Raw genomic sequence first — 57,671 nt, 5'->3', positions numbered from 1 at the left:
CCTTTCGTCAGTCGCCACACCGCTTCAATGACCGCCTGCGGCTTAATGTTTTCACTTTGCGTGTCATATTTAAGGCACTGACGCGCGCGCCATTGCTCAATCTGCTGCCACCAGTCGCGGATCTCATCCAGCGGCTGGGTTGCACTCTCCTGAGTCAGCAGATCCAGCATTTGTTCCAGAACCTGACGGGCATCACCGACGATCGGCACATCAGCCGACACCGTTTTTGAAATTGACGTTGGATCGATATCAATGTGCAGCACGGTGGCGTTCGGGCAATACTTCGCCAGGTTGTTGGTGGTGCGATCGTCAAAGCGCACGCCGACGGCAAAGATCACATCGGAATGATGCATTGTCATGTTGGCTTCATAAGTACCGTGCATACCCAGCATCCCCAGCGCCTGACGATGGGTGGCAGGAAACGCCCCCAGCCCCATCAGTGACGACGCAACGGGAAGGTTAAGCTTTTCAATCAGTTCACGAAGCTGGGCTTCACAGGCAGAGTTGATCGCCCCGCCACCGACATAGACCACCGGTTTTTTGGCTGCCAGAAGCGTTTGCAACGCTCGCTTGATCTGACCTTTATGCCCCTGCGTTGTGGGATTATAAGAGCGCATGCTGACCGATTCCGGCCAGACATAAGGCAGCTTGTTTGCAGGATTGAGAATATCTTTAGGCAGATCGACCACCACCGGTCCCGGGCGTCCGCTCGCCGCCAGCCAGAAGGCTTTTTTCAGTACGCCGGGAATGTCTTCTGTTTGCTTGACCAGAAAGCTGTGCTTCACAACGGGACGCGAAATCCCAACCATGTCGCACTCCTGAAACGCATCGTAGCCAATCAGTGAGGTTGCCACCTGCCCGGAGAGGATCACCAGCGGGATAGAGTCCATATAGGCCGTCGCAATCCCGGTAATGGCGTTTGTCGCGCCGGGGCCTGACGTGACTAACACCACGCCCACTTCACCCGTCGCACGTGCCAGGCCGTCAGCCATGTGTACCGCCGCCTGCTCGTGACGTACCAGAACATGGTCAATGCCCCCAACCGTATGCAGCGCATCATAAATATCGAGAACCGCACCGCCAGGGTAGCCGAACACTTGCTTTACGCCCTGATCGATCAGCGATCGAACGACCATTTCCGCGCCAGACAACATCTCCATGCTTTGCCTCCAGGCATTTTGTTATAGACGGACTGCCGAATTCATTTCCGCACCGTCTTACGATTGGGATGAACCAATCTTATATTTTGCAGAGTGTTCTTTACCTTAACCGCTCGTTATGAGGCAGGCAATTAGCAAACCCGGGGAGATAAACGGTGCGTAAAGCAGAAAAACCAGCCGTTCACAGAAGATATGGTTAATTCCTCTGGGAATAGAGAGTGAGGTGATAAATCATCGCTGAAAAGCGCGACAATGCAGGAAATCATCTATTTTTGCGTGCCGTAGAGCAGCCAAAAAAAAATCATCACAGAAGAAAATAGCAGTTATCTAAAAAAACTCAGGATAAATCACATAAACCGATGCGATTTATCCTGATGCGTTTACCGGCGACAGATGCCAACCAGCAACTCTTCCATCCACTGATGTCCTTTATCCCGGCCCGCTGCTTCATGCCAGGAAAGATAACAGGTACGGCTATTTAGCTTGAGCGGCAGAGGCAAAATTTGCAGATTTAAAGGGTCAGAAAACTCTTCTGCCAGCCAGCGCGGCGCAATTGCCACCAGCTGTGTCTGGGAAACCACGTTTAATACGCTGACCATGGCCATGCCCTGATAAGCCACGCTCGCCTGTTTATCCGCAGTGTCATACCACGGCAGGCTAAAGGAAGCATATCTGTCGAGCGCAACAACGGCGTGCTGCTCGTTATAAACATCGTTTTCTCGCAGCGGAGAATTCAGGCGCGGGTGTTTTTTACTGGCGACCAAAACCATTTCATCTTTAAACAGCGGCACGCAGGAAAATTCCGGACGACGGAACTCTTCATACCCCAGAACGAATTCGATCTCCTGATAGCGTAACTGATGTTCTGTGTTTTGATTCAGGGATGATTTAAAAACAAGATTGATATTTGGTGCGATCTCTTCAACTTTATTATAGATAATCGACGTTAAATAATTATCTAAAGGGCTACAGACACAAAGATGGAATACGCGCTCGCTGCTTAAGGGTTCAAAGCCCGATCCCGGCAGCTCATTTTGGACCAGTTGCAACGCCTGACGAATGGAGCCAAACAGCTGGAATGCGCGCGCCGTAGGCTGGATCCCCCTCCCGTAGCGAACAAATAATTCGTCGTTAAACATAAGCTTAAGCCTGGCAACGGCATTACTCACGGCAGGTTGTGACATCCCCAAGGTTTGGGCAGCGCGGGTGATATTCTGTTCCTGCATGACAGCATCAAACACCGTCAGAAGATTCAGATCCACCGTGCGTAACTGTGGTTTAATCCCATCAGTAGCTTGAGGTTGTTTAATATTATTTTCTGGCACTTCTGACTCCACTGTCACGCTACACCCCTTTGCCAACGTACGGTAATAATCCTGAAAAATATCATTTATCATGCAAATACGATCAGCGAAAGAGAATTATTTAAAATTAGGAATAAATAAAGACTGTATATTAACGAAAATTAATGAACAAAACTGATATGTTTGACTTTAGGATTTAAATGAAACCATAAATCAAACCAATATACAATTGCCGTCAGGTTAATGATGGCTTAAGTATTATTAAACTGTTATTACTATCGCCCTACAGTTAGTTAACAACCTGTTATCTCTATTCGATTTCCAGCATTCCGGAAAAGATTCACTGCATCTATAAGTTTATGATATCAAAACTCTTTAAACACAAAGCATCCTCATAAAACATTTCACTCATTTTTAAACATTTATATTTATTGGTTTCTGCAACTCTTTTCTCAAGTCCAAAATTAGACAATTAATCGGGTCAAAAAAGCTAAAACCAGCACAATTAGCTAAAGTGAATACCCGGTTGATTCCATCTGTCGGGCCCGTTTTCATCCTCAGGGGTTGACATGAACAACCGTATCCAGTACCACTAAAAGCATATTGAATTTAACGGAGCACGATTCATGACACGCACCATTCGTTTCACCGGTCTACTACTACTAAACGCATCCACTGTGCGCGGTAGACTGGCGGGCGAAATTCAGCGTTGAATCGTCACCAGTAAGACTAGAAACCCGCGCCACTGCGCGGGTTTTTTTATGCTCGTAGCAAGGCGCCCTAAGACTGACAAGGACCTAACCCATGAGCCAGCAAGTCATTATTTTCGATACAACTTTACGTGACGGTGAACAGGCATTACAGGCAAGCCTGAGTGTAAAAGAGAAACTGCAGATCGCGCTGGCTCTCGAACGTATGGGTGTTGACGTGATGGAGGTCGGTTTCCCTGTCTCTTCCCCAGGTGATTTCGAATCCGTACAGACCATTGCTCGCACCATTAAAAACAGCCGCGTCTGTGCCCTGGCGCGCTGCGTAGAGAAAGACATCGACGTCGCCGCCGAGTCGCTGAAGGTCGCCGAAGCGTTCCGTATCCACACCTTTATTGCTACCTCGCCTATGCACATCGCAACCAAGCTGCGCAGCACGCTGGATGAGGTGATTGAGCGCGCGGTCTACATGGTTAAGCGCGCACGCAACTATACCGATGACGTTGAGTTCTCCTGTGAAGATGCGGGCCGTACGCCAATCGAAGACCTGGCGCGCGTTGTGGAAGCCGCCATCAACGCGGGCGCGAAAACCATCAACATCCCGGACACCGTCGGCTACACCATGCCGTTTGAGTTCTCCAACATCATCACCGGCCTGTATGACCGCGTGCCGAATATTGATAAAGCAATTATCTCCGTCCACACCCACGATGATTTGGGTCTGGCCGTAGGCAATGCCATCGCCGCCGTCCACGCTGGCGCGCGTCAGGTAGAAGGCGCGATGAACGGTATCGGCGAACGCGCGGGCAACTGTTCGCTGGAAGAAGTGATCATGGCGATCAAAGTGCGCAAAGACATCATGGACGTGCACACCCGCATCAATCACAACGAAATCTGGCGCACCAGCCAGACCGTCAGTCAGATTTGCAACATGCCCATTCCGGCTAACAAAGCGATTGTCGGTACCGGCGCCTTCGCGCACTCCTCTGGTATCCACCAGGATGGCGTCCTGAAGAATCGTGAAAACTACGAAATCATGACCCCGGAATCCATCGGCCTGAATCAAGTACAGCTGAACCTGACCTCCCGTTCCGGTCGCGCCGCGGTTAAACACCGTATGGAAGAGATGGGTTATAAGGACAGCGATTACAACATGGATCAGCTGTACGACGCGTTCCTGAAGCTGGCCGACAAAAAAGGCCAGGTGTTCGACTATGACCTGGAAGCGCTGGCCTTTATTAACAAGCAGCAGGAAGAGCCGGAGCACTTCCGTCTGGATTACTTCAACGTGCAGTCCGGCTCCAGCGACATCGCCACCGCCTCGGTCAAACTGGCCTGCGGCGATGAAATTAAAGCAGAGGCCGCTAACGGTAACGGCCCTGTCGATGCCATCTATCAGGCGATTAATCGCGTCACCGAGTACGACGTTGAGCTAGTGAAATATGACCTGACGGCCAAGGGCCACGGCAAAGATGCACTGGGTCAGGTCGACATTGTTGTTACCCACAATGGCCGCCGCTTCCACGGCGTGGGCCTGGCGACCGATATCGTTGAGTCCTCCGCGAAAGCGATGGTGCATGTTCTGAACAACATCTGGCGCGCCGCCGAAGTCGAAAAAGAGTTGCAACGCAAAGCTCAGAATAAAGAGAACAACAAGGAAACCGTGTAATGTCGAAGAATTACCATATTGCTGTGTTGCCGGGCGACGGTATTGGTCCGGAAGTGATGGCACAGGCGCTGAAAGTACTGGAAGCCGTTCGCGCGCGTTTTGCGATGAAAATCACCACCAGCCACTACGACGTGGGCGGTATTGCGATTGATAACCACGGTACGCCGCTGCCAAAAGCGACCGTGGAAGGCTGCGAAAATGCTGATGCCGTGCTGTTTGGTTCCGTCGGTGGCCCGAAATGGGAACACCTGCCGCCGGCAGAGCAGCCAGAACGCGGCGCGCTGCTGCCGCTGCGTAAACATTTCAAACTGTTCAGCAACCTGCGTCCGGCGAAGCTGTATCAGGGTCTGGAAGAGTTCTGCCCGCTGCGCGCGGATATCGCCGCCAACGGTTTCGACATTCTGTGCGTGCGTGAACTGACCGGCGGGATCTATTTCGGTCAGCCAAAAGGACGCGAAGGCAGCGGACAACACGAGAAAGCGTTCGACACCGAGGTGTATCACCGTTTCGAAATCGAACGTATCGCCCACATCGCGTTCGAGTCGGCGCGCAAACGCCGCCATAAAGTGACCTCCATTGATAAAGCGAACGTGCTGCAGTCTTCCATTTTGTGGCGCGAGATCGTCAGCGAAGTCGCTAAGCAGTACCCGGACGTCGCGCTGTCGCACATGTACATCGACAACGCGACCATGCAGCTGATTAAAGATCCGTCCCAGTTTGACGTGCTGCTGTGCTCCAACCTGTTCGGCGATATCCTCTCTGACGAATGCGCGATGATCACCGGCTCCATGGGCATGCTGCCCTCCGCAAGCCTGAATGAAGAAGGCTTTGGCCTGTACGAGCCTGCGGGCGGCTCCGCGCCGGATATTGCCGGCAAAAATATTGCCAACCCGATTGCGCAGATCCTCTCCCTGGCCCTGCTGCTGCGCTACAGCCTGGATGCAGGCGAGGCGGCAACCGCAATTGAGAACGCCATTAACCGGGCGTTAGAAGAAGGCGTCCGTACCGGCGATTTAGCACGCGGCACGGCGGCAGTCAGTACCGATGAAATGGGCGACATCATTGCCCGCTATGTCGCTGAAGGGGTGTAATCATGGCTAAGACGTTATATGAAAAGTTGTTTGATGCGCACGTTGTTTACGAGGCACCGAACGAAACCCCGCTGCTGTACATTGACCGTCATCTGGTGCACGAAGTGACCTCTCCTCAGGCATTTGACGGCCTGCGCGCGCACAAGCGTCCGGTACGCCAGCCGGGTAAAACCTTCGCGACGATGGATCACAACGTTTCCACCCAGACCAAAGACATTAATGCCTCGGGTGAGATGGCGCGTATCCAGATGCAGGAGCTGATTAAGAACTGCAACGAGTTTGGCGTTGAGCTGTACGACCTGAACCATCCGTATCAGGGCATCGTCCACGTGATGGGGCCTGAGCAAGGGATCACCCTGCCGGGCATGACCATCGTCTGCGGTGACTCCCATACCGCGACCCACGGCGCGTTTGGCGCCCTGGCGTTCGGGATTGGCACTTCCGAGGTGGAACATGTGCTGGCAACGCAGACCCTGAAACAGGGCCGCGCCAAAACCATGAAGATCGAAGTGAAGGGTAAAGCCGCACCGGGTATTACCGCAAAAGACATCGTGCTGGCCATCATCGGTAAAACCGGCAGCGCAGGCGGCACCGGTCACGTTGTTGAGTTCTGCGGCGAAGCCATCCAGGCACTGAGCATGGAGGGGCGCATGACCCTGTGCAATATGGCGATTGAGATGGGCGCAAAAGCCGGTCTGGTCGCGCCGGACGAAACCACCTTCAACTACGTGAAGGGTCGTCTGCACGCGCCGAAAGGTCAGAATTTTGACGACGCGGTAGCGTACTGGAAAACCCTGAAAACCGACGATGGCGCAGCCTTTGACACCGTCGTCACGCTGCAGGCAGAAGAGATTGCGCCTCAGGTGACCTGGGGCACCAATCCGGGCCAGGTGATTTCCGTTAACGACAATATCCCGGACCCGGCATCCTTTACCGATCCGGTCGAGCGCGCCAGTGCGGAAAAAGCGCTGGCCTACATGGGGCTGAAGCCCGGCGTGCCGTTGACCGATGTCGCCATTGATAAAGTCTTTATCGGTTCCTGCACCAACTCCCGTATCGAAGATTTGCGTGCCGCAGCCGAGATTGCCAAAGGCCGCAAAGTGGCGCCAGGCGTGCAGGCGCTGGTAGTACCTGGCTCCGGCCCGGTGAAAGCCCAGGCGGAAGCCGAAGGTCTGGATAAGATCTTTATCGAAGCGGGCTTCGAGTGGCGTCTGCCCGGCTGCTCCATGTGTCTGGCCATGAACAACGATCGCCTGAATCCGGGCGAGCGCTGCGCCTCCACCAGCAACCGTAACTTTGAAGGCCGTCAGGGCCGCGGTGGGCGCACCCATCTGGTCAGCCCGGCAATGGCCGCCGCTGCGGCAGTCACCGGCCATTTCGCCGATATTCGCAGCCTGAAATAAGGAGACAATCATGGCAGAGAAATTTACCCAACATACGGGCCGAGTTGTCCCGCTGGACGCCGCTAACGTCGATACTGACGCTATTATTCCAAAACAGTTTCTGCAGAAAGTGACGCGTACCGGTTTCGGCGCACATCTGTTTAACGACTGGCGTTTCCTGGACGATAAGGGAGAAGTGCCTAATCCGGAATTCGTTCTGAACTTCCCGGAATACAAAGGCGCCTCCATTTTGCTGGCACGCGAAAACTTTGGCTGCGGCTCATCCCGTGAACACGCGCCGTGGGCGCTCACCGACTACGGTTTTAAAGTGGTCATTGCCCCAAGCTTCGCGGATATTTTTTACGGTAACAGCTTCAACAACCAGCTGCTGCCCGTCACGCTGAGCGATGAACAGGTCGATAAGTTGTTCGCGCTGGTTAAGGCGAATCCGGGCATTTCGTTTGAAGTGGATCTGGAAGCAGAAGTGGTGAAAGCCGGGGATAAGACCTACAGCTTCAGCATTGATGCGTTCCGCCGTCACTGCATGCTTAACGGTCTGGACAGCATTGGTTTAACTCTCCAGCACGACGCGGCGATTGCCACTTACGAAAACAAACAACCTGCATTTATGAAATAACCCTCCGGCCTGCAGTCCATTCTGCAGGCCGCGTTTTATCCCGATACCCGCCCCTTCTTCTGTAAATACTGCCCAACCCAGCCAATAATGACGTTATATTTAATGTCAATTTAATGTTTCCTGCGCAGAATAACCGCTCAATCAGCTGGCAGCGGAAATAATCATGGAAAAGAAAAATGGCAATGAGTCTCATATCCGTTCTCGGGAAATACATAAATGCACATTAGTGAGCGTAATAATAAATAGTTTACTCACCGCCTTTCAGATAGTTGCAGGGATATTCTCCGGTTCACAAGGTTTAATTGCTGATGGGATTCATTCTCTTTCCGATTTATCCTCCGACTTTGTCGTTCTGGTTGCGAATAAAAAGAGCCAGAAAGCCTCTGATATCGATCATCATTACGGTCATCTGCGTTTCGAAAACGGTGCAAAGCTCATTATTGGCGCTATTCTGCTGCTTGTGGGGGTAGGGATGCTCTGGTCCGCAGGCAATAAACTGCTTCACCCCGAGACGCATCAGCTGGTGAAAGGGGCCGCGCTGTGGGTGGCGATTCTGGCGCTGGTGGTAAAGGAAAGCTTGTTCAGATACATGTTTGCCACGGGAAAACGTATTCAGTCCTCGCTGCTGATAGCCAATGCCTGGCATGCCCGTTCTGACGCAGCGTCGTCAGTGGTTGTCGCCATCGGCATTGCCGGGAATTTAGTGGGCTTTCACGCGATGGACCTCATTGCGGCCCTGATTGTCGGAGTGTTCATCGCCCATATGGGTTACAAATTTGCTGCCGATGCCCTGCACGATCTGATGGACCGTTCGCTTGAGCCCGAGCTGGAGCACGACATCAAAACGTGTCTTCTCGCAACCGAGGGCGTCACCGGACTCCATGATTTAAAAACACGCAAGATGGGCGATTTAGCCCTTGTCGATGTCCATCTTGAAGTGAACGGCGAATTAAGCGTAAAAGAAGGACATCAGATTGCCGTGAATGCCAGAAATAACGTGATGCAAAAATTCAATGTGCTGAACGTGATGACGCATATTGATCCTGCCCACTAACCGGAACGCATAAATACAGCGTGACGCACCCGACCGTTAAGGTTTCGTTAATTAATCTGCGTCACACTGCATCGCATCAGCTCTCTCATTTTTGAGGTAAAAAGCGATGAAACCAACATTGCGCGATACGCTTCCCCATAAAGAAACGCCTTTTCTTCGCATACTGCACATTCTTGTGGCCTTACTGGTCCTCGCCCAGATTATCAATTCTAATTTCACCGAAAGTGAAGCCCTCCATGAATCCGGTCTGAACGGAATTGTCACCTGGATCCATGTTATCTGCGGATTTGGTTTAATTTTTTGTGGCATTGCCATGATGGCATGGATGTTAACCCAGCGCGGATTTAAGTATTACTTCGCCTGGCTGGCGCTGGATTTTCGCGGAATTGTTGACGATATTCGCACCCTCGCGCAGCGTCAGCTTCCTGACGCGCATGCCGGCGGTATGGCAGCAACGGTGCAAGGTCTGGGCGTGCTGGCGCTGCTGGGCGTTGCACTCTGCGGCGCGGCCTGGTTCGTGCTGAACGCCACGCTCGGGCCGGTTTCGTCCGTCGCGGAATCCGTCTTGGATTTGCATAAATTCCTGACGGTCTTTATTGAGACATATTTCTGGGCACACGGCTTCATGGGCCTCGTTCATATGTACCTGACGCTACGCGCGCAGCGTAAATATCAGTATTCAGAATAAAACGGTTCACAGAGCCCGGCGTTCCCGGGTTCCGTTTCGTTCATCCGATCACACGTCTTTTACGCGGCAGGTCAGCAGAAGCGTCACGACGGATAGCGCCGCAATCATCCAGTAGACAGACGCATGCCCGTAGCTTTGCGCCAGCGCCCCCTGAATCACGCCCGCCAGAATCACCCCGGTTGAAATGCTGTTGGTAAAAAGCGTGGTCGCCGAGCCGGCACGACCGGGCATGAGATCCTGAAACCAGAGCATGCCGATCCCGGCAACAATCCCAATAAACACGGCGTTAAACAGCTGCAGCGCCAGCAACGCTTCCCGCGAATGGAAAAGGATCAGCCCCGCGTAGAACAGCACCCCGGCCGCCACGGCGACAATCATCATCCTGCGCTTTCCAAAGCGCTTAACGTAGTAACCCGCCAGAATCATTGCCGGAATTTCCAGCCCGGCGGCAGTTCCCATTAAGATCCCCGCGAGCTTGTCCGGCAGGCCCAGATCGCTGCTGATCCACAGCGGCATATCGATGATGTACATGGTGTTGCAGGTCCACATCAGCGTGGAGGCAATAAACAGCATGCGGACGTTTTTGTCCTGCCAGCCGCTCACCTCGGTGACAGGTTTATCCGTCGTCTGTTCGACGCGCGCCACGGACGGCAGCGCGAAGGCAATCAGCGCCAGGCTGATGACAAAAATCCCGGCGGCGATGGAAAACATGGTGGTAAAGCCGTAGTTCAACGCCAGCATGAAGGCCAGCGGCGGACCAATGACCCACGCCAGCGAAAGCTGGGCGCGCATCACCGAGCTGAACATCACCACTTCACGCGCCGAGTTATCCGCGTATTCACGGGCCAGCGCGAACAGCTGCGGCATGGCGGTGTTCGCCAGCGACGCCAGCAGCACGCCGCAGGTAATAAGCGTCAGATAATGACGGTTGAAGGCAAAGAGCAGCGCGTTGCCCACGGCCATGGCGCAGCAAAAGAGGATCAGCCTGCGGCGATCGCCCTGGCTGTCCGATCGTTTCGCCAGCGCGAGGCTGACCAGGATCCCGGCAATGGCGTTAACGGTGTAAAACAGGCCGACCCAAAACGGCTGCGCCCCCACCTCGCGGCTGAGAAACAGGCTCAGCGTCGGCGCCTGCAGCGCCCCCGCCACGCCCATCATAAAGGCCACCAGCATAAAAGCGGCATACACGCCGTTCAGGCGTCGCCCCATCGTCATCAACCAGAGCATGCGCAAGTCCTTGTGAAAGCGAATCGAAATTGGGTGAATAGTAAACGAAAAAAGCCAGCAAAAACATTTTGCTGGCGGGTGATAAGCACCAATACTCAGTCACACATGATCGAGGCGAGTTAGCGGGAAGAGGTCGGTGTGGTAACGTCCCACTGCATCAATTCTTCTAACGTTTTCAGCCGTTGCTCTGCACACCGGCGGGCCAGCCAGGACGATCCTTTTGTCGCTGAAAAGTACTGCTGATAGAACTGACGTGCGGTAGACCTCTTCATAATTTACCTCCTCGCTTCATCGGGGAGAATTATTGGCCTAATATAGGGATAAATAAATTGCTGGTTTTTTGTCAGGAGTTCCCCTTTTATGCCTTCCGGTCGTCTGCAACAACAGTTTATCCGCCTCTGGCAGTGCTGCGAGGGGCAATCTCAGGAGACTACGCTCAACGAGCTGGCTGACCTGCTTAGCTGCTCCCGCCGCCATATGCGCACGCTGCTCAACACCATGCAGCAGCAGGGCTGGTTAAGCTGGGAAGCGGAGGCGGGACGCGGCAAACGTTCGCGGCTGACCTTCCTCTATACCGGGCTGGCGCTGCAGCAGCAGCGCGCGGAAGATCTGCTCGAGCAGGACCGCATCGATCAGCTGGTACAGCTGGTTGGCGACAAAGCCGCCGTGCGCCAGATGCTGGTTTCCCATCTCGGGCGCAGCTTTCGTCAGGGCCGCCACATTCTGCGGGTGCTCTACTACCGTCCGATGAAAAATCTGTTGCCCGGCACGGCCTTACGCCGCTCAGAAACGCATATGGCCCGGCAAATCTTCAGCGGCCTGACGCGGATAAATGAGGAAAACGGGGAACTGGAGGCGGATATCGCGCATCACTGGCAGCAACTTTCCCCGCGCCACTGGCGCTTCTTTTTACGCCCCGGCATCCACTTTCACCACGGCCGCGAGCTGGAAATGCACGACGTCATCGCCTCCCTGGAACGTGCCCGCAGGCTACCGCTCTACTCGCATATCTCCCGCATCCACTCGCCCACGGCCTGGACGCTGGATATTGAGCTGTCGCAACAGGATAAGTGGCTTCCCTGGCTGCTGGGCTACGTGCCGTCGATGATTTTGCCCGGCGAGTGGGAATCAATGAACAATTTTGCCAGCCTGCCGATTGGCACCGGGCCTTACTCCGTGTCCCGCAATAACAGCAATCAGCTGAAAATCCGCGCGTTCGACGACTACTTTGGCTATCGGGCGCTCATCGACGAAGTGAACGTCTGGGTATTGCCGGATCTCAATGAAGACCTGAGCTGCGGGCTGACGCTGGAAGGCCCCACCACGGGAGAAAAAGCCGTGGAGAGTCGCCTCGAGGAAGGGTGTTACTATCTCCTGTTTGACCGCCGCACCCACCGTGGGGCAAACCAGGCCGTCCGCAAGTGGGTTAGCCACGTTTTGTCCCCTTCCAATCTGATTTACCATGCGGAAGAGCAGTACCAGACATACTGGTTCCCGGCGTACGGCCTGCTTCCGCGCTGGCACCACGCCCGCCCGGTGCACTGCGACAAACCCGCAGGGCTGGAGTCCATCACCCTGACCTACTACCGCGAACACGTGGAGCATCGTTTTATCGCCAGAATCATGACCCGGCTGCTGGCAGCCGAGGGGGTCACGTTAGAGGTCAGGGAAGTGGACTATGACGAATGGCATCAGGGGGAGATCGCCAGTGATATCTGGCTCAACAGCGCCAACTTTACCCTGCCGCTCGATTTTTCGCTTTTCTCGCATCTGTATGAAGTCCCGCTGATCCAGCACTGCATCGACCGTGACTGGCAGCAGGATGCCGCCCTGTGGCGCGCGGGCGAAATGAATCTTGCAGCGTGGTGCCAGCAGCTTCTGGCCGAGCAGGCGATCGTACCCTTGATCCACCACTGGCTGATGATCCAGGGCCAGCGCAGCATGCGCGGCCTGCGGATGAACACCCTGGGCTGGTTTGATTTTAAATCCGCCTGGTTTGCGCCGCCGGAGCCATAACGCTTTCGTAATATTCACCAAATCATTACAATAGCGCCGTTCTCAACGGGGTGCTGCATCACAGATGTGCGCTGAGATAATACCCGTCGAACCTGATCCGGATAACGCCGGCGAAGGGATTTGAGGCTGTCTCTCAAAATCCTTTGCCACTCAACCTTGAGGTGCAAAGTGTTAAAAAAAGTTCTCCCCCTGCTGGCGCTGTTTGCGCTGCCTGCTTTTGCGAAGCCCGTCCTGACGGTCTACACCTATGACTCCTTCTCTGCCGACTGGGGCCCTGGCCCGGTGGTTAAAAAAGCCTTCGAAGCTGACTGTAACTGCGAGCTGAAGTTCGTGGCGCTGGAAGATGGCGTATCGCTGCTCAACCGTCTGCGCATGGAAGGGAAAAACAGCAAGGCCGACGTAGTGCTCGGGCTGGATAACAACCTGCTGGAGGCCGCCTCGCAAACCAAACTGTTTGCCAAAAGCGGCGTCGCGGCAGATGCCGTTAACGTGCCGGGCGGCTGGAAAAACGACACCTTTGTGCCGTTCGACTATGGCTACTTTGCTTTTGTTTACGACAAAAATAAGCTGAAAAACCCGCCGAAGAGCCTGAAAGAACTGGTTGAGAGTGACCAGAAATGGCGCGTGATTTATGAAGATCCGCGCACCAGTACGCCAGGCCTGGGCCTGCTGCTTTGGATGCAAAAGGTTTACGGGGATAAAGCGCCGGAAGCGTGGCAGAAACTGGCCGCCAAAACCGTCACCGTGACCAAGGGCTGGAGCGAAGCCTATGGCCTGTTCCTGAAAGGCGAAAGCGACCTGGTGCTGAGCTACACCACCTCTCCGGCCTACCACATTATCGCCGAGAAGAAAGATAACTATGCTGCCGCTGATTTTGCTGAAGGGCATTATCTGCAGGTGGAAGTCGCCGCGCGTACCGCCGCCAGCAAACAGCCGGAGCTGGCCGAGAAGTTCCTGAAGTTTATGGTTTCACCGGCGTTCCAGAATGCGATTCCCGCAGGCAACTGGATGTATCCGGTCACGAACGTTGCGCTGCCCGCAGGTTTCGAGCAGCTGACCAAACCAAAAACCTCGCTGGAGTTTACGCCGCAGCAGGTCGCCGCGCAGCGTGCAGCATGGGTAAGTGAATGGCAACGCGCCGTCAGCCGTTGATTCCCGGCTGGTTACTTCCCGGGCTGCTCGCCGCCACAGTGATGGTGGCGGTCAGCCTGGGGGCTTTTCTTGCACTGTGGTTCAACGCGCCAGAGAGCGACCTGCTCGCCCTCTGGCACGACAGCTACCTCTGGCACGTTATCCGTTTCTCCTTCTGGCAGGCGTCTCTCTCAGCCCTGCTGTCGGTGCTCCCGGCTATTTTTCTTGCGCGCGCCCTGTATCGCCGGCGTTTCCCCGGCAGGCTGGCACTGCTGCGCCTGTGCGCCATGACGCTGATCCTGCCCGTGCTGGTGGCGGTATTTGGCATCCTCAGCGTTTACGGTCGCCAGGGCTGGCTGGCTTCGCTGTTCGGCCAGCTTGGTCTGGAATGGTCATTCTCTCCTTACGGATTGCAGGGCATTCTGCTCGCGCACGTGTTTTTCAATATGCCGATGGCAACGCGCCTCTTCTTGCAGGCGCTGGAAAACATTCCCGGCGAACAGCGTCAGATTGCCGCCCAGCTCGGCATGCGCGGCGTTTCATTCTTCCGCTTTGTCGAATGGCCGTGGCTGCGCCGCCAGATCCCGCCCGTCGCGGCGTTAATCTTTATGCTCTGCTTTGCCAGCTTTGCCACCGTGCTGTCGCTCGGCGGCGGGCCGCAGGCCACCACCATTGAGCTGGCGATTTACCAGGCGCTGAGTTACGACTACGATCCCGGTCGCGCCGCGCTGCTGGCGATGGTGCAGATGGCGTGCTGCCTTGTGCTGGTGCTGTTGAGCCAGCGGCTGAGTAAAGCCATTCCTGCTGGCAGTAATCAAATAACCGGCTGGCGCGACCCGCAGGACAGCCTGCACAGCCGCGTTACCGATTTTATCCTGATCGCGCTGGCGCTCCTGCTTCTGCTGCCGCCGCTGATGGCCGTTATCGTTGACGGACTGAACCTCAATCTCATGTCCGTCCTGCAACAGCCCATCCTCTGGCAGGCGACCTGGACCTCGCTACGTATCGCGCTGGCGGCAGGGTTACTGTGCGTCGTGCTGACCATGATGCTGCTGTGGAGCAGCCGTGAACTCTATGCCCGGCAGGCCCAAAAGGCCGGGCAGGCGCTGGAGCTGACGGGCATGCTGATTCTGGCGATGCCGGGCATCGTACTGGCGACGGGCTTCTTTTTACTGTTCAACAGCACCGTCGGCCTGCCGGAAAGGGCCGATGGCATTGTGATTTTCACCAACGCCCTGATGGCCATTCCTTACGCGCTCAAAGTGCTGGAAAACCCGATGCGCGACGTCAACAGCCGCTACGGTTTGCTGTGCCAGTCGCTGGGCATGCAGGGCTGGCAGCGGCTGAAGGTGGTGGAACTGCGCGCGCTAAAACGTCCGCTGGCGCAGGCGCTGGCGTTTGCCTGCGTGCTGTCGATTGGGGATTTTGGCGTGGTGGCTCTCTTTGGCAATGAAGATTTCCGCACGCTGCCATACTGGCTCTATCAGCAGATCGGCTCTTATCGCAGTCAGGACGGCGCGGTCACCGCGCTGTTACTGCTGCTGCTGTGCTTTGCCTTATTTACCGTTATCGAAAAACTTCCGGGGCGTGATGTTAAAACTGACTGATGTAACCTGGCTTTACCAGCATCTGCCGATGCGCTTCACGCTCTCCGTGCGCCAGGGGGAGATAATCGCCGTGCTTGGTCCAAGCGGCGCGGGAAAAAGCACGCTGCTTAATCTGATTGCGGGTTTTCTGCAGCCGGCAAGCGGCGCGATCGTCATTAACAATCACGATCATACCCACACGCCGCCTGCAAAACGTCCGGTCTCAATGCTGTTTCAGGAAAACAACCTGTTTACCCATCTGACGGTGCGGCAAAACATCGCGCTGGGGATGCATCCGGGACTCAGGCTGAACGATGCCCAGCGCCAGAAGCTGGAGATCATTGCCGCCCAGATGGGGATCAACCAGTTCATCGACAGGCTGCCGGGCGAGCTTTCCGGCGGCCAGCGTCAGCGCGTGGCGCTGGCGCGATGTCTTGTCCGCGAGCAGCCGATCCTGCTGCTGGATGAGCCGTTCTCGGCGCTCGATCCCGCGCTGCGCCTGGAGATGCTCGCCCTGGTGCAGGACGTCTGTCAGCGCCAGCAGCTGACGATGCTGATGGTTTCACACAGTATTGAGGATGCTGCCCGCATCGCCCCGCGATCGGTGGTGATTGCCGAAGGGCGTATTTTGTGGGATGGAAAAACAGAAGAACTGCTGAGCGGTAAGGCGGGGGCGTCTTCACTGTTGGGCATTCGTGCGGTCTGATGCCCTCACCCTGGCCCTCTCCCACGGGGAGAGGGAAATCGTCGTTAACGGCTCACCACTTTCAATAAAATCTCGCCGTACACCGGCATCAGCGGGTGGCGAATCAGCGCGACCAGCGCCACCACAGCCACGCCAAGCGTCAGCGGGGCCAGCCACAAAAGGCGAGAGCGCGGAAGATAGCGCGTCAGGCGATCGACGCTGGCTTTCCCACTGCGCCACAGCCGCCAGCAGAGCCATGCCGCCAGCCACAGCAGCACAGCCGTACCCAGCAGCAGCCACTTAAACTCACCGCTTTGCATACCGTCAGGGATATCGATGGCCGCGCCGGCCAGAATCCCCGGCAGGAAGTAGAACGGCGGCCAGAAGACGCAGCCGATAATGTTCGGCACCACGAATTTCGCGACGGGCAGATCCAGCATCCCCGCCACCATCGGCACCAGCGGACGCGTTGGCCCGACAAAGCGGCCGACGAGGATGGTAAACATGCTGTGCTGATGCAGCGCATGCTCGGTTTTATCCAGCAAGGCTTTGTTCTTTTTCATGAACGACCAGCGGTGCAGCGGCTTCTTAAAGCGCCAGCCCAGCCAGAAGGAGATCCAGTCGCCGAGCAGGCAGCCGATAATCCCGGCCAGCCACGCCTGCCAGAAATTGACCTCGCCGCTGCCAATCAGCGCCCCAAGCCCGGCCATCATGACGGTGCCGGGCAGGATTAGCCCAACCAGCGCCAGCGATTCCAGAAACGCCACCAGCGCCACGGCGATGAGCGAGTACATAACGGACTGGGTAATAAAGTGTTCCAGCAATGCCTGCATAACTATTCCGGTCAGAAAACGAATCAGCGATTCTGCTTAGCGCCCCGCACCGCGTCAAGGCAACAATTGTCTGAATAGTTTACAGGTTGCTTTCTGCATTCACCTGTTTGTTTATCTTTTTTTACCGTTTATTCACATCCCGCGCGGAATTCGCTCGGGCTGGCGCCGGTGCATTTTTTAAATACCCGGGAGAAATAGAGCTGATCCTCAAAGCCCACGTTGCGTCCGACGGTGGCAATCGGCATCCGGGTGGTGCTGAGCAGCAGCTTTGCCTGGCTGATGCGCTGATCCTCGCGCCAGCTCAATACGCTGACGCCCAGCTGCTGGCGGAACAGATGCGACAGACGCGACGGCGACAGGCAGACGTGCTGAGCAACGCTGGCGATATCAAACTGGCTATCGGCCAGGTGGTCGCTGATGTACTGGCAGGCGTCGCGCACGCGGTTGTCCAGCGGGGGATTAAGCGACTCGTTAATCGCCTCCATCCGTCGCAGCAGCAGCTGTTCAAGCAGGTTAATCGCCAGCAGTTCGGCGTAGCGACCACCGGCCTGTCCCGCCTCGATAATCTGCGCAAAAAGCTCGCGAAACTGCGCCAGATGAACCTCATCCGGGCGATAAAAACCGGTATGCGCAAAAATGGCGGGCCACGAAAGCCACTCCTGCCAGTAGGCGCGTGGACGGAAATAGACCCACTGGTGATACCACTCTTTGGCATCCGGATGACGGCCATAGTGGTGGATCTCCCCCGGCGGGAACAGCAGGATATCGCCGGGGCGGCAGACAAACTGCTGGTCACCGTTCTTGATGATCCCTTCCCCTCGCACGGTCAGGTTGAGGATATACCCTTTCATGCCGAGCGGTCGATCGACGTAAAAGTCGAGGTATCCCTCAGCCTCGATAGGGGTCAGTCCCGCCACAAGGTGCGCGTTAAACGAGTATCCCGGCAGCAGGGGATCGTTTTGCGTTTCGGCCATAGATTCAGTTCTCCCAAGGGTCCTGAAGGAAACCAATTGTCCATATCACTAAAAGCAGCTTTAAAATGGCCCGCGAAAAGATCCAAAAAGCATCACGCCGCTTTTACGTCCGCCATGTTTCAGCCTTTCCCCCTGATTTCTCCGCCAGAGCAGGCAGATAACCAGTAACAAAAGTGTCTATAAGTGCGGCAGAAATGTCCACATTGAATATTTGCACGGCGTCACACTTTCCGTTGTAACAGCAATTTAGTCCATAAGATTAGCGGATCCTGCCTGACGACTTTTTTCCCCAGTCTCTAATGTTCTTCCATACCTGTTTTTTCGATGGAGCAACACCATGGCAATTGCGATTGGCCTCGATTTTGGCAGCGATTCGGTTCGCGCGCTGGCAGTGGACTGTACGTCCGGCCAGGAGATAGCAACCAGCGTTGAGTGGTACCCGCGCTGGCAAGAGGGGCGCTACTGTGATGCGCCGAACAACCAGTTCCGTCACCACCCGCGTGACTATATCGAGTCGATGGAAGCGGCGATCAAAACCGTCCTCGCTGAACTGACTGACGCCCAGCGGGCTGAGATTGTCGGAATTGGCGTCGACAGCACCGGCTCTACGCCGGCCCCTGTGGATGCCGAAGGCCGCGTGCTGGCGCTGCGCCCGGAGTTCGCCGACAATCCGAACGCCATGTTCGTGCTGTGGAAAGACCATACCGCCGTGGAAGAGGCCGAAGCCATTACGCGCCTGTGCCATCAGCCGGGCAAGACAGACTACTCGCGCTACATCGGCGGGATTTACTCCAGCGAATGGTTCTGGGCCAAGATCCTTCACGTCACCCGTGCCGACGCCTCCGTCGCACAGGCTGCGGCGTCATGGGTTGAGCTGTGCGACTGGGTGCCTGCCCTGCTCTCCGGCACCACTCGCCCGCAGGATATCCGCCGCGGCCGCTGCAGCGCCGGGCATAAATCCCTGTGGCACGAAAGCTGGGGCGGCCTGCCTCCGGCCGCGTTCTTCGATGAGCTCGACCCGATCCTCAACAAGAGCCTGACGTACCCGCTGTTTACCGACACCTTTACCGCCGATATTCCCGTCGGCACCCTCTGCGAAGAGTGGGCGACGCGCCTCGGCCTGCCGCAGAACGTGGCCATCTCCGGCGGCGCCTTTGACTGCCATATGGGCGCCGTGGGCGCGGGCGCACAGCCAAACACGCTGGTCAAAGTCATCGGGACCTCCACCTGCGACATCCTGACGGCAGATAAAGCCACCGTCGGCGACCGGGCGGTGAAAGGCATCTGCGGCCAGGTTGACGGCAGCGTGGTGCCGGACTTCATCGGTCTTGAAGCGGGTCAGTCCGCGTTTGGCGATATTTACGCCTGGTTTGGTCGCGTGCTCGGCTGGCCGCTGGACCAGCTGGCGGCGGCACATCCTGAACTGAAAACCCATATAGCCGACAGCAAAAAGCAGCTTCTGCCGCAGCTCACCGAAGCCTGGGCAAAAAATCCGTCTCTCGATCACCTGCCGGTGGTGCTGGACTGGTTTAACGGCCGCCGCACGCCGTTTGCCAACCAGCGTCTGAAAGGGGTGATCGCGGATCTCAACCTGGCGACCGACGCCCCTGCGCTGTTCGGCGGTTTGATTGCCGCAACGGCCTTCGGTGCCCGCGCCATTATGGAGTGCTTCACCGGGCAGGGTATCGACGTCAACAACGTGATGGCGCTGGGCGGCATCGCCCGTAAAAACCCGGTGATCATGCAGGCCTGCTGCGACGTGCTGAACCGTCCGCTGCAGATTGTGGCCTCCGATCAGTGCTGCGCGCTGGGCGCGGCGATTTTCGCCGCCGTGGCCGCAGGCGTTCACGCCGACATTCCGACCGCGCAGAAGCATATGGCGAGCGCCGTCGAAAACACGCTTCAGCCGCGTGCCCAGCAGGCGCAACGCTTTGAACAGCTTTATCAGCGCTACCAGCAATGGGCAAAAAGCGCCGAACTTCACTATCTCCCTGTCGCCGCCCCGGCCAAAAGCACCGCGGACACTACGGCAACCCTGACCCATTAAGGACACGATGATGACCATTTTTAATAACTATGAAGTGTGGTTTGTGATTGGCAGCCAGCATCTGTACGGACCGGAAGCGCTGCAGCAGGTGACGAAACACGCGGAGCACGTCGTTAACGCGCTGAACGCGGAAGCTAAACTGCCGTGCAAACTGGTGCTGAAACCGCTGGGCACGACGCCTGACGAAATTACCCACATCTGCCGCGACGCCAACTACGACGATAAATGCGCCGGTCTGGTGGTGTGGCTGCACACCTTCTCACCCGCCAAAATGTGGATCAACGGCCTGTCTATCCTCAACAAACCGCTGCTGCAGTTCCATACCCAGTTCAACGCCTCCCTGCCGTGGGACAGCATCGACATGGACTTTATGAACCTGAACCAGACCGCGCACGGCGGCCGCGAGTTCGGCTTCATCGGCGCGCGTATGCGCCAGCAGCACGCGGTGGTCACCGGCCACTGGCAGGATGGCAAGGCGCAACAGCGTATCGGCTCCTGGATGCGTCAGGCGGTCTCTAAGCAGGATACCCGCCATCTGAAAGTGGTGCGTTTCGGCGACAACATGCGTGAAGTGGCGGTCACGGACGGCGACAAAGTGGCCGCGCAGATCAAGTTCGGCTTCTCCGTGAACACCTGGGCCGTGGGCGACCTGGTGCAGGTGGTGAATGAAATCAGCGACGGCGACGTGAGCGCTTTGGTGGACGAGTACGAAAGCAGCTACCGCCTGACGCCTGCGGCACAAATCAACGGCGACAAGCGTCAGAACGTGCTGGACGCGGCGCGCATCGAGCTGGGCATGAAGCGCTTCCTGGAACAGGGCGGCTTCCACGCCTTTACCACTACCTTTGAAGACCTCCACGGCCTGAAACAGCTGCCGGGCCTGGCGGTACAACGTCTGATGCAGCAGGGCTACGGCTTTGCGGGCGAAGGCGACTGGAAAACTGCCGCTCTGCTTCGCATCATGAAGGTGATGTCGACCGGTCTGCAGGGCGGCACCTCCTTTATGGAGGACTACACCTATCACTTCGAAAACGGCAACGACCTGGTGCTCGGCTCGCACATGCTGGAAGTGTGCCCGACGATCGCCGTGGAAGAGAAACCGATCCTCGACGTGCAGTACCTCGGCATCGGCGGCAAAGCCGATCCGGCGCGTCTGATCTTCAACACCCGTACGGGCCCGGCCATCAACGCCAGCCTGATCGACCTGGGCGATCGCTTCCGCCTGCTGGTGAACTGCGTCGATGCGGTTGAAACGCCGCACTCCCTGCCGAAACTGCCGGTCGCCAACGCCCTGTGGAAAGCACAGCCTGACCTGCCAACCGCCTCAGAGGCCTGGATCCTGGCCGGCGGCGCGCACCACACGGTGTTCAGCCACGCGCTGGATCTGAACGACATGCGTCAGTTCGCCGAGCTGCACGACATCGAGCTGACCGTGATTGATAACGATACCCGCCTGCCCGCCTTCAAAGACGCGCTGCGCTGGAACGAAGTCTATTACGGTTCAAAACGCTAAGTACGGAATGCCCGGTGACGCTACGCTCACCGGGCAGGGAGATAACGATGTTAGACGATCTCAAACGTCAGGTGCTCGAAGCCAACCTGGCGCTGCCGAAACATAATCTGGTCACCCTGACATGGGGCAACGTCAGCGCCGTTGACCGCGAAAAAGGCGTGTTCGTGATTAAGCCTTCCGGCGTGGATTACACGGTGATGACCGCAGACGATATGGTCGTTGTCAGCCTTGAGACCGGCGAAGTGGTCGAAGGTAAGAAAAAACCGTCCTCCGATACGCCGACTCACCGCCTGCTGTATCGGTCATTCCCGACCATCGGCGGCATCGTGCATACCCATTCGCGCCACGCCACCATCTGGGCGCAGGCGGGCCAGTCCATCCCGGCGACCGGCACCACCCACGCGGACTACTTTTACGGCACCATTCCCTGCACGCGTCTGATGACCGATGCTGAGATTAACGGTGAGTACGAGTGGGAAACGGGGAACGTGATTGTCGAAACCTTTGAGAAACAGGGGATCGACGCGGCGCAAATGCCCGGCGTGCTGGTGCACTCCCACGGCCCGTTTGCCTGGGGTAAAAACGCAGAAGACGCGGTGCATAACGCCATCGTGCTCGAAGAGGTCGCCTATATGGGGATCTTCTGTCGCCAGCTGGCGCCGCAGCTGCCGGATATGCAGCAAACCCTGCTGGATAAGCATTACCTGCGCAAGCACGGTGCGAAGGCCTATTACGGGCAGTAAACTGTATATAAACCCAGCATTAAAATCTTAACCAGGCTATAATCAGGCCTGGTTTTGTTTTCTGGGATAACGGCGTGGCGCAGGCGCAAGAAGGCTTTTTACTGACCCGACACTGGCGGGATACCCCTCAGGGCACCGAGGTCGCGTTCTGGCTGGCAACCGACAGCGGTCCGCTGCACGTTACGCTGCCCCCGCAGGAATCCGTGGCCTTTATTCCTGAAGCCCACGTCGAAAAGGTGAAGCAGCTGCTGCGCGGCGAAAACGGCTGGCGCATCACCCCGCTTGAGCTGAAGGATTTCCACCGTCAGCCGGTTTACGGCCTCTACTATCGCGCCCATCGCCAGCTGATGCGCTATGAAAAGCTGCTCCGCGAGGCGGGCGTGACGCTCTATGAGGCGGATATCCGCCCACCGGAACGCTTTCTGATGGAGCGGTTTATTACCGCCCCCGTCTGGGTCGACGGCACCGCGCATTGCGGCAGCCTCGTTAACGCGCGCCTGAAGCCGAATCCGCACTACCGCCCGCCGCTGAAGTGGGTCTCCCTGGATATAGAAACCACCCGCCACGGCGAACTGTACTGCATCGGTCTGGAAGGCTGCGGCGATCGGGTTGTTTATATGCTCGGGCCGCCGAATGGCGATGCGTCCGCGCTGGATTTCCGGCTTGAGTACGTCAACAGCCGCCCGCAGCTGCTGGAGAAGCTTAACCAGTGGTTTGCCGACAACGACCCCGACGTCCTGATCGGCTGGAACGTGGTGCAGTTCGACCTGCGCGTCCTGCAAAAGCACGCCGAGCGCTACCGCATCCCGCTGATGCTGGGGCGCGGAAACAGCGAGCTGGAATGGCGTGAGCACGGTTTTAAGAACGGCGTTTTCTTCGCGCAGGCTAACGGTCGCCTGATTATCGACGGCATTGAGGCGCTTAAGTCCGCCTTCTGGAACTTCTCTTCATTCTCCCTCGAAGCGGTCGCACAGGAGCTGCTTGGCGAAGGCAAATCCATCGACAACCCCTGGGACAGAATGGACGAGATCGACCGGCGCTTTAATGAAGATAAACCGGCGCTTGCCACCTATAACCTGAAAGACTGCGAGCTGGTCACGCAGATTTTCCACAAAACCGAGATTATGCCGTTCCTGCTGGAGCGCGCGACGGTAAACGGCCTGGCGGCAGACAGGCACGGCGGCTCCGTGGCGGCCTTTAGCCACCTCTATTTTCCGCGCATGCACCGGGCGGGATACGTCGCCCCCAACCTCGGGGACGTACCGCCGCAGGCAAGCCCCGGCGGGTACGTGATGGACTCCCGGCCAGGTTTGTATGACTCGGTGCTGGTGCTGGACTACAAAAGCCTCTACCCGTCGATTATCCGTACCTTCCTGATCGATCCCGTCGGGCTGGTTGAGGGCATGGCCCAGCCGGACGATGAGCACAGCACCGAAGGTTTCCTCGGCGCACGCTTCTCGCGAGAAAAACACTGCCTGCCTGAAATCGTGGGAAACATCTGGCACGGCCGCGATGAGGCCAAGCGCCACGGCAACAAGCCGCTATCACAGGCGCTGAAAATCATTATGAATGCCTTTTACGGCGTGCTGGGCACCAGCGCCTGCCGCTTCTTTGACCCGCGTCTGGCCTCCTCGATCACCATGCGCGGGCACGAGATCATGCGCCAGACCAAAGCGCTGATTGAGTCCCGGGGCTATGACGTCATCTACGGCGACACGGACTCCACCTTTGTGTGGCTTAAGGGCGCGCATTCAGAAGACGACGCCGCGCAAATCGGCAAAGCGCTGGTCGCCTTCGTAAACGACTGGTGGCAGGAACATTTGCAGAAAGAGCGGTTAACCAGCGCGCTGGAGCTGGAATTTGAAACCCATTTCGCCCGCTTTTTAATGCCCACCATTCGCGGCACCGATCAGGGCAGCAAGAAGCGCTACGCCGGGCTAATTCAGGAAGGCGACGCGCAGCGGATGGTTTTTAAAGGGCTGGAGACGGTACGTACCGACTGGACGCCGCTGGCGCAGCAGTTCCAGCAGACGCTCTATCTGCGGGTGTTTCGCAATGAGCCATATCAGGACTACGTGCGAGAGACGATAGCCAGCCTGATGGCGGGCGAACTTGACGCGCAACTGGTATACCGCAAGCGCCTGCGCCGCCCGCTGGCGGAGTACCAGCGTAACGTTCCTCCGCACGTACGCGCCGCGCGTCTGGCGGATGAAGAAAACGTACGCCGTCGCCGCGCGCCGCAGTATCAAAACCGGGGAACCATCAAATACGTCTGGACCGTTAGCGGCCCGGAACCCGTGGATTATCAGCACTCTCCTCTGGATTACGAACACTATCTGACGCGCCAGCTTCAGCCGGTTGCCGACGGAATTTTGCCCTTCATCGACGATGATTTTGCTACACTGGTTACAGGGCAACTTGGCCTATTTTGACGCGTGACGAAATGGCTGCCATCCAGTACCATAGCGCCCTTTCCATTCCTGGACCCATTTTTCGTTGACCGTCTTTTTTGACGGTAGTCGAACTATTGCCTGCAATTAAAGATTAGAGCCGAACAACTATGCCTTTTACACTTGGTCAACGCTGGATCAGCGATACAGAAAGCGAACTTGGACTAGGAACCGTCGTAGCAATCGATACGCGTATGGTTACCCTCCTCTTCCCTGCCACCGGTGAAAACCGTCTGTACGCTCGCAATGACTCCCCTGTTACCCGCGTGATGTTTAATCCGGGTGACACCGTGACCAGCCATGACGGCTGGCAGCTCAAGATTGAAGACGTAAAAGAAGAGAATGGACTGCTCGCCTACATTGGTACTCGTCTTGATACGGATGAAGCCAATGTCATCTTGCGTGAAGTGCTGCTCGACAGCAAACTGGTGTTCAGCAAGCCGCAGGACCGCCTGTTTGCCGGGCAAATCGACCGTATGGATCGCTTCTCCCTGCGCTATCGCGCGCGTAAGTTCCAGAGTGAACAGTACCGCATGCCGTGGAGCGGCCTGCGCGGCCAGCGCACCAGCCTGATCCCCCACCAGCTGAACATCGCCCACGACGTAGGCCGTCGTCACGCGCCGCGCGTGCTGCTGGCAGATGAAGTGGGCCTGGGTAAAACCATCGAAGCGGGCATGATCCTCCATCAACAGCTGCTTTCCGGCGCAGCCGAACGCGTGCTGATCGTGGTGCCAGAAACCCTGCAGCACCAGTGGCTGGTTGAGATGCTGCGCCGCTTTAACCTGCGTTTCTCCCTGTTCGACGATGAACGCTATGCCGAAGCGCAGCACGACGCCGACAACCCGTTTGAAACCGAACAGCTGGTCATTTGTTCCCTGGACTTCGTGCGCCGCAGCAAGCAGCGTCTTGAGCACCTGTGCGATGCCGAGTGGGACATTATGGTTGTTGACGAAGCGCACCACCTGGTCTGGAGCGAAGACGCGCCGAGCCGCGAATACATGGCTATCGAGCAGCTTGCCGAACGCGTGCCTGGCGTCCTGCTGCTGACCGCAACGCCGGAGCAGCTGGGTCTGGAAAGCCACTTCGCCCGTCTGCGCCTGCTCGATCCAAACCGTTTCCACGACTTTGAGCAGTTCGTGGAAGAACAGAATAACTACCGTCCGGTCGCCGATGCCGTCGCCATGCTGCTGGCGGGCAAGCGTCTTTCTGATGACGAACTCAACACCCTGAGCGATCTGATTGGCGAGCAGGATATCGAGCCGCTTTTGCAGGCTGCGAACAGCGACAGCGGCAACGCGGAATCCGCGCGTAAAGAGCTGATCGACATGCTGATGGACCGCCACGGCACCAGCCGCGTGCTGTTCCGAAACACCCGTAACGGCGTCAAAGGCTTCCCGAAACGCGAGCTGCATACGATTAAGCTGCCGCTGCCGACGCAGTATCAGACGGCGATTAAAGTCTCCGGCATTATGGGTGCGCGCAAAACCCAGGAAGAGCGCGCCCGCGACATGCTTTATCCGGAACAAATCTACCAGGAATTTGAAGGCGATACCGGCACCTGGTGGAACTTCGATCCGCGCGTGGAGTGGCTGATGGGCTACCTGACCGCGCACCGCTCCCAGAAAGTGCTGGTGATCTGCGCCAAAGCGGCCACCGCGCTGCAGCTGGAGCAGGTTCTGCGCGAGCGTGAAGGCATTCGCGCCGCCGTGTTCCACGAAGGCATGTCCATCGTCGAGCGCGACCGCGCCGCGGCGTGGTTCGGAGAAGAGGACAGCGGCGCACAGGTTCTGCTGTGCTCGGAAATCGGCTCTGAAGGCCGTAACTTCCAGTTCGCCAGCAACCTGGTGATGTTCGATCTGCCGTTTAACCCGGATCTGCTGGAGCAGCGTATCGGCCGTCTGGATCGTATCGGCCAGGCGCATGATATTCAGATCCACGTGCCGTATCTGGAAAAAACCGCGCAGTCCGTGCTGGTACGCTGGTTCCACGAAGGTCTGGACGCGTTTGAACATACCTGCCCGACGGGCCGCACCATTTATGATCAAGTGCATGGCGATCTGATCGGCTACCTGGCCACGCCGGAAAACGCGGAAGGGTTTGATGAGCTGATCAAGTCCTGCCGTGAGAAGCACGATGCGCTGAAAGCGCAGCTGGAGCAGGGCCGCGACCGCCTGCTGGAGATCCACTCCAACGGCGGTGAAAAAGCGCAGGCGCTGGCTGAGAGTATTGAAGAACAGGATGATGACACCAGCCTGATCAGCTTCTCCATGAACCTGTTCGATATCGTCGGCATCAACCAGGACGACCGCGGCGAGAACCTGATTGTCCTGACTCCGTCCGATCACATGCTGGTTCCGGATTTCCCGGGCCTGCCGGAAGATGGCTGTACCATCACCTTCGAGCGTGACGTGGCGCTGTCCCGCGAAGATGCCCAGTTTATCACCTGGGAACACCCGCTGATCCGCAACGGTCTGGACCTGATCCTCTCCGGCGATACCGGCAGCAGCACCATCTCCCTGTTGAAAAACAAGGCGCTGCCGGTGGGCACCCTGCTGGTGGAGCTGATCTACGTTGTGGAAGCGCAGGCGCCGAAACAGCTGCAGCTCAACCGCTTCCTGCCGCCAACACCGGTGCGTCTGCTGCTGGATAAAAACGGCACGAACCTGGCGGGACAGGTTGAATTCGAGAGTTTCAACCGACAGCTGAGCGCGGTAAACCGCCACACGGGCAGCAAGCTGGTGAACGCGGTACAGCAGGATGTGCACGCTATTCTGCAACTGGGCGAAACCCAGATTGAAAAAGCGGCCAGAGCGCTGATTGACGCCGCGCGCAGTGAAGCCGACGAGAAACTGTCTGCGGAGCTGTCCCGTCTGGAAGCGTTAAAAGCCGTCAACCCGAACATCCGCGACGACGAGCTGGCGGCGATTGAAAGCAACCGTCAGCAGGTGCTGGAAAGCCTGAATCAGGCTGGCTGGCGTCTGGATGCCCTGCGTCTTATCGTTGTGACGCATCAGTAAACGGAGCGCAAGATGGTGATGGAGCCTTACAATCCGCCGCAGGATCCCTGGCTGGTCATTCTGTATCAGGATGAACACATTATGGTGGTCAACAAGCCCAGCGGCCTGTTGTCCGTGCCGGGGCGTCTGGACGAGCACAAAGACAGCGTGATGACGCGCATTCAGCGCGATTATCCGCAGGCGGAGTCTGTCCATCGCCTGGATATGGCCACCAGCGGCGTGATTGTGGTGGCGCTGAACAAAGCGGCGGAACGCGAGTTAAAGCGCCAGTTCCGCGAGCGCGAGCCGAAAAAGCAGTATGTCGCCCGCGTCTGGGGCCACCCCGCGCAGGCGGAAGGGCTGGTAGATTTACCGCTGATCTGCGACTGGCCGAACCGGCCTAAGCAGAAGGTGTGTTACGAAACCGGCAAGGCCGCGCAGACCGAGTACGAAGTGCTGGAGTACGCGCCGGATAATACCGCGCGCGTCCTGCTTAAGCCGATTACCGGACGTTCGCACCAGCTGCGCGTGCATATGCTCGCCCTGGGTCATCCGATTCTGGGCGACCGGTTTTACGCGCCGCCTGAAGCGCTGGCCTTAGCGCCACGTCTGCAGCTGCACGCGCAGACGCTCACCATCACCCATCCGGCCTTCGGTAACGCGATGACGTTTAAAGCCCCGGTGGACTTCTAAAAAAAAGCCCGACATCGTCGGGCTTTTTCTTATTTGAAACCTTTCTTCTCTTTAATGAGCTCGTACGCCTTCTGGATTTCCTGCGCTTTTTGCTTCGCCATCTCCATCATTTCTGGCGGTAAGCCTTTCGCGACCAGTTTGTCCGGATGGTGTTCGCTCATGAGCTTACGATAGGCACGTTTAATCGTGGTCTGATCGTCAGAGGGCTTAACGCCAAGCACGTTGCAGGCGTCTTCCAGCGTCGGACCACGCTGCGCCTGCTGCCAGGCACCGCCGGACGACTGCTGATGATAGCCGCCGCCAAACTGCGCCCCGCCCTGCATCATGCGCAGGAACTGGTCGAACTGCATGCGGGAGATGCCCAGCTCTTCCGCAATGACGTACAGCACGTCACGTTCATTAGGGTGAAGTGAACCGTCCGCGAAGGCCGCCTGGATTTGAATTTCCAGAAACATCCGAATTAAATCAAAACGTCCAAAGCAGATGCTGCGGAACTGACGCATTTTTTCGCGAAGCGGATAATTATCCGACTTACCGATGCGAAACGCATTTTGCGCTTCCAGACGGGAGTCGCCGTGCAGATTCATGCGATCCATAAAGACGCTGGCAATCTGAATATCGGCTTCTGTGACACGCCCTTTGGATTTGGTTAAGTGCCCCATGACCTCAAAGGTGGTGGAGAAAAAGAGTGACTGACGCTCGCGCTGATTGGCAAACCAGGCCATTTTGCGGCTGCGCGCCTTATCAAACATATGGCCGATAATAAGCCCAAGCACAATCCCCCAGAACCCGGCACCCATGATGATGGCGAACGCAACGCCGATTATTTTACCCCAATACTGCATATACTCCCCGGATAGTCATATTCCTGGCCGACGCAACGTCATCATCACTGTGTTCAAGTCACGGTCAATTGAAGGACATCGCCTATAATTTGCTTTATCATACTCGTCATTCGATAGCGAGCCTAACACTCTGGCACGCAAACGGGCAGGATTAACGCTGGTACTGCGCAGATGAGTAAGATAGTCTCTGAGCGTTTGTAAGCCGTAGCCACTGATGACGGAACAATAAAATACAACGTATGAAAAAACGTATCCCCACCCTCCTGGCCACAATGATTGGCTCCGCCCTGTACAGTCAACAGGGGCTGGCGGCCGATCTCGCCTCGCAGTGTATGCTTGGCGTTCCAAGTTATAATCGCCCACTGGTGAGTGGCGATACAAATAGCTTGCCGGTAACCATTACTGCCGACAGTTCGAAAGGGACTTACCCTGACAATGCCACGTTTACGGGCAATGTCGATATTAATCAGGGCAATAGCCGCCTGCAGGCAGATGAAGTGCAGTTGCACCAGAAGCAGCCGGAAGGTGCGGCCGAGCCGGTACGAACGGTGGATGCGCTGGGTAATGTGCACTATGACGACAATCAGGTCATCCTGAAAGGTCCGAAAGCCTGGTCAAACCTGAATACGAAAGATACTAACGTCTGGAAAGGTGATTATCAGATGGTGGGTCGCCAGGGGCGCGGCGACGCTGACCTGATGAAACAGCGCGGTGAAAACCGCTATACGATCCTGGAAAACGGCACGTTCACGTCATGTCTGCCGGGTTCCAATACCTGGAGCGTGGTCGGTAGCGAAGTTATCCATGACCGCGAAGAACAGGTCGCAGAGATCTGGAACGCCCGCTTCAAGCTGGGCCCTGTTCCCATATTCTACAGCCCTTATCTGCAGCTTCCCGTGGGTGACAAACGTCGCTCCGGTTTCCTGATCCCGAATGCCAAATACAGCACCACGAACTACTTTGAGTTCTACCTGCCGTATTACTGGAACATCGCGCCAAACATGGATGCGACGATCACGCCGCACTATATTCACAAGCGCGGCAACATCATGTGGGAGAACGAGTTCCGCTATCTGACCCACGCCGGTGCGGGTCTGATGGAGCTGGATTATCTGCCGTCGGATAAAGTCTTCCAGGACGAGCATCCGACCGAAGGCGATAAACACCGCTGGATGTATTTCTGGCAGCATTCCGGGGTGATGGATCAGGTCTGGCGTTTTAACGTTAACTACACCAAGGTCAGTGACCCGAACTACTTCAACGATTTCTCGTCAAAATACGGTTCGAGTACCGACGGTTATGCCACGCAGATCTTCAGCGTTGGCTATGCGGTGCAGAACTTCGATGCGACGGTAACCAACAAGCAGTTCCAGGTGTTCTCCAGCCAGACCGCGAGTACCTATGGTGCCGAGCCGCAGCTGGACGTTAACTGGTACCAGAATGACGTGGGTCCGTTCGACACCCGTATTTATGGTCAGGCGGTGCATTTTGTAAACACCAATTCCAATATGCCGGAAGCCACCCGAGTTCACCTGGAGCCCGTCATCAACTTGCCATGGTCGAATGACTGGGCAAGCCTGAATACGGAAGCCAAGCTGATGGCGACACACTATCAGCAAAAAAATATTGATGATTACAACACCAGCAACAACGCTCATCTTGAGGAAAGCGTAAACCGTACGCTTCCACAGTTCAAAATGGACGGTAAGCTGATCTTCGAACGCAATATGGGCCTTCTGGCGGATGGCTATACCCAGACGCTGGAGCCACGTATGCAGTACCTGTACGTGCCTTATCGCGATCAGAGCAACATCAATAACTATGACTCCTCTTTACTGCAATCTGATTACAGCGGCCTGTTCCGCGACCGTACCTACGGTGGCCTTGACCGCATCGCCTCAGCGAACCAGTTAACGACCGGGGTCACATCACGCGTTTATGATGACGCTGCCGTTGAACGTTTTAACGTTTCTGTTGGTCAAATCTACTATTTCACCGAGTCTCGCACGGGCGATGACAATATTAAGTGGGAGAAAGATAACAAGACAGGTTCGCTGATTTGGGCTGGTGATACCTACTGGCGTATGACCGATCGTTGGGGTCTTCGCGGTGGCGTGCAATATGACACCCGTCTCGACAATATCGCCAACAGTACGGCGGCGATTGAGTACCGTCGGGATGAAGATCGTATGGTGCAGTTGACCTATCGTTATGCCAGCCCGGAATATATTCAGGCGACGTTACCAAACTATGGTACTGCAGAGCAGTATAAAGACGGTATTTCGCAGGTGGGTGGCGCAGCGAGTTGGCCAATCGCCGACCGCTGGTCAATCGTAGGCGCTTACTACTTTGACACTAACGCCAATAAACCTGCTGACCAGATGGTGGGTCTGCAATATAACTCCTGCTGTTACGCGCTGCGTGTCGGCTACGAACGCAAGCTTAACGGCTGGAACAGTGAAAACAATCAGAGCAAATACGATAACGTGATTGGCTTTAACTTCGAGTTACGCGGCCTGAGTTCCAACTACGGTCTGGGTACGCAGAAAATGCTGCGCTCGAATATTCTGCCGTACAGTAGCGCCTTGTAATGTGCTTGATTTGCAACGTAATCCGCTTTGCGGTTAATTGAAATGGAAAAAGTATGAAGAACTGGAAAACGCTGCTGCTCGGTGTCGCTATGGTTGCGAATACCAGCTTCGCCGCCCCCCAGGTTGTTGATAAAGTCGCTGCTGTGGTTAACAACGGCGTCGTGCTTGAAAGTGACGTTGACGGTCTGATGAAATCGGTGAAGCTCAATTCGGGCGAAGCCGGTCAACAGCTTCCTGATGACGCCACGCTGCGCCACCAGATCCTGGAGCGTCTGATCATGGATCAGATCGTTCTGCAGATGGGGCAGAAAATGGGTGTGAAGATCACTGACGAGCAGCTCGATCAGGCGATCGCTAACATCGCGAAGCAGAACAATATGTCTTTAGACCAGATGCGCAGCCGTCTGGCCTATGACGGCATCAGCTACGCCACTTACCGTAACCAGATCCGTAAAGAGATGCTGATTTCGGAAGTGCGTAACAACGAAGTGCGTCGCCGCGTCACCATCCTGCCTCAGGAAGTGGACGCGCTGGCAAAACAGGTGGGCAACCAGAACGATGCGAGCACAGAGCTGAACCTGAGCCACATTCTGATCCCACTGCCAGAGAACCCAACGTCCGATCAGGCTGCGGAAGCAGAAAGCCAGGCGCGTTCGATTGTTGAACAGGCGCGTAACGGCGGCGACTTTGGCAAGCTGGCAATCACCTACTCCGCTGACCAACAGGCGCTGAAAGGCGGCCAGATGGGCTGGGGACGTATTCAGGAGCTGCCATCTATCTTTGCCCAGGCGCTGAGCACGGCGAAGAAAGGGGATATCGTTGGTCCTATCCGTTCAGGCGTGGGCTTCCACATTCTGAAGGTGAACGATCTGCGCGGCCAGAGCCAAAATATCTCCGTCACCGAAGTTCACGCTCGCCACATACTTCTGAAACCGTCACCGATCATGACTGACGATCAGGCGCGTGTGAAGCTGGAACAGATCGCAGCTGACATTAAGAGCGGTAAAACCTCATTTGCGAAGGCAGCAAAAGAGTTCTCTCAGGATCCAGGCTCTGCTAACCAGGGCGGCGATCTGGGCTGGGCGGCTGCGGATATTTACGATCCTGCCTTCCGCGACGCGTTGATGAAGCTGAACAAAGGCCAGATCAGCGCGCCGGTCCACTCTTCATTTGGCTGGCATCTGATCGAGCTGATGGACACCCGTAACGTTGATAAAACGGATGCGGCACAGAAAGACAGAGCCTACCGTATGCTGTTTAACCGTAAGTTCTCTGAAGAAGCCGCAACCTGGATGCAAGAACAACGCGCCAGCGCTTACGTGAAAGTTCTGAGCAACTAATGAAACAGCATCGTGTTGTTATCACGCCCGGCGAACCCGCCGGGATTGGACCTGACCTCGTTGTTCAGCTCGCCCAGCGCAGCTGGCCGGTAGAGCTGGTTGTCTGCGCCGATGCAACACTGTTACAAGACCGGGCAACGCTGCTCGGTCTGCCTTTAACGCTCATCCCTTACGTTGAAGGCCAACAGCCTGCACCGCAGCAAGCCGGTACGCTCACCCTTCTTTCCATCCCCCTTCGTACGCCGGTCATACCGGGCCAGCTCAGCACGGAAAACGGCCACTATGTCGTTGAAACCCTGGCGCGCGCCTGCGACGGTTGCCTGAAGGGCGAATTTGCCGCCCTGATCACCGGCCCCGTCCACAAAGGCGTCATCAACGAAGCGGGTATACCCTTTACCGGGCATACGGAGTTCTTCGAAGAGCGCTCGCACAGCCCGAAAGTGGTGATGATGCTGGCGACGGAGGAAATGCGCGTTGCGCTGGTGACCACCCATCTGCCGATCAAAGCCATTCCTGATGCGATCACCCCTGAACTCCTGCGCGAGATCATCGGGATTTTGCATCACGATCTGCAGACAAAGTTTGGGATCCCGCAGCCGCACGTGCTGGTCTGCGGCCTGAATCCGCATGCCGGTGAAGGCGGGCACATGGGCACCGAAGAGATCGACACCATCATTCCGGTACTCAACGAAATGCGGGCGAAGGGGATGAACCTCAGCGGGCCGCTGCCTGCAGATACCCTTTTCCAGCCGAAATACCTGGATAATGCCGACGCCGTGCTCGCGATGTACCACGATCAGGGCCTGCCCGTGCTAAAATACCAGGGCTTTGGCCGCGGGGTGAATATCACCCTCGGTTTACCCTTTATTCGAACGTCCGTTGACCACGGTACTGCGCTGGATCTGGCAGGCCAGGGGAAAGCGGATGTCGGCAGTTTTATTACGGCGCTTAATCTCGCCATCAAAATGATTGTTAATACTCAATGACTAATCGAGTCCATCAGGGCCACTTAGCCCGTAAACGTTTCGGGCAAAACTTCCTTAACGATCAGTTCGTGATCGAAAGCATTGTCTCGGCTATTAATCCGCAAAAAGGTCAGGCGATGGTCGAAATCGGCCCGGGCCTTGCCGCGCTGACCGAGCCGGTAGGCGAACGCCTCGACGAGCTGACCGTCATCGAACTGGACCGCGATCTGGCCGCACGCCTGCAAACGCACCCGTTCCTCGGGCCGAAGCTGACCATCTATCAGCAGGACGCCATGACCATGAACTTTGGCGAACTGTCCGAAAAAATGGGCCAGCCGCTGCGCGTGTTCGGCAATCTGCCGTACAACATCTCCACGCCGCTCATGTTCCACCTCTTTAGCTATACTGATGCCATTGCCGACATGCACTTCATGTTGCAAAAAGAGGTTGTTAACCGTCTGGTTGCAGGCCCGAACAGTAAAGCGTATGGTCGTTTAAGTGTGATGGCACAGTATTACTGCAACGTGATCCCGGTACTCGAAGTACCGCCGTCAGCGTTCACACCACCACCGAAAGTGGATTCAGCGGTTGTGCGCCTTGTGCCGCACAAGACGAAACCGTATCCGGTTAAAGATCTGCGCGTACTGAGCCGCATTACCACAGAAGCCTTTAACCAGCGCCGTAAAACGATCCGTAACAGCCTGAGCAATTCGTTTACCGTTGAGGTGTTAGCCGAGCTGGGGATCGACCCGGCAATGCGTGCGGAGAACATTTCCGTAGAGCAGTACTGCAAGCTGGCTAATTACATCAGCGATAATGCGCCGCCGAAGGAGAGTTAAGCCATGATTGATTCGCCCCGCGTATGTGTCCATGTACAAAGCGTCTATGTTGAATCACAGTCCTCACCGGACGAAGAACGTTTTGTTTTCGCTTACACCGTGACCATTCGCAATCTGGGGCGGATGCCCGTGCAGCTGCGCGGGCGCTACTGGCTTATCACTAACGGCAATGGCCGCGAAATCGAAGTTCAGGGCGAAGGTGTGGTTGGTGAACAGCCCCACATCGCCCCTGGCGAAGAGTACCAGTACACCAGCGGCGCGGTGATTGAAACGCCGATGGGTACCATGCAGGGCCATTATGAAATGGTCGACGTCGATGGCAATGATTTCCGCGTTGCCATTCCTGTGTTCCGTCTCGCCGTAACCACACTCATTCATTAATCTAATGTCTACATATCTGATTGGCGACGTTCACGGTTGCTACGATGAACTGATCGCATTATTAAAACAGGTCGACTTTACGCCAGGACAGGACACGCTCTGGCTGACGGGCGATTTAGTCGCGCGTGGCCCCGGCTCCCTTGAAGTATTACGTTTCGTCAAATCGCTGGGCGATAGCGTGCGCATGGTGCTGGGCAATCACGATCTGCATCTGCTGGCGGTTTTCGCCGGGATCAGCCGCAACAAACCTAAAGATCGCCTCACCCCACTGCTGGATGCGCCGGACGCGGACGATCTGATTAACTGGCTGCGCCGTCAGCCCCTGCTGCAGATCGACGAAGAGAAAAAGCTGGTCATGGCGCATGCCGGGATCACCCCGCAATGGGATCTTGAGACGGCGAAAACCTGCGCGCGTGACGTTGAGGCGGTGCTGGCAAGCGACTCGTATCCTTTCTTCCTCGATGCCATGTACGGCGATATGCCGAACCACTGGAGCGAGGATCTCAGCGGTCTGGCCCGTCTGCGCTTTATCACCAACGCGTTCACCCGCATGCGCTTCTGCTTCCCGAACGGACAGCTGGATATGTATTCCAAAGAGACGCCGGAGAGCGCGCCCGCGCCGCTCAAGCCGTGGTTTGCCATTCCGGGGCCGGTGACAAGCGAGTACAGCGTGGTATTTGGTCACTGGGCTGCACTGGAAGGAAAAGGCACACCGGAAGGGATTTACGGTCTGGATACCGGATGCTGCTGGGGCGGAGAGTTAACCTGCTTACGCTGGGAAGATAAAGCTTACTTTGTGCAGCCGTCCAACCGACAGCTGGACCTGGGGGAAAGCGAGGCCGTTGCCTCCTGATACGTTATTCCCTCTCCCGGCCGGGAGAGGGAAAATCACTTAACGACGTTCCAGAATCTCGAAGCAGTAGCTGTGGGAGTTCTGTGCATCCGCATCGTGGAATTCGCTGAATACCGATTCCCACTCGTCCGGATCGTAGTCCGGGAAATGAGTATCCCCTTCCACTTCTGCATCAATGTGGGTCAGATACAGCTTCTGCGCTTTTGGCAGGAACTGCTCGTACACGCGCCCACCGCCAATCACCATGATCTCTTCGGCATTGCCGCATGCAGCAATCGCCTCGTCTACTGATTTTACCCATTCGACGCGATCGTCAGTGCCCGGCTGGCTGCTGATAACGATATTCTTACGGCCCGGCAATGGACGACCAATCGACTCCCAGGTCAGGCGGCCCATCACTACCGGCTTGTTTAACGTAGTACGTTTAAACCATGCGAGATCGGCAGGCAGGTTCCACGGCATGGCATTTTCCATACCGATAACGCGGTCCACCGCCAGCGCTGCAATCAGACTGATCATTGAAAATTTCCCGGATGCAAAAAATTGCCGCCACTATACGGAAAGCTTAATCTTTCGTCGACTGGCGGCAGGGTAAAGATAAAGAAATTTTTTAATATTGCTGGCAACTCCACTTCACGCGGAAGGTTTACTCTCGGGCTCGTCAGCCGGATCGCCGGTATGCTTGCCCTCTTCCGTGCCCTGCCAGCCATGGCGCTGGATCAGCGACAGGTGGTTACGGTCCTCGTTAATGATTTCCGTCAGCATCGCGCTGGTGCGTTTGAACACCGCCGCACGCTCGGTGGCCGTACTGCCGGCCATCGCCGCCATCTCTTCGACCATCTCGGTATTAAAGCGGCGGAACAGGTCTGCCCGTTCGCGTGCTTCATACGCGCCAAGTCCCAGGTTTTCCAGCGCCATGCGGCCAGACTTCAGCGCACCTTCGAAGGTTTCACGCTCCGGCGCGTCTACGCCCGCCTGCCGCAGCCGGATGTAGTGATCCACATCGCGCGCGCGGGAGATAATAGTCAGCGCCGGGAAATGCTCTTTTACCAGCTCCACCATCTGCATGCTGGTTTCCGGATCGTCAATGGCGTTAATCAACACCTCGGCTTTTGCCGCCCCGGCGGATTCCAGCAGATCGACGCGGGTTGCATCCCCGTAAAACACCTTCATATCAAATTTACGCAGGGTATCGACATGGTCGGGGTCGTGATCGAGGATGACCATTTTCACCCCGCTCGACAGCAGTAAACGACCCACGATCTGCCCGTAGCGGCCAAATCCGGCGATGATGACGCGCGGCTGCTCCTCGTCGATCTCATCGGCCTCGCGCTCCTGCCCGCTGTCCGATTTTTCCAGGCGCGTCAGCACCACCAGCAGCACAGGCGTCGCCGCCATCGACAGGGCGACCGCCAGCGTCAGCGCTTTCGCCCACTCGGGATCGAGCACGTTTGCCATCTGCGCGGCGCCAAAGACCACGAACGCAAATTCACTCCCCTGCCCCAGCAGCACGGCGAACCAGCGGCGCTGTCTGCCCGGCACGTTCAGTGGGCGAGCAATCAGCCACAGCATCACCATTTTAATGACCAGGAAGCCGACGAGCAGGATGACGATCCGCAGCGGGTGCGTCACCAGCGTACCGAAGTCGACGGACATCCCGACTCCGATGAAAAACAGTCCCAGCAGCAACCCTTTGAACGGCTCGATATCGCTTTCCAGCGCGTGACGGTATTCAGAGCTCGCCAGCAGAACGCCTGCGAGGAACGCCCCCATCGCCATCGACAGCCCGGCCTCCTCCAGCAGCAGACCGAAGCCAAACACCAGGAACAGCGCCACGGCGCTGAACACTTCGCGCAGGCCAGAGCGGGCGACAAACCGCAGCAGCGGGCGGGTCACGTAGCGGCCAAGCACCACCACCAGCGCCAGCGCGCCCGCCACCTTCAGTGCCGACAGCGCGAAAGCGCCCAGCGTGGTAGAGGAACCGCTGGCCGCCAGCAGCGGGATCATCGCCACCAGCGGGATAGCGGCAATGTCCTGGAACAGCAGCACGGAGAACGCGCTGCGTCCCATCTGGGAGACCGTCAGATTTCGCTCGTTCATCGCCTGCATGGCAATCGCCGTGGAGGAGAGCGCCAGCGTCATGCCGATGAGCTCTGCCACTTTCCAGTCCATTCCTAACAGGATGCAGAACCCGCCCAGCAGCAGGCCGCAGGCCACCATCTGCAGCGCTCCGCCGCCAAATACCGAGGCGCGAAGCTTCCACAGCCGCTGCGGGTCGAGCTCCAGGCCAATCACAAACAGCATCAGCACCACGCCAATTTCAGCGAAATGGAGAATCGCCTCGGCATCCGTGACCAGTCGAAAGCCCCACGGCCCAATGACGCAGCCCGCAATCAGGTAGCCGAGCACCGAGCCCAGCCCCAGGCGTACCGCCACGGGTACAATCAGCGCCGCCGCGCCGAGGTAAATCAGCGCCTGTATCAGCGTATGGCTATCCATGGTGCATCTCCTGCCACTCAAGTAAGCGTTGTTTATAATGACGAGCCTGCGCCTGCAGCGTTTCATCGTCGCAAACAAACGTGCAGTGCATCGCAAACGGCGGGAGCCAGTTCAGACCGCAATAGAGCGCAGTCGCCTGCAGCGGCTGCGCCAGAACGTCAAAACCCGGGAAGGAACCAATATCAAAATGGCTTTCCCCACCGCCGGTGGTGACTGCCCACATCAGGCTTTTCCCTTTTAGCGCATTGCCGTTGTGGCCATACGCCCAGCCGTGGGAGAAGACTTTATCAATCCACAGCTTCAGGAGCGGAGGCGTGCTGTACCACTGCATCGGATGCTGCCAGATAATCAGATCGGCACGGGAAAGCGCCTCCTGCTCGGCGGCGATATCGATATTAAAATCGGGATAGAGTTGATAGAGGGAATGTATCTCTACGTTATCAAGCGTCCTTACCTGCTCAAGCATCCGCTTATTCGCATGCGAGTGCTGCGGATAAGGATGGGCATAAATTATCAGAATCATTGATTAGCCTGTTGTTACTGCTTTCTTTTAACAAAAGAGTGTAGTCAGTAATTCAACAGGCTAATAGTGAATATTATTGACGGGCTTACGTCAGAATTCTGAATTAGTTATCCAGCTCGCCCATGGATTTCACCTGGTCACGGTTAATCTGCTCGGTTTGACCGGTTTCGGCGTTTTTATACGACACCAGACCGGTATCGTCATCCACCTGTGGTTTGCCGTCGGTGACAATGGTTTTGCCATCGGTGGTTTTTACGGCCTGATTAGACGAACAGCCCGCAACGGTAAACATTGTCGTGGCAGCCAGAACGGAAGCGATCAGTAATTTATTTTGCATGGTGTTTTCCCCTGCTCTCAGTTGAATTTCGTTATCGACCTAACCATTTTAGGCTAACTGACTGAAAGCGGATGAAAAACCAGAAGGTTCTGAAGATGGGAGAATGCCCGGCAACCGAACGGCACCGGGCATTTTTACTTATTTGCTAATCTGCGCGTGCATTTCCTGCACTGAAATCACCTTCTCGGTGGCATCCGCGTTCAGCGCCATGGCCGTTGCGAAACCGCCGTTCAGGGTGGTGTCGTAGTGCACTTTGTACTGCAGCGCGCTGCGGCGAATCAGCTTGGAGTCTTCAATCGCCTGGCGGCCTGCGGTGGTGTTGATGATGTAGGTGTATTCGCCATTCTTGATACGGTCCTGAATGTGCGGACGACCTTCATGCACCTTGTTCACCAGACGCGGGTTGATGCCGGCTTCGCCCAGCACAATCGCGGTACCGTGGGTCGCGTCCAGCTCGAAGCCCTGTTTCAGCAGCTTGGCGGCCAGGTCAACCACGCGCTCTTTGTCGCCTTCGCGAACGGAGAGCAGCGCACGGCCTGATTTTCTCATGGTGGAGCTACTGCCCAGCTGCGCCTTCGCGAACGCTTCTGCGAAGGTGCGGCCCACGCCCATCACTTCCCCGGTAGAGCGCATTTCTGGCCCTAACAGCGGGTCAACGCCCGGGAATTTGTTGAACGGCAGCACCACTTCTTTCACCGAGTAGTACGGTGGAATGATCTCTTTGGTCACGCCCTGCTGCGCCAGCGTCTGGCCCGCCATCACGCGCGCCGCCACTTTGGCCAGCGGAACGCCGGTGGCTTTGGAGACGAACGGTACGGTACGTGCCGCACGCGGGTTGACTTCAATCAGGTAGACTTCGTTGTCTTTCACCGCGAACTGGACGTTCATCAGACCGCGAACCTGCAGCTCGAAGGCCAGCTTCTGCACCTGCTGGCGCATCACGTCCTGAATCTCCTGGCTCAGCGTGTACGCTGGCAGAGAACAGGCGGAGTCGCCGGAGTGCACGCCCGCCTGCTCGATGTGCTCCATGATGCCGCCAATCAGCACCATTTCGCCGTCGCAGATGGCGTCAACGTCCACTTCAACCGCATCGTCGAGGAAGCGGTCGAGCAGCACTGGCGCATCGTTGGAAACGCTCACCGCAGTCTGGAAGTAGCGACGCAGGTCGGCTTCGTCATAAACGATTTCCATCGCGCGGCCGCCCAGCACGTAGGAAGGACGTACCACCAGCGGGTAGCCAATCTCTTTCGCCTTCTCAACGGCCATTTCAATGGCGGTGACGGTGGCGTTCGCCGGCTGTTTCAGCTTCAGACGGTCAACCGCCTGCTGGAAACGCTCGCGGTCTTCCGCACGGTCAATCGCGTCCGGGCTGGTGCCGATAACCGGCACGCCTGCTGCTTCCAGCGCGCGCGCCAGCTTCAGCGGGGTCTGGCCGCCGTACTGCACGATAACGCCTTTTGGCTTCTCGATGCGCACGATTTCCAGCACGTCTTCCAGGGTAACCGGCTCGAAGTAGAGGCGGTCAGAGGTGTCGTAGTCGGTAGAGACGGTTTCCGGGTTACAGTTGACCATGATGGTCTCGTAACCGTCTTCGCGCAGCGCCAGCGAGGCGTGTACGCAGCAGTAGTCGAACTCTATGCCCTGGCCGATACGGTTTGGACCGCCGCCCAGCACCATAATCTTGTCGCGGTCGACGGACGGGTTCGCTTCGCACTCGTCTTCATAGGTGGAGTACATGTAGGCGGTGTCGGTAGAGAATTCAGCCGCACAGGTGTCCACGCGCTTGTAGACCGGGTGCAGGTCGTACTGGTCGCGCAGCTTGCGGATTTCCGCTTCACGCACGCCCGCCAGCTTAGCCAGACGCGCATCGGCGAAGCCTTTGCGCTTCAGCACGCGCAGGAAGTCAGCGTCCAGGCCGTTGATGCCCAGCTCCGCGACCTGTTCTTCCAGACGCACCAGCTCTTCAATCTGCACCAGGAACCAGCGGTCGATGTTGGTCAGGTTGAACACGCCGTCGACGGAGAGGCCCGCACGGAAGGCATCGGCGATATACCAGATACGCTCTGCGCCCGCGTCTTTCAGCTCGCGGCGGATTTTGGTCAGCGCTTCCGGGTCGTCCAGGCTCACTTTCGGGTCAAAGCCGGTCGCGCCCACTTCGAGGCCGCGCAGCGCTTTCTGCAGGGATTCCTGCTGCGTGCGGCCAATCGCCATCACTTCACCGACAGATTTCATCTGGGTGGTCAGACGGTCGTTCGCGCCCGCGAATTTCTCGAAGTTGAAGCGTGGAATTTTGGTCACAACGTAGTCGATGGACGGCTCGAAGGACGCAGGGGTGCGGCCACCGGTGATGTCGTTCATCAGCTCGTCGAGGGTGTAACCCACCGCCAGCTTCGCCGCCACTTTCGCAATCGGGAAGCCGGTCGCTTTAGAGGCCAGCGCGGAGGAACGGGACACGCGCGGGTTCATTTCGATAACAATCAGACGGCCTGTTTTCGGGTTCACCGAGAACTGCACGTTAGAACCGCCGGTTTCCACGCCGATTTCACGCAGTACCGCCATCGAGGCGTTACGCATGATTTGATACTCTTTGTCGGTCAGGGTCTGGGCTGGCGCAACGGTGATGGAGTCGCCGGTGTGGATACCCATCGCATCGAAGTTTTCGATGGAGCAGACGATGATGCAGTTGTCGTTTTTATCACGCACCACTTCCATCTCGTACTCTTTCCAGCCAATCAGCGATTCATCAATCAGCAGCTCTTTGGTTGGGGAGAGATCCAGACCGCGTTCGCAAATCTCTTCGAACTCTTCGCGGTTGTAGGCGATGCCGCCGCCGGTGCCGCCCATGGTGAACGATGGACGGATGATGCACGGATAGCCCACGTCAGCCGCGACGGCCAGCGCTTCTTCCATGTTGTGTGCGATACCGGAACGCGCGGTGTCGAGGCCGATTTTCTTCATCGCCACGTCGAAGCGGCGACGGTCTTCTGCTTTATCAATCGCGTCGGCGGTCGCACCAATCATGGTCACGCCGAACTCGGCCAGCACGCCCTGACGCTCCAGCTCCAGCGCACAGTTCAGCGCCGTCTGGCCGCCCATGGTTGGCAGCACCGCGTCCGGACGCTCTTTCTCGATGATTTTACGCACCACTTCCCAGTGAATCGGCTCGATGTAGGTTGCATCAGCCATTTCCGGGTCGGTCATGATGGTTGCCGGGTTAGAGTTCACCAGGATAACGCGGTAACCCTCTTCACGCAGGGCTTTACACGCCTGCGCGCCGGAGTAGTCGAATTCGCAGGCCTGGCCGATGACGATCGGGCCAGCGCCAAGGATCAGGATGCTTTTTATGTCTGTACGTTTTGGCATTGTCTTCTCGGCTCCTGATTATTTAGCGGTCTTACGGTATTGCTCGATAAGTTCGATGAAGTGATCGAACAGCGGCGCGGCGTCGTGTGGGCCCGGGCTGGCTTCCGGGTGACCCTGGAAGCTGAATGCTGGCTTATCGGTGCGATGAATCCCCTGCAGAGTGCCATCGAACAGCGACTTATGGGTCACGCGCAGGTTAGCCGGCATCGAGGCTTCATTGACGGCAAATCCGTGGTTCTGCGCGGTGATCATCACCGTGTTGTTATCGATGTCTTTCACCGGGTGGTTACCACCGTGGTGGCCGAACTTCATCTTAACGGTGTTCGCACCGCTCGCCAGCGCCAGCAGCTGATGGCCGAGGCAGATGCCGAATACCGGGATGTCGGTTTCCAGGAAGGACTTGATGGCGGCGATGGCGTAATCGCACGGCGCCGGGTCGCCAGGACCGTTGGACAGGAAAATACCGTCCGGATTCATCTTCAGCACGTCTTCGGCAGACGTTTGTGCTGGAACCACCGTCAGGCGGCAGCCGCGGTCAACCAGCATGCGCAGGATGTTGCGCTTGGCGCCGAAATCGTAGGCCACCACGTGGAACGGCAGCTCGCTCTCTTTTTTCGCTTCCGGCAGGTCGCCTTCCAGCGTCCAGCTACCCTGAGCCCAGCTGTAGGCTTCAGCGGTCGTCACTTCTTTCGCCAGGTCCATGCCGTTCAGGCCCGGGAAGGCTTTCGCTTTTTCCAGCGCCAGCGTCGCATCGAGGTTATCACCCGCGATAATGCAGCCGTTCTGTGCACCCTTCTCGCGCAGCAGACGCGTTAACTTACGGGTATCGATATCGGCAATCGCCACGATGTTATGGCGCTTCAGGTAAGAAGAGAGGTCTTCGGTATTGCGGAAGTTGCTGGCAATCAGCGGCAGGTCGCGGATGACCAGGCCTTGCGCATGTACCTGAGAAGATTCTTCGTCAGCCGCATTGGTGCCGACATTGCCGATATGAGGATAAGTAAGAGTAACGATTTGGCGAGAATAGGAAGGATCAGTGAGGATTTCTTGATAACCGGTCATTGAAGTATTGAAAACGACTTCCCCAACCGCCGAACCCGTTGCCCCTATGGCCCGACCGATAAACTGGGTTCCGTCTTCCAGAACCAATAGCGCTGACTTAATCAAAACACCCTCCAGAGAATATTCACTCACTTTATTTGCATATTAATTCATAGCATGTCATGGATCAATGCAAATGTGTTGCCAGCGGATTTTTGGCAAACGGCGGCATTCTGGGGATTTGGTGGGTAAAAGTCAACTTAAAACGGATATTTTGTTTACTCTTTTGCAAGTCTGGCGAGTGGAATGCGGCTTAAGCGACAAAAAGATCAGGTAAATCACTGCGGAAAACGCTTGCGCGCCTGGTTTAATGAAAAATGAGATGGTGCAGCACTATAAAGTAGACCAGATGGTCAAAATTTACATTTCAGTAACGTTAAAACGCCACAAGAGATAGATATTTAGAGACTTAAACAAAAATACGCTATAAAACAGATAAAATAAAAGGGCAATAAAATTTTGCCCTATGCAATCAAACAATTACGACTGCAATAACCACATCACGATGGGTAATAATGCTTACAAATTGTTGAGATCGAGCACATCCCGCATATCAAAAAGGCCATCTTTCTTGTTTTTAAGCCACAAAGCGGAACGTACGGCGCCGTTGGCGAACGTCATTCGACTGGAGGCTTTATGCGTAATTTCGACACGTTCGCCAATATCGGCGAACATCGCCGTGTGTTCGCCGACGATGTCACCCGCTCGCACGGTTGCGAAGCCAATGGTGCCAGGAACGCGTTCGCCGGTGTAACCTTCACGGGTATAGACCGCGCAGTCTTTTAAATCTTTATCAAGTGCATGAGCAATCGCTTCGCCCATCGCCAGCGCCGTACCCGATGGCGCATCAACTTTGTAACGGTGGTGAGCTTCTACGATCTCGATATCGGTATAGTTGCCCATCACCTTCGCGGCCTTCTCCAGCAGCTTCAGCATGACGTTAACGCCCACGCTGAAGTTTGCCGCGAAGACAATCGCAATCTCATTTGATGCATCCTGGATAGCCTGCTTGCCCGCATCGTCAAAACCGGTGGTGCCGATCACCATCCCCTTGCCGTGCTGACGACAAAACGCCAGATGCGTGAGCGTCCCTTCCGGGCGGGTAAAATCGATGAATACATCGAAGTCCTCTTTTACCGCCTCCAGGCTGCTTTGCACGGTAACGCCCGTGTGGCCTGCGCCCGCCAGCTCACCGGCATCGGTTCCCAGAAGCGACGAACCTTCACGCTCCAGTGCCGCGCCAAGCGCGACGCCATCCATCTGAAGTGCCGCCTGAATAAGCTGACGGCCCATACGTCCACCCGCGCCCGCAATGGCGACACGGATCTGTGCATCATGCATAGTTATTCTCTTACGTTAAAATGATGTAAACCGTTTTCAGATTAACCAGCCTTGAGAAGCACTGCCAACTGAAAACACCGATAATTAGAATTTAACGTGAAACCGACTTAAATATCAGTAAAAGACATGATTTTGTCGTCACGATAAAGTAACGGGTAAAAAAAAGGCCAGCACAGGAGGTGCTGGCCTTTCATCAGAAAAAGGTCTATTCGACTTCGCGGGCGTCGATGCGCAGTTCTTTCGGGACTTCAAAAACGATGTTTTCTTCACGTCCTTCCAGCGGCACCGCTTCGCCACCGCCCAGTTCCTGCAGACGAGAAATGACGTTCTGTACCAGAATATCTGGCGCAGACGCCCCGGCCGTCACGCCGACACAGCCCGCGTGCTTAACCCACGCCTCCTGAATATCCGACGCATCATCAATCAGGAAAGCCGCTTTCCCCATGCGTTGCGCCAGTTCGGCCAGACGGTTTGAGTTAGACGAGTTTTTGGAGCCGACTACCAGCACCACATCCGCCTTTTCAGCCAGTGCGCGCACCGCTTCCTGACGGTTAGTGGTCGCGTAGCAGATATCATCCTTACGCGGGCCAACGATTTTCGGGAAGCGCTGACGCAGCGCGTCAATCACGTCTGAAGTATCGTCTACGGAGAGCGTCGTCTGGGTCATAAACGACAGACGGGCTTCATTTTTCACGTTCAGCGTAAAGACATCTTCAGGCGACTCAACCAGATACATGCCCCCTTCCGGGTTACTGTACTGGCCCATGGTGCCTTCGACTTCCGGATGACCGGCATGGCCAATCAGAATCGACTCTTCACCACGACGGCTGGCGCGAGCCACTTCCATATGCACTTTTGTCACCAGCGGACAGGTGGCATCGAATACGGTCAGATCGCGGCTTTTCGCTTCGTTACGTACCGCCTGAGAGACGCCGTGCGCGGAGAAGATCAGGATCGCACCGTCCGGCACTTCGCTGATCTGCTCAATGAAGATGGCGCCGCGCTCGCGCAGGCTGTCGACCACGTAGCGGTTGTGCACCACTTCGTGACGTACATAAATCGGCGCGCCGTAAATCTCCAGCGCGTTTTCAACAATGCTGATAGCGCGGTCTACACCGGCGCAGAAGCCGCGCGGGTTAGCCAACAGGATCTGCATTTCAGGCCTCCAGTGCAGGATCGATTTCCAGCACTTCAACATCAAAATGAACGGTACGCCCGGCAAGCGGATGGTTGAAGTCAACGGTAATAGAGTCGCCGTTGATCTCGCGGATCACGCCAGGCATTTCGCTGCCGTCCATAGCGGTAAAGAGCATAATCGCTCCGATCTCCGGTTCACCCGCGTCCATAAACTCGCGGCGCGAGAAATACTGGATCAGGTCCGGACTCGGCACGCCAAACGCGGCATCCGGCTCCAGCGAAAAGGCTTTTTTCTCACCCTCTTTCAGGCCCAGAAGCTGCTGCTCAAGACCTTCAGACAGGGAGGTATCGCCAAGACGAAACAGGGCCGGTTTGCCGTTATTGCGGGTGGATTCGGCCGTGGAGCCGTCATCCAGCTTCAGCGTGAAGTGAACGAGAACCGCGCTGTTGCTCTGTACGGATTTAGACATGCAAATTGCTCGCTTGTTTTGCCCGGTAGCATTACGCCACCGGGCGAGTGTGTTACGCCTGCTCTTTCGCGGCCGGTTTAGGCAAGAAGCCTTCCAGCACGATTAACGCCGCGCCGATACAAATTGCCGTATCGGCAAGGTTAAAGGTCGCGAAGTGCCAGTCGCCGACGTAGAAGTCGATCATATCAACCACAAAGCCGTGCCACAGGCGGTCAAACAGGTTGCCCAGCGCGCCGCCAATGATCAGCGCGTAGGCAATGTTATTCAGCTTTTGCGTGGCCTTCGAGCGGTACATCAGCACCGCGAGGATCACGCAAATACCGAGAGCGATACCCGCAAAGAACCAGCGCTGCCAGCCACCGCTGTCGGCAAGGAAACTAAACGCTGCGCCGTAGTTACGCGCGTAGTGCAGGTTAAGCGACGGGAACAGCGGAACCGTCTCCCCCAGAGCAAAATTCTGGAGGATCAGGAACTTGCTGCCCAGATCGATAATCAGCACCACCACAACCAGCCACAGCCAGCGCAGTCCTGTTGAACAGAGAGTTTTACTCATCAGGCAAACTTACGTTTTTCGCCGTCACCGGCGACGTTGCTTACACAGCGTCCGCAGATGTCTGCGTGTTCCGCCACCTGGCCAACATCAGTGGTGTAATGCCAGCAACGCGGGCATTTCTCACCGTCGGCTTTGCTCAGCGCGACTTTCAGTCCTTTGAGCAGCTCGCTCTGCTGAGCATCAGCAGAAGCATCGGCATAATCCGCAACTTTCGCACCGGAGGTCAACAGGACAAATCGTAATTCATCGCCCAGCGCCGTCAGCTTCGCCGCCAGCTCCGGTTCGGCATACAGCGTAACTGCCGCTTCCAGAGAGCCGCCGACTTTCTTGTCCGCGCGCGCCTGCTCGATAACCTTGTTCACTTCGCCACGCACTTTCAGCAGCTCGTCCCAGAAGGCATCGTTCATCGCTTCGGTGCTGGAGAGATCGAACAGACCTTCGTACCACTCGCCCGTGAACACATACTTCTCACGGTCGCCCGGCAGGTAGCCCCAGATTTCATCCGCGGTGAAGGACATGATCGGCGCCATCCAGCGCACCAGCGCTTCTGCGATGTGGAACAGCGCGGTCTGGCAGCTACGACGCGCCACGCTGTCCGCTTTCGCGGTGTACTGGCGGTCTTTGATGATGTCGAGGTAGAACGAGCCCATCTCGATCGAGCAGAAGCGCATCAGGCGCTGCACCACTTCGTGGAAGTCGTAAGACTCATAGGCTTTCAGAATATCTTCCTGCGCCGCTTTCGCGCAGCCTACCGCCCAGCGGTCCAGCACCACCATCTCTTCCGGTTTCACCATGTCTTTTGCCGGATCGAACCCGTTCAGGTTCGCCAGCAGGAAGCGCGCGGTGTTACGGATACGACGATAGCTGTCGGCAGCACGCTTCAGGATCTCGTCAGACACCGCCATTTCGCCGGTGTAATCGGTAGAGGCTACCCACAGACGCAGAATGTCTGCGCCCAGCTTGTTCATCACATCCTGCGGAGAAACGGTGTTACCGATAGATTTGGACATCTTACGGCCCTGACCATCCACGGTGAAACCGTGAGTCAGTACCTGACGGTAAGGCGCTTTCCCCTTCATGGCGGTGGAGATCATCAGAGATGACATGAACCAGCCGCGGTGTTGGTCAGACCCTTCCAGATACATATCGGCAGCGTGACCGGCAAATTCCGGACGCACGTCAACCACGGAGGAGTGGGTAGACCCGGAGTCGAACCACACGTCCAGGGTATCCGGCACTTTCTCGTAGTTGTCTGCGTCAGTGCCCAGGATGTCGCGGGAGTCGAGATCCCACCACGCCTGAATACCGTCAACTTCGACGCGCTTCGCCACTTCTTCCATCAGTTCCAGAGTGTTCGGGTGCAGCTCCTGCGTCTCTTTATGCACGAACAGAGACATCGGCACGCCCCAGGTACGCTGACGGGAGATACACCAGTCAGGACGATTAGCCACCATGGATTCGATACGCGCCTGGCCCCAGTCAGGGATCCACTGCACGCCTTTGATCTCTTTCAGAGACTGCTCGCGCAGGCCTTTCTGATCCATGCTGACGAACCATTGCGGGGTCGCACGGAAGATGATCGGGGTTTTGTGACGCCAGCAGCACGGATAGCTGTGCTGCATTTTTTCAACGTGCAGCAGCGCGCCGCTGGTGCGCAGCATGTCGACGATGATGTCGTTCGCTTTGAAGACGTTGATACCGTCCAGCGCCGGATAGGTGCCTGGCAGGTAAGATCCGTCCGGGCCAACCGGGTTAGCGATTTCCAGACCGTACTTCAGGCTGATGTTGTAGTCGTCAGGACCATGGCCACCGGCGGTATGCACCGCACCGGTACCCGCTTCCAGCGTCACGTGGTCGCCCAGAATCGCCGGAACGTCGAAGTCCAGGAACGGGTGCTTGAAGCGCATCAGCTCCAGCGCGTCGCCTTTCACGGTGCCCAGCACGGTGTAGTCGGTGATATGGGCGCGCTTCAGCACGCTCTCAACCAGATCTTTCGCCAGGATAACCGCCTGACCGTCAATCTGAACCAGCGCGTATTCGAACTCACCGGACAGGGAGATTGCACGGTTCGCTGGCAGGGTCCACGGGGTGGTGGTCCAGATCACCAGAGAGATCGGGCCGTTTACCGAGGAGACGCCAAATTTAGCCTTCACCGCATCCTGATCGACAGCGTTGAACGCCACGTCGATAGACGGAGAGGTTTTGTCGTAATACTCAACTTCCGCTTCTGCCAGCGCAGAGCGGCAGTCCACGCACCAGTGCACCGGCTTAGCGCCTTTGTGCAGGTGGCCGTTACCGATGATTTTACCCAGCGCACGGATGATGTTGGCTTCAGTTTTGAAATCCATGGTCAGGTACGGGTGCGACCAGTCGCCCAGCACGCCCAGACGGATGAAGTCAGCGCGCTGACCGTCAACCTGCGTGGCTGCGTATTCGCGGCACTTCGCACGGAACTCGGCGGCGGTGAACTTCTCACCCGGTTTGCCAAACTCTTGCTCCACTTTCAGCTCGATTGGCAGACCGTGGCAGTCCCAGCCCGGAACGTAAGGCGAGTCATATCCCGTGAGGCCTTTGGACTTCACGATAATGTCTTTCAGAATCTTGTTAACCGAGTGACCAATATGAATGCTGCCATTCGCATATGGAGGGCCATCATGCAGAATGAAGGTTTTTTTGCCTTTTTTGGCTGCACGAATGATGCCGTACAGGTCATCATCGGTCCAACGCGCCAGCATTCCCGGTTCGCGCTTGGCGAGATCGCCGCGCATCGGGAACCCTGTTTCCGGCAAATTCAGGGTTGATTTATAGTCACTCATCAGATTCTCGGTTCCGTATTTATCACGTAGGCAGTTAAGCCGGGTTCAAAGCCCAAAAAACTCGCGGGCCGTCAATTCATCTCGCGCAATTTGCGCTTTTAGTTCATCCAGCGAACCAAATCGCTGCTCGTTGCGTATTTTTTTACGCAGTATCACATCTATATGGCGACCATAGAGGTCCATTACAACGTCCAGCAGGTGCACTTCTAACTGTTGACGCACACCGGCGACGGTCGGACGCGTGCCAATGTTGGCGACGCCGTAGAACGGCTTATCGCCCAGTCCTGCCACTTCCACCGCATACACCCCTTTAACCGGGGAAACCTGACGACGCAGCGGTATATTCGCCGTCGGGAAGCCTATCGTGCGGCCCAGCGCATCGCCATGGACCACGCGGCCAGAGATGGTGAACGGATGCCCCAGCAGGGTTTCTGCCGTGTCCAGGTCATCATTAGCCAGCGCCTGACGCACCGCCGTGCTGCTGACGCGCACGCCGCCTTCGCAGAAGGTCATCGCGCTGGTGACATCAAATCCATACTCCAGACCAGCCTTCTGTAATAGCAAGAAATCGCCCTGACGACCAGCGCCAAAGCGGAAATCATCGCCCACGGCAAGAAACTGTACGCCAAGACGCTTAACCAGCAGGTCGCTGACGAAATTTTGTGCTGTCAGCGCGGCAAAGCGACGATCGAAACGTAAACACAATACATAGTCCACGCCGGACTCCGCCAGATAGCGCAATTTCTCGCGCAGGCGAGTGAGTCGGGCGGGAGATTTATCGCCCGCGAACAATTCCAGCGGCTGCGGCTCGAAAATCATCACTACAACGGGCAGGCCACGGGCCTCCCCTTCTTTCCGCAATCCCTGCAACAGCGCCTGATGACCACGATGCACGCCGTCGAAATTACCAATAGTCAGCACGCACCCGTGTGGCGCGCTGCTGAGATTATGTATGCCGCGTATCAGCTTCATGTCTGGCTCAAAACAGTGAAAATCGCCAAAGTATACCTTGTACAGCGGTTAAGGTTAACCGGCGATTGTTCGCGCAAAACAGAAAGCCGTAATGATTTCATCAGGCTGACCTTTCGCAGCGAAAAAATCTGCTCGTGAACTGCGATTTTTATGCCGAAAGGCTGTATTCAGGGAAGACAAGCTGGTAGAATCCTGCGCCATCACTACGTAACGTAGCGTCGCTAATTAACGGCGCTTATTTGCACAAATCCATTGACAAAAGAAGGCAAAGAGGGCATATTCCTCGGCCTTTGAATTGTCCACATAGAACATATTTGGGAGTTGGACTTGGCTAATATCAAATCAGCTAAGAAACGTGCCGTTCAGTCTGAAAAGGCTCGTAAGCACAACGCAAGCCGTCGCTCTATGATGCGTACTTTCATCAAGAAAGTATACGCAGCAATCGAAGCAGGCGACAAAGCTGCAGCGCAGAACGCATTTAACGAAATGCAACCAATCGTGGATCGTCAGGCTGCTAAAGGTCTGATCCACAAAAACAAAGCAGCGCGTCATAAAGCAAACCTGACCGCGCAGATCAACAAACTGGCTTAATCGCTACTTGTTGTTGCTTGTTTAAAGAACCCGCTTAACGCGGGTTTTTTTATGCCTTCAGATTGCCGGTGGCGTAAACAGCGCCGAGTAGTCACGGTTGCAGATTCGCTGCACCGCCGGGTGCTGAATCATTCTTTCGGCAAATATGGCGTGGTACTCCTCCATCACGTTATCCACTCTGCCTATCTCCGTAATCTTGTCGTCTGAATAGAGATCGTGCGCGTACAGCGTCGGCGCAACGAAGATCGCATTATGCGCTTCGCCAAAGGCTTTCATCAGCGCCGCATCGTCGAACTCTCCGAGGATTTCTACCTTCAGCCCCTGCGAGTTAAACCAGTTCAGCAGCTTGCGTCCGAGCATTGAACGCCTTCCCGGCACCAGCAGGCGACGCTCTTCAAGGCACGCGGGGAACGGTTTCTCCGGCGGCGGATTAATGCACCAGAAGCTCACGCCGCATTCGCCAATCTTCACCGAGAACAGCCCTTCCTGCTGGGTGGAGTCAATCGGGCAGTCCGAGATAATCATGTCCAGCTTGTGCTGGCTCAGCTGTTCCAGCAGCATCTCGTGGGTGGATTCAAAGCAGCGCAGGTGGATTTGCTCGTCTTCAACTACCGCCGCATCCAGCACGCCGCTCACCAGCCGCTTGGACAGCGCATCCGCCACGCCCACGTCAAAGAGCAGGTTCGACTCTTTGCGGTAGTTGACGATATCCAGCATCTCCTGGCTCAGGGTGAACATTTTGTCCGCATAGCGGAAAACCAGTTCACCCAGTTCGCTGGGTTCAATCCCACGCCCCTTACGCTTGAACAGCTTCCCCTGCAGACGCTCTTCCAGGGCCTTGATTTGCCCGGTGATGGTTTGCGGCGTCAGGTAGAGCGCCTCTGCCGCCCCCACCACCGAGCCCTGTTTGTAGACGTGCCAGAAGTAGTACAGATGGTTGTAATTTAAATGAGACATCGCGTCTTCTCTCCCTGAGTGTGTATCGGGAGAAGGATCACCTCCTCCCGGTGTTCCGTTATGCCTGGACGGCCTGTCCGGATAACTTCACCTTCAACAAGGTATAACCGATTACCGCGGCCAGTAATGACCCGATGAGAATGCCGAGTTTAGCCCAGACGATAAGCTCAGGCGCATGCGTACCAAACGCCAGCGTCGAAATAAAGATCGACATCGTAAACCCGATTCCACACAGCACGCCGACGGCCATAATCTGCGAAAACGTGGTGCCATGCGGCAATGACGCCAGCTTCAGCTTCGTCGCCAGCCAGCAGAAGAGGCTAATGCCCAGCGGCTTACCGATAAACAGCCCGGCAATAATGCCCAGCGGCAGCACGGACGTCAGCCCGTCCAGCGTCACGCCGCCGAGGGAAACGCCCGCGTTGGCAAACGCAAACAGCGGCAGGATCATAAAGGCAACCCACGGGTGCAGCACATGCTCCAGCTGTTTGGCAGGCGACTTGCCGTCCTGCGGTTTAAGCGGCACGAAGAAGCCGACAATCACACCAGCCAGCGTGGCGTGCACGCCGGATTTCAGCACCGCCGTCCACAGCACCATCCCCACCAGGATATAGATACCGATGCGGCGAACATTGAAGATATTCAGCAGCGCCAGCACCGCAATCGCCCCGGCGGCGACGCTCAGGGACAGGATCGACAGATCGCTGGTGTAGAACAGCGCGATAATCACAATGGCACCCAAGTCATCGATGATCGCCAGCGCCATCAGGAAGATTTTCAGGGCTACCGGCACGCGGCTACCGAGCAAGGCTAAGACACCTAGCGCAAAGGCGATATCCGTCGCGGCCGGGATCGCCCAGCCGTCACGCGCAACAGGATCCTGCCAGGTGAACGCCAGGAAGAGCAGCGCCGGCACCACCATCCCGCCGAGCGCGGCAATCACCGGAAACGCCGCGCGCTGGCGGCTGGCAAGCGAGCCCAGAACCAGCTCACGCTTAACCTCAAGACCCACCAGCAGGAAGAACACCGCCATTAGCGCATCGTTGATCCACAGCAGCATGTTCTTGTTAATTTCCAGCGCCCCGACCTTCAGCTCAACGGGCGTTTCCAGAAATGCATGGTAGAGATCCTGCGTGATGCCAAGGTTAGCCAGCACCATCGCGGCCGCTGCGGCAATAATCAGGATCACGCCACCGGACGCCTCACTGTTAAAGAAACGGTGTAGTAATTTCATTTACGTTCTCTCTTTACAACAATACCTCGATAAAACCATAATACCAAGCCAAATAGCTCGGCAAAAACAGATTAATGTTGAGTATAGACTCAGTTTAACCGAGCTATACGCGCAAATAAAAAAGCCCGGAATCGCTTCCGGGCTTTGAGAAGATGAAAACCAGCTAACAGATTAACGGGTCAAATCATCGAAGAATTTTTTGACGCCATCGAAGAAGCTTTTGGAACGCGGGCTGTTTTTCTCACCCGTCGGACCGCCAAAGCTCTCCTGCAGTTCTTTCAGCAGCTGTTTCTGCTTGTCGTTCAGGCCAACCGGCGTTTCCACGACGACGCGGCACAGCAGGTCGCCCTGGGCGCCACCGCGAACGGATTTAACGCCTTTTCCGCGCATGCGGAACAGCTTGCCGGTCTGGGTTTCCCCAGGCACTTTCAGGTTCACGCGACCGTCCAGCGTTGGCACTTCGATTTCGCCACCGAGTGCCGCCATCGCGAAGTTGATCGGCACTTCGCAGTACAGGTTATTACCTTCACGCTCGAAGATGGCGTGCTGTTTCACCTGGACCTGAACGTACAGATCGCCTGCCGGTGCGCCGTGCTCGCCTGCTTCGCCCTCACCTGCCAGACGGATGCGGTCGCCCGTATCGACGCCTGCCGGGATCTTAACGGACAGAGTTTTGGTTTTCTCAACGCGACCGTGCCCGTGGCATTTGGTGCATGGATCTTTAATCAGCGTGCCGCGACCGTGACAGTGAGGACAGGCCTGCTGTACCGCGAAGAAGCCCTGCCGCATCTGTACCTGACCAGAGCCGTGACAGGTTGGACAGGTCTGAGGCTGTGTGCCCGCTTTCGCGCCGCTGCCGTGGCAAACGTCACACTCTTCCAGCGTCGGAATACGGATCTCTTTGGTGACACCGCGAACGGCCTCTTCCAGCGTCAGCTCCATGTTGTAGCGCAGGTCTGCGCCGCGCGCCGCGCGCTGACGACCACGGCCGCCGCCGAAGATGTCGCCAAATACATCGCCAAAGATATCGCTGAAGTCAGCGCCGCCGCCAAAGCCGCCGCCACCGAATCCACCGCCGCCCATGCCGCCCTGTTCAAAGGCTGCATGACCGTACTGGTCATAGGCCGCACGTTTTTGTGCATCGGTCAGGACTTCGTAGGCTTCTTTGATCTCTTTAAATTTGGCTTCAGCCTCTTTGTCACCCTGGTTACGGTCCGGGTGGAATTTCATGGCCAGGCGCTTATACGCCTTTTTGATTTCACGCTCTTCCGCAGTTTTCGGAACGCCTAAAATCTCGTAATAGTCTTGCTTTGCCATTGGTTTTTTTAAGCCCCTTAACATGCGAGCACGGGCGTGGAGAGTTCTCCTACGCCCGTGCCGATTAATTACCCTGCATCAGGGCGATTATTTTTTATCTTTAACTTCTTCGAACTCAGCGTCGACAACGTCGTCGTCTTTCGCGTTGTTCGCCGAAGCGTCAGCGCCCGCCTGCTGTTGAGCGTGCTGCTGCTGAGCGATTTCCATCAGCTTCTGAGAAGCCTGCGCCAGTTCCTGCATCTTCGCTTCGATGTCCGCTTTGTCTTCACCTTTCAGTGAGGATTCCAGCGCACTCAGTGCAGCTTCGATAGCAGTCTTGTCTTCCGCTGGCAGTTTATCGCCTGCTTCTTCAACCTGCTTACGGGTGCTGTGCAGCAGATGGTCACCCTGGTTACGGGTCTGAACCAGCTCTTCGAACTTACGGTCGGATTCCGCGTTAGCTTCGGCATCGCGAACCATTTTTTCGATTTCCGCTTCGTTCAGGCCAGAAGATGCCTTGATGGTGATCTTCTGCTCTTTACCGCTGTTTTTGTCTTTCGCAGACACGTGCAGGATACCGTCAGCATCGATGTCGAAGGTCACTTCGATCTGCGGCATGCCGCGCGGTGCCGGGTTAATACCGTCCAGGTTGAACTGACCCAGAGATTTGTTATCCGCCGCACGCTTACGCTCACCCTGAATCACATGAATGGTTACCGCAGACTGGTTGTCTTCAGCGGTAGAGAACACCTGGCTGTGTTTCGTTGGGATGGTGGTGTTTTTGTTGATGAGCGCAGTCATCACACCGCCCATGGTTTCGATACCCAGAGACAGCGGGGTAACGTCCAGCAGCAGTACGTCTTTAACTTCACCGGTCAGTACGCCACCCTGAACCGCAGCACCGATTGCGACCGCTTCGTCCGGGTTAACGTCTTTACGTGGCTCTTTACCAAAGAACTCAGCCACTTTCTTCTGAACCATTGGCATACGGGTCTGACCACCGACCAGGATAACGTCCTGGATATCGGATACGGACAGGCCAGCGTCCTGCAGGGCAACTTTCAGCGGCTCGATTGAACGGTTCACCAGGTCTTCTACCAGGCTTTCCAGTTTCGCACGGGTCACTTTGATGTTCATGTGTTTAGGACCGGTCGCGTCTGCAGTGATGTACGGCAGGTTCACGTCGGTCTGCTGAGCGGAAGAAAGTTCGATCTTCGCTTTCTCAGCGGCTTCTTTCAGGCGCTGCATGGCCAGCGGGTCGTTACGCAGGTCAATGCCCTGATCTTTCTTGAACTCGTCAACGAGGTAGTTGATCAGACGGGTATCGAAGTCTTCACCACCCAGGTGGGTATCACCGTTGGTTGCCAGAACTTCGAAGGTTTTTTCGCCGTCAACTTCGTCGATTTCGATAATAGAGATATCGAAGGTACCACCACCCAGGTCGTAAACCGCGATAGTACGGTTGCCAACTTCTTTATCCAGACCGTAAGCCAGTGCAGCAGCGGTTGGTTCGTTGATGATACGTTTTACTTCCAGACCTGCGATACGGCCAGCATCTTTGGTTGCCTGACGCTGAGCATCGTTGAAGTACGCAGGAACGGTAATAACAGCTTCAGTTACCGGTTCACCCAGGTAATCTTCAGCGGTTTTCTTCATTTTTTTCAGCACTTCAGCAGAAATCTGCGGTGGTGCAGTTTTGGTGCCTTTCACATCAAGCCATGCATCGCCGTTATCTGCCGCGATGATTTTGTAAGGCATGATGGAAACGTCACGCTGAACTTCTTCGTCCTGGAAGCGGCGGCCGATCAGGCGTTTAATCGCAAACAGGGTGTTTTGCGGGTTTGTCACTGCCTGACGTTTAGCCGGCTGACCAACCAGAGTTTCACCATCCTGGGTATAAGCAATGATAGAAGGCGTGGTGCGATCGCCCTCGGCGTTCTCCAGCACGCGTGCAGTAGTGCCATCCATAATCGCTACACAAGAGTTGGTAGTACCCAGGTCGATACCAATAATTTTACCCATCTAAACGTCTCCACTAAAAATTCAGTCAACATGTGGTTGTGTACCTGTAATAAGGGCAG

Annotated in this window: 47 protein-coding genes, 1 pseudogene and 1 riboswitch (1 of these 49 only partly in view); of the genes and pseudogenes, 24 read left to right on the top strand and 24 right to left on the bottom strand. The window is 56.4% G+C overall.

All coding sequences use genetic code 11. From position 1 onward, the window contains the following. Together ilvI and leuO are read right to left on the bottom strand one after the other, a co-directional pair. Positions 1-1,160: the 5' portion of an acetolactate synthase 3 large subunit gene (ilvI, locus tag EnteroDNA1_RS17560; RefSeq protein ID WP_033144626.1), read on the bottom strand. The gene continues 565 nt to the left of window position 1, outside the view; the window shows 1,160 of its 1,725 coding nt (coding positions 1-1,160); the start codon lies at positions 1,158-1,160; its stop codon lies off the left edge, out of view. A gap of 380 nt (positions 1,161-1,540) precedes the next feature. Further along, positions 1,541-2,485: a transcriptional regulator LeuO gene (gene leuO / locus EnteroDNA1_RS17555; protein WP_047060143.1), complete on the bottom strand. Its 945-nt coding sequence runs from the start codon at positions 2,483-2,485 to the stop codon at positions 1,541-1,543. A gap of 605 nt (positions 2,486-3,090) precedes the next feature. Between leuO and leuL the strand changes: the two genes are divergently transcribed. The 7 genes from leuL to EnteroDNA1_RS17525 all read left to right on the top strand — a co-directional run bounded on the left by leuL (position 3,091) and on the right by EnteroDNA1_RS17525 (position 9,692). Then, positions 3,091-3,177 (top strand): leu operon leader peptide, encoded by an 87-nt coding sequence (leuL, locus tag EnteroDNA1_RS22725; protein ID WP_071786497.1) that lies wholly within the window; start codon positions 3,091-3,093, stop codon positions 3,175-3,177. A gap of 91 nt (positions 3,178-3,268) precedes the next feature. Beyond that, positions 3,269-4,840 (top strand): 2-isopropylmalate synthase, encoded by a 1,572-nt coding sequence (gene leuA / locus EnteroDNA1_RS17550; protein WP_029741222.1) that lies wholly within the window; start codon positions 3,269-3,271, stop codon positions 4,838-4,840. Then, positions 4,840-5,931, top strand: a complete 1,092-nt coding sequence (gene leuB / locus EnteroDNA1_RS17545; RefSeq protein WP_047060144.1) for a 3-isopropylmalate dehydrogenase — start codon at positions 4,840-4,842, stop codon at positions 5,929-5,931. The genes leuA and leuB overlap by 1 nt, the downstream gene beginning before the upstream one ends. A 2-nt stretch (positions 5,932-5,933) precedes the next feature. Continuing rightward, the gene (leuC, locus tag EnteroDNA1_RS17540) at positions 5,934-7,334 is read left to right on the top strand and encodes a 3-isopropylmalate dehydratase large subunit (protein ID WP_033144624.1); all 1,401 of its coding nucleotides are present in this window, start codon (positions 5,934-5,936) and stop codon (positions 7,332-7,334) included. A 10-nt stretch (positions 7,335-7,344) separates the two neighbouring features. Beyond that, entirely contained in the window at positions 7,345-7,950 is a 606-nt protein-coding gene (leuD, locus tag EnteroDNA1_RS17535) for a 3-isopropylmalate dehydratase small subunit (RefSeq protein WP_069303665.1), read from the top strand. Between the two features lie 163 nt (positions 7,951-8,113). After that, positions 8,114-9,004 (top strand): cation diffusion facilitator family transporter, encoded by an 891-nt coding sequence (locus EnteroDNA1_RS17530; protein WP_069303664.1) that lies wholly within the window; start codon positions 8,114-8,116, stop codon positions 9,002-9,004. Between the two features lie 106 nt (positions 9,005-9,110). Next, positions 9,111-9,692: a cytochrome b/b6 domain-containing protein gene (locus EnteroDNA1_RS17525; protein WP_069303663.1), complete on the top strand. Its 582-nt coding sequence runs from the start codon at positions 9,111-9,113 to the stop codon at positions 9,690-9,692. Positions 9,693-9,740: 48 nt separating this feature from the next. Here the strand turns inward: EnteroDNA1_RS17525 and EnteroDNA1_RS17520 are convergent, their stop codons facing one another. Beyond that, a complete protein-coding gene (locus EnteroDNA1_RS17520; RefSeq protein ID WP_023310380.1) occupies positions 9,741-10,919 on the bottom strand; it encodes a sugar efflux transporter in 1,179 nt (392 codons plus the stop codon). 119 nt (positions 10,920-11,038) lie between these two features. Continuing rightward, positions 11,039-11,191, bottom strand: a complete 153-nt coding sequence (gene sgrT / locus EnteroDNA1_RS17515; RefSeq protein ID WP_023334488.1) for a glucose uptake inhibitor SgrT — start codon at positions 11,189-11,191, stop codon at positions 11,039-11,041. Positions 11,192-11,279: 88 nt separating this feature from the next. Here sgrT and sgrR point away from each other — a divergent pair, with 88 nt between their 5' ends. From sgrR to thiQ, 4 genes are all read left to right on the top strand, one after another. Next, positions 11,280-12,935 carry an HTH-type transcriptional regulator SgrR gene (gene sgrR, locus EnteroDNA1_RS17510; RefSeq protein WP_033144620.1) on the top strand — a complete coding sequence of 552 codons (1,656 nt, stop codon included), beginning with the start codon at positions 11,280-11,282 and terminating at the stop codon, positions 12,933-12,935. Between the two features lie 36 nt (positions 12,936-12,971). Then, positions 12,972-13,072: riboswitch (TPP riboswitch) on the top strand. Positions 13,073-13,103: 31 nt separating this feature from the next. Then, on the top strand, positions 13,104-14,087 hold the full coding sequence (gene thiB, locus EnteroDNA1_RS17505) for a thiamine ABC transporter substrate binding subunit (RefSeq protein WP_069303662.1): 984 nt from the start codon (positions 13,104-13,106) through the stop codon (positions 14,085-14,087). Next, a complete protein-coding gene (gene thiP / locus EnteroDNA1_RS17500; protein WP_069303661.1) occupies positions 14,063-15,673 on the top strand; it encodes a thiamine/thiamine pyrophosphate ABC transporter permease ThiP in 1,611 nt (536 codons plus the stop codon). Before thiB ends, thiP begins: the two co-directional genes overlap by 25 nt. After that, on the top strand, positions 15,657-16,358 hold the full coding sequence (gene thiQ, locus EnteroDNA1_RS17495) for a thiamine ABC transporter ATP-binding protein ThiQ (RefSeq protein ID WP_069303660.1): 702 nt from the start codon (positions 15,657-15,659) through the stop codon (positions 16,356-16,358). Before thiP ends, thiQ begins: the two co-directional genes overlap by 17 nt. 44 nt (positions 16,359-16,402) lie before the next feature. Here thiQ and EnteroDNA1_RS17490 read toward each other — a convergent pair whose 3' ends face one another. Both EnteroDNA1_RS17490 and araC read right to left on the bottom strand, forming a co-directional pair. Beyond that, positions 16,403-17,170 (bottom strand): DedA family protein, encoded by a 768-nt coding sequence (locus EnteroDNA1_RS17490; RefSeq protein WP_047060155.1) that lies wholly within the window; start codon positions 17,168-17,170, stop codon positions 16,403-16,405. Between the two features lie 128 nt (positions 17,171-17,298). Then, positions 17,299-18,144, bottom strand: a complete 846-nt coding sequence (gene araC, locus EnteroDNA1_RS17485) for an arabinose operon transcriptional regulator AraC (protein ID WP_023310373.1) — start codon at positions 18,142-18,144, stop codon at positions 17,299-17,301. 337 nt (positions 18,145-18,481) lie between these two features. On the opposite strand from araC, the gene araB reads away from it, so the two are divergent. The 6 genes from araB to rluA all read left to right on the top strand — a co-directional run bounded on the left by araB (position 18,482) and on the right by rluA (position 28,586). After that, positions 18,482-20,191, top strand: a complete 1,710-nt coding sequence (gene araB / locus EnteroDNA1_RS17480; RefSeq protein WP_069303659.1) for a ribulokinase — start codon at positions 18,482-18,484, stop codon at positions 20,189-20,191. Between the two features lie 10 nt (positions 20,192-20,201). Then, positions 20,202-21,704: an L-arabinose isomerase gene (gene araA / locus EnteroDNA1_RS17475; protein ID WP_023310371.1), complete on the top strand. Its 1,503-nt coding sequence runs from the start codon at positions 20,202-20,204 to the stop codon at positions 21,702-21,704. A gap of 47 nt (positions 21,705-21,751) precedes the next feature. Continuing rightward, entirely contained in the window at positions 21,752-22,447 is a 696-nt protein-coding gene (gene araD / locus EnteroDNA1_RS17470; RefSeq protein ID WP_039260840.1) for an L-ribulose-5-phosphate 4-epimerase, read from the top strand. Positions 22,448-22,521: 74 nt separating this feature from the next. Continuing rightward, positions 22,522-24,879 (top strand): DNA polymerase II, encoded by a 2,358-nt coding sequence (polB, locus tag EnteroDNA1_RS17465; protein WP_069303658.1) that lies wholly within the window; start codon positions 22,522-22,524, stop codon positions 24,877-24,879. A gap of 128 nt (positions 24,880-25,007) precedes the next feature. Further along, positions 25,008-27,914: an RNA polymerase-associated protein RapA gene (gene rapA, locus EnteroDNA1_RS17460; RefSeq protein WP_069303657.1), complete on the top strand. Its 2,907-nt coding sequence runs from the start codon at positions 25,008-25,010 to the stop codon at positions 27,912-27,914. A gap of 12 nt (positions 27,915-27,926) precedes the next feature. Beyond that, positions 27,927-28,586 (top strand): bifunctional tRNA pseudouridine(32) synthase/23S rRNA pseudouridine(746) synthase RluA, encoded by a 660-nt coding sequence (gene rluA, locus EnteroDNA1_RS17455; protein ID WP_008502014.1) that lies wholly within the window; start codon positions 27,927-27,929, stop codon positions 28,584-28,586. Between the two features lie 29 nt (positions 28,587-28,615). Here rluA and djlA read toward each other — a convergent pair whose 3' ends face one another. After that, positions 28,616-29,431: a co-chaperone DjlA gene (gene djlA, locus EnteroDNA1_RS17450; protein ID WP_008502016.1), complete on the bottom strand. Its 816-nt coding sequence runs from the start codon at positions 29,429-29,431 to the stop codon at positions 28,616-28,618. A 239-nt stretch (positions 29,432-29,670) separates the two neighbouring features. On the opposite strand from djlA, the gene lptD reads away from it, so the two are divergent. The 6 genes from lptD to apaH are packed head-to-tail and all read left to right on the top strand — an operon-like array spanning position 29,671 to position 36,400. Continuing rightward, positions 29,671-32,022 (top strand): LPS assembly protein LptD, encoded by a 2,352-nt coding sequence (gene lptD / locus EnteroDNA1_RS17445; RefSeq protein WP_033144609.1) that lies wholly within the window; start codon positions 29,671-29,673, stop codon positions 32,020-32,022. Between the two features lie 53 nt (positions 32,023-32,075). Next, positions 32,076-33,362, top strand: coding sequence for a peptidylprolyl isomerase SurA (gene surA, locus EnteroDNA1_RS17440; RefSeq protein WP_033144608.1), 1,287 nt, complete (start codon positions 32,076-32,078; stop codon positions 33,360-33,362). Then, entirely contained in the window at positions 33,362-34,348 is a 987-nt protein-coding gene (gene pdxA, locus EnteroDNA1_RS17435; protein WP_063408265.1) for a 4-hydroxythreonine-4-phosphate dehydrogenase PdxA, read from the top strand. Before surA ends, pdxA begins: the two co-directional genes overlap by 1 nt. After that, on the top strand, positions 34,345-35,166 hold the full coding sequence (gene rsmA / locus EnteroDNA1_RS17430; protein WP_023310362.1) for a 16S rRNA (adenine(1518)-N(6)/adenine(1519)-N(6))-dimethyltransferase RsmA: 822 nt from the start codon (positions 34,345-34,347) through the stop codon (positions 35,164-35,166). The genes pdxA and rsmA overlap by 4 nt, the downstream gene beginning before the upstream one ends. Before the next feature lie 3 nt (positions 35,167-35,169). Beyond that, the gene (apaG, locus tag EnteroDNA1_RS17425; RefSeq protein WP_023310361.1) at positions 35,170-35,547 is read left to right on the top strand and encodes a Co2+/Mg2+ efflux protein ApaG; all 378 of its coding nucleotides are present in this window, start codon (positions 35,170-35,172) and stop codon (positions 35,545-35,547) included. Positions 35,548-35,551: 4 nt separating this feature from the next. Beyond that, positions 35,552-36,400, top strand: a complete 849-nt coding sequence (gene apaH, locus EnteroDNA1_RS17420) for a bis(5'-nucleosyl)-tetraphosphatase (symmetrical) ApaH (RefSeq protein ID WP_023310360.1) — start codon at positions 35,552-35,554, stop codon at positions 36,398-36,400. Positions 36,401-36,439: 39 nt separating this feature from the next. Here apaH and folA read toward each other — a convergent pair whose 3' ends face one another. The 13 genes and pseudogenes from folA to EnteroDNA1_RS22595 form a co-directional block, all read right to left on the bottom strand. Further along, entirely contained in the window at positions 36,440-36,919 is a 480-nt protein-coding gene (folA, locus tag EnteroDNA1_RS17415) for a type 3 dihydrofolate reductase (RefSeq protein WP_008502023.1), read from the bottom strand. Between the two features lie 114 nt (positions 36,920-37,033). Beyond that, positions 37,034-38,899: a glutathione-regulated potassium-efflux system protein KefC gene (gene kefC / locus EnteroDNA1_RS17410; protein WP_069303656.1), complete on the bottom strand. Its 1,866-nt coding sequence runs from the start codon at positions 38,897-38,899 to the stop codon at positions 37,034-37,036. Continuing rightward, entirely contained in the window at positions 38,892-39,422 is a 531-nt protein-coding gene (gene kefF / locus EnteroDNA1_RS17405; protein ID WP_069303655.1) for a glutathione-regulated potassium-efflux system oxidoreductase KefF, read from the bottom strand. Before kefF ends, kefC begins: the two co-directional genes overlap by 8 nt. Before the next feature lie 103 nt (positions 39,423-39,525). Continuing rightward, positions 39,526-39,759: a YgdI/YgdR family lipoprotein gene (locus tag EnteroDNA1_RS17400; RefSeq protein ID WP_023310357.1), complete on the bottom strand. Its 234-nt coding sequence runs from the start codon at positions 39,757-39,759 to the stop codon at positions 39,526-39,528. Positions 39,760-39,897: 138 nt separating this feature from the next. Continuing rightward, the gene (gene carB, locus EnteroDNA1_RS17395; protein WP_023334470.1) at positions 39,898-43,122 is read right to left on the bottom strand and encodes a carbamoyl-phosphate synthase large subunit; all 3,225 of its coding nucleotides are present in this window, start codon (positions 43,120-43,122) and stop codon (positions 39,898-39,900) included. An 18-nt stretch (positions 43,123-43,140) separates the two neighbouring features. Further along, a complete protein-coding gene (gene carA, locus EnteroDNA1_RS17390) occupies positions 43,141-44,289 on the bottom strand; it encodes a glutamine-hydrolyzing carbamoyl-phosphate synthase small subunit (RefSeq protein ID WP_069303654.1) in 1,149 nt (382 codons plus the stop codon). A gap of 453 nt (positions 44,290-44,742) precedes the next feature. Further along, positions 44,743-45,564: a 4-hydroxy-tetrahydrodipicolinate reductase gene (gene dapB / locus EnteroDNA1_RS17385; RefSeq protein ID WP_069303653.1), complete on the bottom strand. Its 822-nt coding sequence runs from the start codon at positions 45,562-45,564 to the stop codon at positions 44,743-44,745. Between the two features lie 205 nt (positions 45,565-45,769). Then, positions 45,770-46,720, bottom strand: coding sequence for a 4-hydroxy-3-methylbut-2-enyl diphosphate reductase (gene ispH / locus EnteroDNA1_RS17380; RefSeq protein WP_069303652.1), 951 nt, complete (start codon positions 46,718-46,720; stop codon positions 45,770-45,772). A gap of 1 nt (position 46,721) precedes the next feature. Further along, positions 46,722-47,171 carry an FKBP-type peptidyl-prolyl cis-trans isomerase gene (fkpB, locus tag EnteroDNA1_RS17375; RefSeq protein WP_003856450.1) on the bottom strand — a complete coding sequence of 150 codons (450 nt, stop codon included), beginning with the start codon at positions 47,169-47,171 and terminating at the stop codon, positions 46,722-46,724. Positions 47,172-47,223: 52 nt separating this feature from the next. Beyond that, positions 47,224-47,724, bottom strand: coding sequence for a signal peptidase II (gene lspA, locus EnteroDNA1_RS17370; RefSeq protein WP_033144602.1), 501 nt, complete (start codon positions 47,722-47,724; stop codon positions 47,224-47,226). Then, on the bottom strand, positions 47,724-50,540 hold the full coding sequence (ileS, locus tag EnteroDNA1_RS17365; protein ID WP_069303651.1) for an isoleucine--tRNA ligase: 2,817 nt from the start codon (positions 50,538-50,540) through the stop codon (positions 47,724-47,726). The genes lspA and ileS overlap by 1 nt, the downstream gene beginning before the upstream one ends. 45 nt (positions 50,541-50,585) lie before the next feature. Further along, positions 50,586-51,512, bottom strand: a complete 927-nt coding sequence (gene ribF, locus EnteroDNA1_RS17360) for a bifunctional riboflavin kinase/FAD synthetase (RefSeq protein ID WP_023310350.1) — start codon at positions 51,510-51,512, stop codon at positions 50,586-50,588. 7 nt (positions 51,513-51,519) lie between these two features. Then, a pseudogene (locus EnteroDNA1_RS22595) lies at positions 51,520-51,738 on the bottom strand (DUF2575 domain-containing protein). 101 nt (positions 51,739-51,839) lie between these two features. Between EnteroDNA1_RS22595 and rpsT the strand changes: the two are divergent. Next, complete coding sequence (gene rpsT / locus EnteroDNA1_RS17355; RefSeq protein ID WP_003856458.1) at positions 51,840-52,103, top strand: 30S ribosomal protein S20; 264 nt, start codon at positions 51,840-51,842, stop codon at positions 52,101-52,103. A gap of 57 nt (positions 52,104-52,160) precedes the next feature. Here the strand turns inward: rpsT and nhaR are convergent, their stop codons facing one another. From nhaR to dnaK, 4 genes are all read right to left on the bottom strand, one after another. Next, positions 52,161-53,060, bottom strand: coding sequence for a transcriptional activator NhaR (gene nhaR, locus EnteroDNA1_RS17350; protein WP_032660752.1), 900 nt, complete (start codon positions 53,058-53,060; stop codon positions 52,161-52,163). A 58-nt stretch (positions 53,061-53,118) separates the two neighbouring features. Continuing rightward, positions 53,119-54,294: a Na+/H+ antiporter NhaA gene (gene nhaA / locus EnteroDNA1_RS17345; protein WP_069303650.1), complete on the bottom strand. Its 1,176-nt coding sequence runs from the start codon at positions 54,292-54,294 to the stop codon at positions 53,119-53,121. 171 nt (positions 54,295-54,465) lie between these two features. Continuing rightward, positions 54,466-55,611 carry a molecular chaperone DnaJ gene (gene dnaJ, locus EnteroDNA1_RS17340; RefSeq protein WP_023310347.1) on the bottom strand — a complete coding sequence of 382 codons (1,146 nt, stop codon included), beginning with the start codon at positions 55,609-55,611 and terminating at the stop codon, positions 54,466-54,468. An 87-nt stretch (positions 55,612-55,698) separates the two neighbouring features. Then, positions 55,699-57,612 (bottom strand): molecular chaperone DnaK, encoded by a 1,914-nt coding sequence (gene dnaK, locus EnteroDNA1_RS17335; RefSeq protein ID WP_023310346.1) that lies wholly within the window; start codon positions 57,610-57,612, stop codon positions 55,699-55,701. Positions 57,613-57,671 lie beyond the last annotated feature (59 nt).

This window comes from Enterobacter sp. HK169 (assembly GCF_001719105.1).
GTDB lineage: Bacteria > Pseudomonadota > Gammaproteobacteria > Enterobacterales > Enterobacteriaceae > Enterobacter > Enterobacter asburiae_B.
The sequence above is the reverse complement of the archived record's forward strand: the minus strand, read 5'-3'. Positions and strand labels throughout refer to the sequence as shown.

What these genes read in the sequence shown, in the direction of transcription:
- pdxA (WP_063408265.1), top strand. Translation starts at nt 33,362, where the DNA reads ATGAAACAGCATCGTGTTGTTATCACGCCCGGCGAACCCGCCGGGATT.
- araD (WP_039260840.1), top strand. Translation starts at nt 21,752, where the DNA reads ATGTTAGACGATCTCAAACGTCAGGTGCTCGAAGCCAACCTGGCGCTG.
- folA (WP_008502023.1), bottom strand. Translation starts at nt 36,919, where the DNA reads ATGATCAGTCTGATTGCAGCGCTGGCGGTGGACCGCGTTATCGGTATG.
- lptD (WP_033144609.1), top strand. Translation starts at nt 29,671, where the DNA reads ATGAAAAAACGTATCCCCACCCTCCTGGCCACAATGATTGGCTCCGCC.
- rluA (WP_008502014.1), top strand. Translation starts at nt 27,927, where the DNA reads ATGGTGATGGAGCCTTACAATCCGCCGCAGGATCCCTGGCTGGTCATT.
- leuL (WP_071786497.1), top strand. Translation starts at nt 3,091, where the DNA reads ATGACACGCACCATTCGTTTCACCGGTCTACTACTACTAAACGCATCC.
- EnteroDNA1_RS17490 (WP_047060155.1), bottom strand. Translation starts at nt 17,170, where the DNA reads ATGCAGGCATTGCTGGAACACTTTATTACCCAGTCCGTTATGTACTCG.
- EnteroDNA1_RS17520 (WP_023310380.1), bottom strand. Translation starts at nt 10,919, where the DNA reads ATGCTCTGGTTGATGACGATGGGGCGACGCCTGAACGGCGTGTATGCC.
- thiP (WP_069303661.1), top strand. Translation starts at nt 14,063, where the DNA reads ATGGCAACGCGCCGTCAGCCGTTGATTCCCGGCTGGTTACTTCCCGGG.
- araA (WP_023310371.1), top strand. Translation starts at nt 20,202, where the DNA reads ATGACCATTTTTAATAACTATGAAGTGTGGTTTGTGATTGGCAGCCAG.
- nhaR (WP_032660752.1), bottom strand. Translation starts at nt 53,060, where the DNA reads ATGTCTCATTTAAATTACAACCATCTGTACTACTTCTGGCACGTCTAC.
- leuA (WP_029741222.1), top strand. Translation starts at nt 3,269, where the DNA reads ATGAGCCAGCAAGTCATTATTTTCGATACAACTTTACGTGACGGTGAA.
- rapA (WP_069303657.1), top strand. Translation starts at nt 25,008, where the DNA reads ATGCCTTTTACACTTGGTCAACGCTGGATCAGCGATACAGAAAGCGAA.
- araC (WP_023310373.1), bottom strand. Translation starts at nt 18,144, where the DNA reads ATGGCCGAAACGCAAAACGATCCCCTGCTGCCGGGATACTCGTTTAAC.
- rsmA (WP_023310362.1), top strand. Translation starts at nt 34,345, where the DNA reads ATGACTAATCGAGTCCATCAGGGCCACTTAGCCCGTAAACGTTTCGGG.
- apaG (WP_023310361.1), top strand. Translation starts at nt 35,170, where the DNA reads ATGATTGATTCGCCCCGCGTATGTGTCCATGTACAAAGCGTCTATGTT.
- apaH (WP_023310360.1), top strand. Translation starts at nt 35,552, where the DNA reads ATGTCTACATATCTGATTGGCGACGTTCACGGTTGCTACGATGAACTG.
- araB (WP_069303659.1), top strand. Translation starts at nt 18,482, where the DNA reads ATGGCAATTGCGATTGGCCTCGATTTTGGCAGCGATTCGGTTCGCGCG.
- lspA (WP_033144602.1), bottom strand. Translation starts at nt 47,724, where the DNA reads ATGAGTAAAACTCTCTGTTCAACAGGACTGCGCTGGCTGTGGCTGGTT.
- dapB (WP_069303653.1), bottom strand. Translation starts at nt 45,564, where the DNA reads ATGCATGATGCACAGATCCGTGTCGCCATTGCGGGCGCGGGTGGACGT.
- leuD (WP_069303665.1), top strand. Translation starts at nt 7,345, where the DNA reads ATGGCAGAGAAATTTACCCAACATACGGGCCGAGTTGTCCCGCTGGAC.
- sgrR (WP_033144620.1), top strand. Translation starts at nt 11,280, where the DNA reads ATGCCTTCCGGTCGTCTGCAACAACAGTTTATCCGCCTCTGGCAGTGC.
- leuC (WP_033144624.1), top strand. Translation starts at nt 5,934, where the DNA reads ATGGCTAAGACGTTATATGAAAAGTTGTTTGATGCGCACGTTGTTTAC.
- carB (WP_023334470.1), bottom strand. Translation starts at nt 43,122, where the DNA reads ATGCCAAAACGTACAGACATAAAAAGCATCCTGATCCTTGGCGCTGGC.
- leuB (WP_047060144.1), top strand. Translation starts at nt 4,840, where the DNA reads ATGTCGAAGAATTACCATATTGCTGTGTTGCCGGGCGACGGTATTGGT.
- dnaK (WP_023310346.1), bottom strand. Translation starts at nt 57,612, where the DNA reads ATGGGTAAAATTATTGGTATCGACCTGGGTACTACCAACTCTTGTGTA.
- ribF (WP_023310350.1), bottom strand. Translation starts at nt 51,512, where the DNA reads ATGAAGCTGATACGCGGCATACATAATCTCAGCAGCGCGCCACACGGG.
- surA (WP_033144608.1), top strand. Translation starts at nt 32,076, where the DNA reads ATGAAGAACTGGAAAACGCTGCTGCTCGGTGTCGCTATGGTTGCGAAT.
- kefC (WP_069303656.1), bottom strand. Translation starts at nt 38,899, where the DNA reads ATGGATAGCCATACGCTGATACAGGCGCTGATTTACCTCGGCGCGGCG.
- djlA (WP_008502016.1), bottom strand. Translation starts at nt 29,431, where the DNA reads ATGCAGTATTGGGGTAAAATAATCGGCGTTGCGTTCGCCATCATCATG.
- ispH (WP_069303652.1), bottom strand. Translation starts at nt 46,720, where the DNA reads ATGCAGATCCTGTTGGCTAACCCGCGCGGCTTCTGCGCCGGTGTAGAC.
- EnteroDNA1_RS17525 (WP_069303663.1), top strand. Translation starts at nt 9,111, where the DNA reads ATGAAACCAACATTGCGCGATACGCTTCCCCATAAAGAAACGCCTTTT.
- dnaJ (WP_023310347.1), bottom strand. Translation starts at nt 55,611, where the DNA reads ATGGCAAAGCAAGACTATTACGAGATTTTAGGCGTTCCGAAAACTGCG.
- sgrT (WP_023334488.1), bottom strand. Translation starts at nt 11,191, where the DNA reads ATGAAGAGGTCTACCGCACGTCAGTTCTATCAGCAGTACTTTTCAGCG.
- kefF (WP_069303655.1), bottom strand. Translation starts at nt 39,422, where the DNA reads ATGATTCTGATAATTTATGCCCATCCTTATCCGCAGCACTCGCATGCG.
- ileS (WP_069303651.1), bottom strand. Translation starts at nt 50,540, where the DNA reads ATGAGTGACTATAAATCAACCCTGAATTTGCCGGAAACAGGGTTCCCG.
- thiQ (WP_069303660.1), top strand. Translation starts at nt 15,657, where the DNA reads ATGTTAAAACTGACTGATGTAACCTGGCTTTACCAGCATCTGCCGATG.
- EnteroDNA1_RS17530 (WP_069303664.1), top strand. Translation starts at nt 8,114, where the DNA reads ATGGAAAAGAAAAATGGCAATGAGTCTCATATCCGTTCTCGGGAAATA.
- fkpB (WP_003856450.1), bottom strand. Translation starts at nt 47,171, where the DNA reads ATGTCTAAATCCGTACAGAGCAACAGCGCGGTTCTCGTTCACTTCACG.
- EnteroDNA1_RS17400 (WP_023310357.1), bottom strand. Translation starts at nt 39,759, where the DNA reads ATGCAAAATAAATTACTGATCGCTTCCGTTCTGGCTGCCACGACAATG.
- nhaA (WP_069303650.1), bottom strand. Translation starts at nt 54,294, where the DNA reads ATGAAATTACTACACCGTTTCTTTAACAGTGAGGCGTCCGGTGGCGTG.